A 52,263-nucleotide genomic window follows, 5' to 3' on the forward strand; every position below is an offset into this window, starting at 1 on the left:
GGCATTGGCGACGGCAATGAAAAACCGCAAATCGTCCCAGTTCACGCTTACCTGCCCTATCCCTGAAAACCCAGGCCCGGGATCTTATGCGAAATAAGCAGCGCAGCGGTCAGACTTTTCTCCTGTAAAGTGCCCAAAATCTTTCCTGCCCACGGATCGGGAGCCCCCCATGCTGGAACTGCACACCCCTCGCCTTAACCTGCGCCCCCTGAACGCCCATGACTGGGAACTGTTCCTGGCCCTGCACAGCGACCCGGAAAACCTGCGCTATGTCTGCGATCCGCTCTCCCGGATGCAGATCGAGGAGCGTTTCACCTCGCGCCTGCCCCATTGGGACATGGATTGCGACCACTGGCTGTGTCTGGTGATCCGCGATCGCCACAGCGGCGAGGAGCTGGGCTTCACCGGCCTGCGAGTCAGCGACCGGCCCAGCGCCGAAGCCGAGGTCGGCTACCTGCTGGCCCCCGGTCATCAAGGCAAGGGCCTGGCCACGGAATCCCTGCGCACGCTGATGCAGTACGCCCGCCACAGCCTGGGGATCAAGCGCCTGGTGGCCACGGTCACCGACGGCAATGCTGCGTCCTGCCAGGTTCTGGAGCGATGCGGTTTCGTCTTCCAGCAACGTGACGAAGGGGCCTTCCGCAGGGGTGGCGAAGACTTCGACGACCTGATTTTCAGCTGCCCCCTGACGGCCTGAGTGCGCGTTTGCGCGACCCCGCCTACGCCTGACTGGCGTGGGTTTTTCTTGACAGCGAAAATTCCCAACGGCTATTGTCTGACAACCTGACTACCAAGGTTTTACCCACCCATGCTTGAACTCCAGCGACCCGACTCTCTCGTTGTGCGCGTGGTCAATGCGATCCGCACCGAGATCGACTCCGGCCGCCTGGCCCCCGAATCGCGCCTGCCGACCGAGCAGCAACTGGCCGAGCAGTTGAACGTCAGCCGCTCGGTGATTCGCGAGGCCATCGCCCAGCTCAAGGCCGACGGCGTACTGATCGCCCGGCGTGGCCTGGGTTCGTACATTTCCAAGACCCCCGCCGGCACCGTGTTCCGTTTCCCCCAGGGCGATGGCCGCCTGCCGGACCTGGCGCAGATGTTCGAGATGCGTTTGTGGATCGAAACCCAGGCCGCGTCGATCGCCGCCCAGCGCCGCGATGCCGCCGACCTGCAACGGATGCAGGGCGCGTTGCAGGAAATGCACGACAAGCGCAGTGATTTCGAAGCCGCGGGGCTGGCCGACGTGGAGTTCCACCGGGCCATCGCCGAGGCCAGCAAGAACGACTATTTCGTGGCCTTCCATGATTTTCTGCGCAGCCAGCTGACCAGCGCCCGCAAGGCCGCCTGGGAGAACTCGGCGCTGCGCATGGTGGGCGGTTCCGCCGATGCCACCCAGGAACACCAGGCGCTGTACCAGGCGATTGCCGCTGGCGACCGCCAGGCCGCCGCCGGTTGCGCCGACGCCCACTTGCGGGCTTCGGCCAAGCGCCTGGGCCTGGAGCTGCCGACTATCGATTGACCCCAGCTTCACGCTTCGAGCCGCATGCCACGGCCTGCGGTTTTTTGTCGGATTAGTTAGTCTGACAACCTGATAACCAGACCGAAACGCATTGGATCCAAGGTACCTAAGAACAATGATTTATGACTTTTGCATCATCGGCGGCGGCATCGTCGGCCTGGCTACGGCGATGGAGATCCTCAAGCGCCAGCCCGGCGCTTCGCTGGTCATCCTGGAAAAGGAAAACGTCCTGGCCAAGCACCAGACCGGGCACAACAGCGGGGTGATCCACGCCGGCATCTACTACGCTCCGGGCAGCCTCAAGGCCGACCTGTGCAAGCGTGGCGCCGAGGCCACCAAGCAGTTCTGCAGCGAGCACGGGATCAAGTTCGAGGTCTGCGGCAAGGTGCTGGTGGCGTCCAATGCCCTGGAAGTGCAGCGCATGGAGGCCCTGTACCAGCGCTCGCAACAGAACGGCCTGAAGGTGGAGCGCCTGGACGCCGAGCAACTGCGCCAGCGCGAACCGAATATCGTCGGCCTTGGCGGGCTGTTCCTCGACGCCACCGGCATCGTCGACTACCGCGAAGTCTGCGACACCATGGCCCGGGTGATCCGCCGCGAGGGCGGCGAGATCTGCCTGAGCCAGACCGTCACCGCGATCCAGGAAAGCGCCGACAGCGTCACCGTCAGCAGCCACGGCGGCAGCTGGCAGGCGAAGAAGCTGGTGGCCTGCGCCGGCCTGCAATCGGATCGCCTGGCGGTGATGGCCGGGGTGAAGATCGACCACCAGATCATCCCCTTCCGCGGCGAATACTTCCGTCTGCCGGCGTCGAAGAACAACATCGTCAATCACTTGATCTACCCGATCCCCGATCCGGAGCTGCCGTTCCTCGGGGTGCACCTGACCCGCATGATCGACGGCAGCGTTACCGTCGGCCCCAACGCGGTACTGGGCCTGGGCCGGGAAAACTACAGGAAGTTCTCCATCAACTGGCGCGACGTGGCGCAGTACGCCAGCTTCCCCGGTTTCTGGAAAACCATCTGGCAGAACCTCGGCTCCGGCACCACCGAGATGAAGAACTCGCTGTTCAAGTCCGGCTACCTGGAGCAGTGCCGCAAGTACTGCCCTTCTCTGCAAGTGGAAGACCTGCTGCCTTATGAGGCGGGGATCCGCGCCCAGGCGGTGATGCGCGACGGCAGCCTGGTGCACGATTTCCTGTTCGCCGAAACCCCGCGCATGTTGCACGTGTGCAACGCGCCCTCGCCCGCCGCCACCTCGGCGATTCCCATTGGCTCGATGATTGCCGACCGGATTTTCCAGGCCGCCTGAAACACCCCGCGCCATCACCTTGCAGCGCAGTGCCCCGGCACTGCCAAGCGGGCCGCGTGTCGCCGCAATACCCCTTGGCCGCCCTTTAGGGCGCGGCGCGCAAGGCTCGCGTCAACTCGACAATAACTACAATGATTCATGAGGATGTACGGATATGACCGCAGTTGAAACCAGCAGTACTGCAGCGGAAACCCCACAGCAAACCAAGAAACGCCTGCGCAAGGTCGCGGCGGCCACCATCTTCGGCTCGATGCTGGAGTGGTATGACTTCTACCTCTACGCCACCATGGCGGCCATCGTCTTCTCGAAGATCTTCTTCGATAACAGCAACCCGAAAAGCGCCACCCTCATGGCCTTCTCGACCTTTGCCATCGGCTTTATCGCCCGCCCCTTCGGCGGCATCCTGTTCGGCTACCTGGGGGACAAGTTCGGCCGCAAGCAGGTACTGGTGCTGACCTTCTGCCTGATGGGCGTCTGCACCGCGCTGATCGGCCTGATCCCCAGCTACGCGTCGATCGGCATCTGGGCGCCGATCCTGCTGGTGGCAATCCGCATCATCCAGGGCCTGGGCGCCGGCGCCGAACTGTCCGGCGCGGCGGTCACCTCCTATGAACACGCCAGCGAGGGCAAGCGCGGCAGCCAGGGCGCCTGGCCGGCGCTGGGGCTGAACCTGGGCCTGCTGCTGTCGTCGCTGACCATCTACCTGCTGACCATCAACGGCAACGAGTTCCTGCTGGCCGGCGGCTGGCGCATTCCGTTCGTCTGCAGCATCGTCCTGGTGGCCGTCGGCCTGTGGGTGCGCAACAGCATTCCGGAAACCCCGGAGTTCAAGGAACTGAGCAAGGAAAGCCAGAAAGCCAAGGCCTCGCCGCTCAAGGCGCTGTTCAAGAACGACCTCAAGGGCCTGGCCGTGGTGTTCTTCGTGGCGGTGGGCTACAACGCCCTGAGCTACATCTTCAAGACCTTCTCCCTGGCCTACCTGACCCAGTACAAGAACGTCGATGTGCACGTCACTTCGCTGTCGGTGACCATCGCCAGCCTGATCGCCATCGTCGCCGTGCCGTTCTTCGGCTGGCTCTGCGACAAGTGGAGCAGCAAGACCGTGCTGATCCTCGGCGGGCTGTTCTCGGTGCTGTTCGCCTACCCCTTCCTGGCCCTGCTCAACACCGGTGAGAGCCTGATGATCTACATCGCCATCGGCGTCGGCACCGGCATTCTGGCGCCGATGATGTTCGCCCCACAGGGCTCCTTTCTCAGCCGCCAGTTCCCCACCGCGACCCGCTCTTCGGGCTTCGGCACCGGGCGCGAGATCGGCACCGCCATCGCTGGTGGCCTGGCGCCGCTGGGCGCTCTGTCCCTGGTGACGGCCTCGGCCACCCACTCCACCGACGGCGTGGTGATCATTCTCGCCGTCGCCGCGGTGCTGGTGGTGGTGTTCGCCTTCCTCGACCAGGGCCGCAAGCACTCGGCCTTCAAGAACTGAGGCTGGACCCAACCCTGCCCGGGCCGCTCCAACGGCCCGGGCAGACTTTGCTAAGGTGGCCGCTGAACCCGCATTACAGGCCACCCCATGTCACTCGATAGCGCATTCGGCGTCGATGCCAACGGCTTGATCGCCCTTCCTGCCGAACCACCCCTGCAGCCCGAGTACCGAGCCCTGCTCGACGAGCTGTGCGCCGCCCTCACCGCTCCCGCCAGCCCGCCGCTGCATAGCCTGTACCTGTACGGCAGCGTCGCCCGTGGCACAGCCCGGCCTGGAGCTTCCGACCTGGACCTGTGCCTGATCCTGCAAGATCCCACCGCCCCGGCCGCGTGCCTGCATCTGGAAAACCTGCGCCAGGCCCTGCAAGCGCGCCACCCGCTGGTGTCGAAGATCGATTTCGATATCGGCGACCTCAACCAGGTGCTGGAAACGCGGAACCTCGACAGCTGGGGCTATTGGCTCAAGCACCATTGCCGCTGCCTCTGGGGCGAAGACCTGCGCTCGCGCTTTGCACCTTTCAGGCCCAGCCGGGAGATTGCCCTGGCGGTGAACGGTGACTTTCTCGCAGTGCTGGACGACTACGCCAAGCGCATCGACCGCGAACAGATGCCCGCCGAAGTCCTCCGGCTGCAACGGCAGGCCTCGCGCAAACTCGTTCGCGCCACCAACCTGCTGCGCCAGGAGCAGGAGCCGAGCTGGCCCCAGAGCCTGGATGAGCACGTGCGGCTGTTTGTGCAGCACTACCCGGAAATGGCAGGCCCCATCGACGTGTTTCGCCAGGCCGCCGAGGCAACGGCCCCCGCCGGCGCCGGTTTCAGCGACCGCTTGCGGCAGATGGCGCAGTGGATGAGCCAGGCACTGGCCCCGCCGCCATCCAGGAATTGACCCTTGCAATTGCACCGCCCCCGGCAACGGCTGCACCAGGGCTTCTAAACGGCTCAACCCCGCGAGGCGCTGCCCCATCTACTGCAAACGGCGCCGGAACGGGGGTCGCTGCCGGATCAGACCTGCAGCACCTCGATCCCCAACTGCCGATAACCTTCGATGTCCACACCCGGCGCCTCCTGCTCGGTCACCAGCCGGTGCAAGCGGTTGCATGGCACCACGACGAAGGGTTCCATGGCGCCGAGCTTGTCGGCGGTGGTCACGGCGATGACCTCGCTGGCACTGTCGAACATTGCCTGCTTGATCGGCACCTCGTCGAAATGCAGGGAGCTGATGCCGATCTCCGGGTGGATCGCGCAGACGCCGGTGAACATCAGGTCGGCCTTGATCCCCTGAATCATGCGCAGTGCTTCATGGCCGCTGGCGGACAGGGTTGCCGGGTTGAGCTGGCCACCGGCGAGAATCACCCTGACCTTGGGGTGCTCGGCCAGGGCCACGGCAATCATCGGCGAGGCGGTGACCGCGGTCAGGCTGATGCCCGCCGGCAGCGACTGGGCGATGTGCAGGGTGGTGGAGCCGGAATCGAACAGCACCGTCTGGCCGTCCTGCACCCATTGCACGGCATATTGCGCCAGGCGCAGTTTCGCCTCACTGGTTTCGCCGACTCGGGTGAAGTAGTCCTTGCCGCTGTCCTTGGGCCGCGGCAGCGCGCCACCATGGACCCGCTGCACCAGTCCGGCGGCATCCAGCTCCGCCAGGTCGCGACGGATGGTGTCTTCGGACACCGCGAAATGCCGGCTCAGTTCGGTGGCCATGACCTTGCCGTCGCGCTCCAGCAGCAGAAGGATTTTTTGCCGACGCAAGGATGGCAGCTCGGCTGGCGGGTGTTGACTTTGCATGTTTATGCCCGTTATTGCGTGTTTTCGCCAAGCTACATAGACACTCGGGCAAAAACAAGCAACCCGATCAGTTGATCAGCTGCGGCGCCCGTGAGCGGTACAAAGCCGCTTCCCCGAGGCGCTCGCGCACCAGCGCCTGGGCCTGGCGGGTCATCTGGTCCAGCTGCCGGTCGCGCTTTTTCTCCGCTTCCAGCATGGCCTTGCGCCCGTGCTGGGCCAGCAGGTAGGTGTGGATCTGCCGCACTTCCACCGACTGGTAGATCGGCGCCACATCCAGCACCGCCAGCAGGCCGTCGCTGCCATGGTCCCGGGTGTTCATCAGCACCTGCGGGCCGCGGGCGCCCAGCAGCTGGAAGCCCAGGGCCTCGAAACACCCCACCTTGGCCACGTTGCAGGCAAGTTCCGCATGGGGGTAACGCGCCAGCATGGCTTGCAGCATCTGCCGGGCAATGCCCTGGCGCCGGTGGCCTTGCAGCACCGCCATGTACGCCACGGCGCAGGCCTGGGGATCGTCCTTGACCGGCAGGTACAGGGTGAAACCCAGCACCTGGTCCGGGGCCTGCGGATCGGTGGCCACCACCAGCTCCACCGCAATCCCCCGGGAACCGTCCATGGCCTGCAGGTACAGGTGCACCTCATAGCCGACGCCGTACTGGTACAGGTTGTACAGCGGGTTGCTCGGGGCGATGGCCACCGCGCTGACGTCGGTGATGTAGTCCACCACCATCTGCTGGATCTGGCTCTGGATGGCTTCGGGCGGCGGGGCTTGGAACAGGGTGATGCTGGACATCGAGGCGGTGACTCCGAGGATTGGGGCATGCCCGGCTACGGCGGGCGCGCCATGATAACCCGGCGCGGGTGACACAGGCGCACAACCGGGCAGCGCATCGGGCGCGTGCATCGGCGAAAGAGCGCGAATGGGATCGGGAGCAAGAGACTGGCTGGCTGCGGCTATGGCGGGACCATGGCCGCAACCGGCACAGGATGCGGATGCACCGGCGCATCCGCGGTACCCCGCCCGACGAACGCGGGCGGGGCGAGGGCTTACAGCGCCATGTCGGCCGCTGGGTTGCTCTCTGGCTTGGCCAGGCTGGCCGGAGCTTGAGGCGCCGCGCCCTTGACCGGCGGTGGCGGGGTCAGTTGCAGCACTTCAGCGGTGTAGGCCCATTCTTTGGCCACACGCTCAGGGCTGTCGTTCAGGGCCGTACCGTAGCTCGGCACGATCTGCTTGAGCTTCTCCTGCCAGGCCGGGGTCGCGACCTGGTCCTTGAAGACTTTCTGCAGCACGCTGAGCATGATCGGCGCGGCGGTCGAAGCACCTGGGGACGCGCCCAGCAGGCCGGCGATGCTGCCGTCTTCGGAGGCCACGATCTCGGTGCCCAGTTTCAGCACGCCGCCCTTCTCTTCGTCACGCTTGATGATCTGCACGCGCTGGCCGGCCTGCCACAGGCGCCAGTCTTCCTGCTTGGCGTTGGGGAAGTATTCCTTCAGCGCGGCGAAGCGGTCGTCATCCGACAGCATCAGCTGGCCGGCCAGGTATTCCACCAGCGGGTACTGCTCGATGCCCACCTTGGTCATCGGCCAGAAGTTGTGGGTGGTGGTGCTGGTCAGCAGGTCGAAGTACGAACCTTCCTTGAGGAACTTGGTGGAGAAGGTAGCGAATGGGCCAAACAGGATCACCCGCTTGCCGTCCAGCACACGAGTGTCCAGGTGCGGAACCGACATCGGTGGCGCGCCGACCGAAGCCTTGCCGTAGGCCTTGGCCAGGTGCTGCTCGGCCACGCTGGCGTTGTCGGTCACCAGGAACGAGCCACCCACCGGGAAGCCGGCGTATTCGTTGGCTTCAGGAATGCCCGACTTCTGCAGCAGGTGCAGGGCACCGCCGCCGGCGCCGATGAACACGAACTTGGCGTCGGTCTCGGTTTTCGAACCGTCCTTGAGGTTCTTGTAGGTCACGCGCCACGAGCCGTCTTTATTGCGCTCGATTTCCTGCACTTCGCTGGACAGTTTCAGCGCGAAGTTGGGCTGAGCCTGCAGGTGGGCAACGAACTGGCGAGTGATCTCGCCGAAGTTGACGTCGGTGCCGATCGGGGTCCAGGTCGCAGCGATCTTCTGCGCCGGGTCACGACCTTCCATCATCAGTGGAACCCACTTCTTGATCTGCTCGGCGTCTTCGGAGTACTGCATGCCGCTGAACAGCGGGCTGGCCTGCAGGGCCTCGTAGCGGGCCTTGAGGAACTTGATGTTGTCATCGCCCCAGACGAAGCTCATGTGCGGGGTGGAGTTGATGAACGAACGCGGGTTCTTCAGGACGCCGTTCTTGACCTGCCAGGACCAGAACTGCCGGGAAATCTGGAACGCTTCGTTGATCTCGATGGCCTTGGCGATCTCGATCTTGCCGTCCTTGCCTTCCGGCGTGTAGTTCAGCTCGGCCAAAGCGGAGTGGCCGGTACCGGCGTTGTTCCAGCCGTTGGAGCTTTCTTCTGCGACGCCGTCCAGGCGCTCGACCATCTCCATCGACCAATCCGGCTGCAGCTCATTGAGCCAGACCCCGAGGGTCGAACTCATGATGCCGCCACCGATCAGCAGCACATCCACTTTCTTCGGCTCAGCCGCGTGCGCGGTCGTGAGGCCTATCGACATCGCCAGCCCGATCAGGGCCGTGTTCACTTTCTTAAACATTCTGAGTACCTACGATAGAACGCCATCCGCCGCCCCATCCTCGATCCTGCGTACTCCGGTGATTGCGAAACAGTCATTTCGCAGGTCCTGGACCAACACATTCAAAAGAACTGGAGGGTGGGCACACAAGGCCGACGAGACAGGCTCGACCTCAGTTTTATATCGCTCCGGCGCTGACTTCTTGTCGTTCTTGGCTTCAGCTACTTGAGTGACAGTGTTTCTCAGGGCACGTCACGGGACGCAACCAACAGGCAGTTTCCCCCTGCCCGACCTTGCGCGCCGCAAACTGCCGGACGAACAAGAATGACGCCCGCAACTGCGGGGGCCAACAGGAAATTAGGGGTCGGGTTCAACCAAAGAGGTAAACGAACACTGCCTGACATTACATTCGGCGGGGTCGTGCAGACACTCCCACAGCCTTGCAAGGGACCCGAACAGGCCACTTGAAGCTAAGCACGGGTAAGGTATTTCTGCACAAACGATGAACCGATTCAGCGCAAGAATATCATTACGGCATCAGCCTGTCTTGGCCGGAGCCACGAGCCGCCCGCCCGGGAAAACCTCGACGCTGTACGACACCTGCCGCAATCAATGCGTCACAACGACGCTGGCCGCCCCTCATTCAAAGCGGCAAATGCGCCTTCGCCAAGAGGCGACCTTGATGCATGATGGCACCGCGCCACAACACCACCTTCACCCATTTACTGCAAAGGACGGCCATGCAAGGTATCGACAGTGTCGCAACAGAGTTCCGCGCGTTCCTGAAGTCCTGGGAACAGGAGCGCCCGCACCTTCCCTCGGCCCTCAGCGTGCTCGGCAATGGTTTCGAAGGCTGGCTGAAGTTCGAATTCTATTTCTGGCTGATCCAGCACCGGGGGTTGGCCGGGCCACGCGACGGCTGGCTCGGCGACGTGGGCGTGGAATACAAGGTCGCCCTGGACCAGCGCTGGTCCGACATGGACATTCACCATAAGCAATGTGACCTGTGGATCCGCGATGCAGACAAGCGGCGCTTCCACTTCATCGAACTCAAGGCGCCCTTTGCCAACGCCAACCAAGGCAAGTTGTTCATCTCGGCATCGGACGACTACTGGTACATGACACGCCTGAAGGCCAAGGAAGAAAAGGTCGCCAGCGGCAGCGTGATCATCTTCGGCGTCGGCTTCACAGAGGATAAATGGACAAAGCATCTGGAGGCGGTCGTGGAATACACCGGCTGGGTCGAACACGCCTCCCGCGATATTGGCGAAGTACCCGGGGTCGAGAACCTGCGCTGGGCCGTGCTGACCATGCACTACCCCAGCTAGCTGCAATCCGTCCTTCGATCGTTCAGGCAAATTGGATAGGATGCTGCGCTGCAACGCCGGGAAAGCACCCGGCGCCGCGCCCCCAAGAACAACAAGGAACAACCATGCACCCGACCTCACTGCAAGACACCACCGCCCCCGAAGGCGTGTGCTTCGGCTGCGGCAGCAGCAACCATCACGGCCTGCACATCAAGAGCCACTGGCACGAGGACGGTGTGCACGTGGTGGCCGAGCACCTGCCCGACGCCAAGTACTGCGGCTGGCCGGACCTGGTCTACGGCGGCCTGATCGCCATGCTGGTGGACTGCCACTCCAACTGGACCGCCATGGCCTACCACTACCGCAACGAACAGCGCGAGCCCGGCAGCCTGCCACGCATCGACTGCGTCACCGGCAACCTGGGCATCAAGTTCATCAAGCCCACCCCCATGGGCGTGCCCCTGACCCTGCGTGCCAGGGTCGAGGGTGAAGTAGGCCGCAAGAGCCAGGTGATCTGCGAGGTGTATGCCGGCGATGTGCTGACCGCCATTGGCGATTCGGTCTTCGTGCGGGTCGATACCAGCCAGCTCGCGGCAGCGGCTCACGGTAGAGACGCCTGAGCCGGGGGCCAGGGAAGGCGGTCGGAACTATCGCCCATGCAGGTGGGGCAGGTGCAGATAGCCCGCCGCTCGGGCAAAATCCGCCAGCCGCCACAACGAACCGTTGGCCCCCCAGGTGCCATCAGCCACGTCATCCAGCAGGATCGAGGTCATCAGCATTCGCGGATCGTCCTCTGCCAGACAGGCGGCCAGCGCCTGATGCAAGCCCTCGACATAGGCCTGGCGCTGGGCAGCATCGAGCACGCCCGCCGGGACCTTGACCCGGACCATGCAAGGAACCGCCTGGGCACTGGAGTCGGCACCTCCACAACTCCAGAAGCCCGGCGCCAGCTCTTCCAGCAGTACCCAGCACAACGCCCGCTGACGGGGGTCATCACCTATTTGCTCCACCCTCAGGGCCACTTGGGTAACCTCTTGCAGGACCTTGGCACGCTGCCGGGCATCGAAAGCGCCCTGGGGGATCTTGATCAGAATATTAGGCATCGGCATCACCACTTACACAGAAAAGGAGCGGCTATTGAGCCTGTGCTCATCCCTGGCCAACAGCGACCGATTCGACATCTTTCATGCATAATCCGCCAATGAACGATTTCACCGTCTTGCTCCTACCCGGTTCCTTTGCCTCCAGCGTCGCCCTGACCCTGGACATGCTTTCCAGCGCCGCGCTGCTGGCCCCACGCCTGGGGCTCGGGGCTCCGCGCTGGCGGGTTTGTGCCTTGCAGGCTGGCCAGGTAGCCCTGGGGCAGGGCCTGCTGCTCGAGGTCGAGGCCCTGGATGCCAGGGGCGATGATCGGTCCTGCTGGATAGTGCCGGGGCTGGGCATCGACACCCCCGAGGCCATCGCCCAGCGCCTGCTGCAAGCAGACATTGCCCCGTTGCTGGATGCATTGCGCGATCATCTGGAACTCGGAGGCGAAGTAGCGGCATCCTGTTCCGCCGTTTTCCTGTTGCAGGCCGCCGGGCTCCTGCCCGGGCGCCGGGTTACGACCTCCTGGTGGTTGGCGCCGCTGCTGCAAGAGTGGGCCGTCGACACCAAGGTGGATCCGGACCAGATGGTTGTGGTCGACCCTCCGCTAACCACCGCCGGAGCAGCATTTGGCCAATCGGATTTGATGCTGCATCTGCTGCGCAGCCGTTTCGGCACGAGCTTGGCAGACGCGGTGGGGCAGACGCTGCTGATTGATCGGCGGCAATTGCAGGCACCGTTTCGGGTACCGGCAATGATGGCCCAGGGCAGCACCCTGATCAGCCGGCTTACCGCCCATATCGAAGCCGGCTTGCCAAACCTGCCCAGCGTCGGCGAACTGGCCGCACAGTTCAGCATGTCCGAACGGACCCTGGGGCGCCAGATACGCAAGGTCACCGGCCACAGCAGCTTGCGCCTGATCCAGAATGTGCAACTGAACCGGGCGAGGGCTCTGTTGCAAAGCAGCAAATATTCGGTGGAGCGCGTGGCCGAACAGGTGGGATACCAGGACGCCACGGCCCTGCGCCGGCTGATGCGCAAGTTGCTCAACGTCACTCCGAGGCAATTGCGCTGAGCCCACCACGGTCCCCAGGCAAGAGGACTTTTGATACATTGCCGCTCCCTTTCTTTCGAACAGGACACCTGCCCTGACCATGGACATTCAGGAAATCCAGCGCCGCCTGGCCAAGCCGGCGCTGCAATTGATTCCCGGCGGTTTTCGCCCCTCCGGCAGCGACGAGGAAAGCTGGCTGGGCCAGGTTTTTCTATTTCGCGAGGATGAAGAGCTGCCGCGCAACAGCGCCGGGGAAACCCTGCTGCCGTTCGCCCAGCTCTATCTGCCGGCGCTGCCCTTCCACAGCCCGCTGCTGGAAGGCGTGCAGGTGCTCACGGTGTTCGTCGCCAACCCCTTTCCCGAACCCCTGGAACCCATGGGCGAGCGCTGGCTGATCCGCGAGTACCGTGCCGAGGATGTGCTGGTGCGCAAGGACCTGACTGCCCCCGGGGCCTTTCTCAAGCCCTTCCCGCTCAAGCCCGAGGCAGTGCCCGCGGACTTTCCGCTGTGGGACGGCGGTGGCGTGCCGGAGGACCTGGAGCGGGAAATCCTCGAACTGGAAAACTCCGGGCAGATCGAGTGCTACTACGACCTGGTGAACCATTGCTACCAGCACAAGCTCGGGGGCTACCCCTCGTTCTGCCAGTCGGGAATCGATGTCGGGGACGGCTTCGAATTCGTGATGCAGATTTCCTCCGACGCCAAGATCGGACTCAACGTGGTGCACGGCGGCAGCCTGATGTTCTGGAAACACCCCGCCAGCGGCGAATGGGCGCTGTACTACGACTTCCATTGAGGCGCAGCGGCTAACACCGATTTCATCCACCGGCGGATGAAATGCCCCGGCGCCGGGTGCATCATGGGCGCTGTCCATTTCCCGGGAGACTTGCATGCCCATGCGCTCACTGTTCTTGCCCGCCACAGCCCTGGCCCTGGGCTTGCTGGCGGCCACCGGCGCCGTCGCCGACGACCAGTCGCAACTGATCGAATCGATCAACGCCTACCGCAGCCAGCCGCAACGCTGCGCCAACCAGGCCTCCTCGGAGCTGCCGCCGCTGACCGGCGACCCACGGCTGATCCTGCCGGTGGACAACGTCGGTGACCTGCAGCAGGCCCTGGCCCGGGCGGCCTACCCCATGGTCAACGTGCAGGCCATCAGCCTCTCCGGCCCCCGGGATGCCCAGGCGGCGATGCAGGCGGTACGCGAGAGCTTCTGCCAGGTGGTGCTGGACCCGCAGTTCGTCGATATCGGTGTCAATCGCCAGGCCAACCAGTGGCGCATCGTGCTCGCGCGACCGCTGCTGTCCGCGCGCCTGGGGGACTGGCAGGCCGAGGGCCAGCAACTGCTCGCGCAGATCAACAGTGCCCGCGGCCAGCCCCGGCAATGCGGTGGCCAGGGTTTTGCCGCCACCGCGCCCCTGGCCTGGAACGCCACCCTGGGCACCACCGCCGAGGAACACAGCCGGGCCATGGCCAACCAGAACTACTTCGACCACAAGGACCACGACGGCCGCACCCCGGGTGACCGCGCGGAACTGGCAGGCTATGCCGGCCAGCAGGTGGGCGAGAATATCGCCGCCGGCCAGGACACGGTGCGCAAGGTGGTGGACGGCTGGCTGGCCAGCCCCGGGCATTGCGCCAACCTGATGAACCCGGCCTACAGCGAGCTGGGCGCGGCCTACGCGGTGGACCCGAAAAGCGATGCCGGCATTTACTGGACCGCGATGTTCGGCGCGCCCTGAGCCCAGTGCCTGGGCGTGGCTGCTACACCCTGAAGCAGCAATCGGCCCCCCAGGACAACGAAGGAACGACACTCACTCGCCCCGGCCTGCGCGGTGCGCGGCCGGTTGGCCCGCACAACCATCGGTCGGCCGTCCTCACCGTGCGCCCGGGGCTTCTATGCTTGTAGCCCTGCCTTCGGATCATTCGCTCTCCCTCACACAGGAACGCTGATCATGCAAACCTTCGGTTACGCAGCGCAGTCCGCCGGGGTTCCCCTGGCGCCTTTCACCTTCCACCGTCGCGCCCTGCGCGCCAACGATGTGGCGATGGAAATCCTCTATTGCGGGGTCTGCCACTCCGACCTGCACCAGGCGCGCAACGACTGGGGCGCCAGCCGCTACCCCATGGTCCCGGGCCACGAGATCGTCGGCCGGGTCACCGCCGTCGGCCCCGAGGTCAAGCGGTACAAGGTCGGCGACAGCGTCGCCGTCGGCTGCATGGTGGACTCCTGCCAGGTGTGCGACCAGTGCCGCAAGGGCGAAGAACAGATGTGCCGCGAGCACAATACCCAGACCTACAACGGCCTGGACCGCATCACCCGCGAGGTGACCTACGGCGGCTATTCCAAGCACCTGGTGGTGCGCGAAGAATTCGTCCTGCGGGTGCCCGAGGGCCTGGACCTGGCCAAGGCCGCGCCGCTGCTGTGCGCCGGCATCACCACCTATTCGCCGCTGCGCACCTGGAATGTCGGGCCCGGCAGCCGGGTCGGGGTCATCGGCCTCGGTGGCCTGGGGCACATGGCGGTCAAGCTGGCGGTGGGCATGGGAGCCAAGGTCACGGTCCTGAGCCGCAGCGCCGACAAGCGCGCCGACGCCCTGGCCCTGGGCGCCGATGCACTGCTGGTGTCCAGCGACCCGCAGGCCATGGCCCGCGCCCAGTCGAGCTTCGACCTGATCATCGACACCATTCCGGTGCGCCACGACGTCTCGCCCTACATGCCCCTGCTGGACATCGACTGCACCCTGGTGATCGTCGGCCAGGTCGGGCCGATCGACGAACAACTAACCCTGCCCATGCTCCTGGGCCGGCGCCGGCTGGCCGGTTCACCCATCGGCGGCATCGCCCAGACCCAGGAAATGCTCGACTTCTGCGCGCGCAAGAACATCCTCCCGGACTGCGAAATGATCGCCATGCAGGACATCAACCAGGCCTTCGAACGCATGGAACGGGCCGATGTGCGCTACCGCTTCGTGATCGACATGGCGTCCCTGGGCAGCGGCGCCTGAAACCCGGCCTGGCACCAGCAGTGAACGCTCGCAAGTGAATGAAGGGTCGATGACGGCACCCTTGCCTATTGCTTTGCACCGCCGTGTCGATAACCCGTCACACCGCTCCCTCTGGCGCGCCGCTGCCCGCATCCGGGCCGCGACGCACCAGAGGGGGTGACCGACCTTCATTCGATAGCGAGACGATTCAATGGTTATGTTCCTGATCCTGTCAGGGCTGGCACTTACGGTGGCGATGCAGTTCGCGATTTTCTGCGTGGCCCTGAAGAATTCTTTGGGCAATGCCATCCTCAGCCTGTTCATTCCCTTCTATGTATACGTCTACGCCAGGAAAGCCCCGCAAGCCCGGCCCTTTCTCTGGGGCTGGTACCTGGGCATAGCGCTGCTGGTCGCGGGGGTTCTGGCCTCGGCCTAGGCACCGCGCCACAGGCTGCCCCCGCCCAGGCACAAAGCAAAAGCCCCGAACATTCGGGGCTTTTTTTTCATCAGGCCTGCCTGCAACTCATTTGTTGGCCGCCATCTGCCCCGCTTCGCCCTGGCTCACCAGGGCCTTGAGCGATGCGTCGAACTGCTTCAGGGCATCGACCTGCAACTCGGTCTGCTGGTTGATCTGCGCAGCGATCTCCGGCGCCGCCTTGCCCCGTACCCAGACCGACGGCAGTTCCTTGGCCTGGATCCCGGCTGCCTGGCCGATGTATTGCAGGTTGGCGTCATAGAACTTGGCGATGAAGCGCGCCTCGACCTTGCTGTTGCGCTTGGTCACCAGTTGGTTGTAGGTATCGAGCATCACCACCACATCGGGGTGGGCCTGGACCACCGCGTCAAGGCTGTCATAGACGGTCACCGAACCGAAATGCTTCTGCAGCGAAGCCATCAGCCAGTCGATTGCCCGTTTCGGGTCCGAGCTGTTGACGAAGGCTTGGCTGATGCGCGGATCGAGGCCGGCATTCTTCGCCCCGTTGAGCGCCACCGCATGGTAGTGCTCCAGGTATTGCAGGGTGCTGATGGTGTTTTCGCTGTACAGCACGCCTACCGACTGCGCGTGTTGCAGGTCGGCGCTGCTGTCGGCCATGGGCAGGAAGTGGCAGGAGGTGTCTTCAGTGGCGAGGGTGGCCGCAGAAGCCCCGGTTCCCGCGATCAAAAGCACCACAAGGGTCACTAGAGTCGAGATTCTCATCGGGTGTTTCCTTCTGCAGCAAGCACGGTGTAAGCGCTATCTTCCTCCTTTGCCGGAAAAACGGAACCTGCACTTTTTGATGATAACTATCGATTGCAGCAATGGTTGACAATGGGCACCGATGCACCTCGGAGGCGGTGGCCTGCGCCGCTCGCGCCCTTCGATAAAGCCGTCAATTTCTGGCATACAGCTCGCCCTGGCCCCGATAGAATCAAGCCCCCTTTTTCTGCAAGACGAGTCCGGACCATGGATGCTCACTCGATACTGACCTACACCCTGGTGGCAGCCATCGCCATCGCCAGCCCCGGCCCCGCTACCCTGGTGGCGCTGCACAACAGCGTGGCCTACGGCGCCAAGTCCACTATCTGGTCATCGTTGGGCAATGTCAGCGGGCTGTTCTGCATGTCTGCCGCGGCCATGCTCGGCCTCGGGGCACTGATCGCCAGTTCCGAATGGATCTTCAACGCGGTGAAGATCATCGGTGCCGGCTACCTGTTCTACCTGGGTGCCAAGCAGCTGTTCAGCAAGAGCCAACTGCTGAGCGAAGCCAGCGCAGACAGCACCAAGGTCGGCAAGCCGCCGCGCCTGAAGCTGTTCAAGTCGGCCTTCCTGACCGCCGCCACCAATCCCAAGGCGACGATTTTCTTCACCGCCCTGTTCCCCCAGTTCATCGACCAGCACGCCGCGCTGCTGCCGCAGTTCTTCATCCTGACCCTGATCTTCATGGCGCTGTCCCTGACCTCCCTCAGCGTCTACGCGGTGCTGGCCTCCCGGGCCAAGGGCGTGCTGACCCGGCCGGCCCTGTCCAAGTGGGTCAACCGGGTGGTGGGTTCCACCTTTATCTTCTTCGGCACCACCATCCTGGCCATGCGCCGGCAAACGGCCTGAGCCCTCAGGCGCGATGCAAATAGACCTGCTCAAGGAATCGCTGCTGGGCCACTGGGAAACCACTGCCGGCGTGCTGCAATGCGAATTGCAGTTCGGCAGCCGCCTGGTCTACGTCCAGCACCCCAGCAACGAACCGCCCCAGCGCCGGCTCGCGACCGCGCAGCAAGGGGTACAGGCCGCCTGGGACGACATCCCCCAGGCCCTGGCCTTTGCCGAGCGCCTGTGCGTGCCCGGCATGCGCAAGGTCTGGCAGCTGTACGCACAAGGCCTGCTGTCGTGCCCGCCACTGGAGGTCTACTCGATTCATTTCGAGATCAACAGCCCTTACCCGTCCTACACCATTTCCCAGAACCCGGGTTTCGACTGGGAGACCAGCCTGACGGTGGAGGACGAGCAGGGACAGGTGCACCGCCTGTCTCTGGCCGAGTACGAACCTGGGGAAGACTTCTGGCTGAGCGTGCGGCGCCTGGGCGCCGGCCAATTCCAGAGCGATACCTGATCAGCCCTTCTTTTTCTGCAAGGCCTTGAGCCGGATGCCGGCCCGCTGCACGGCGGCCATTTTTTCCGGGCGCTTCATGCGCTTCCATTTGCGGATGTCGTCCTTGCTGCGCCCGCAACTCAGGCACAGGTCGCCACTGAGCTGGCAAAGGGCGATGCAGGGGTTGTCGATTTCCTTGGCCATGGCTCAACCCCGGCCCGGGCGCAGGCGCTTCAGGCGTTGCGCCCAATCGCCACCATTGATCCGCCGGCATTGCTCTTCGCTGTCGAAGAACACACGGGTTTCCAGGGCGTCGAGGTGAACATCGGCCTCTTCCAGGGCCCGGGCCGTCAGTTCGAGCATCCGCGCGCCCTGCCCGGCCGCCAGGGCCTGCTCCTTGTGGGCCTGGGTGTCGAAGACCCAGACCACCACCAGGCTCGCCGCAAAGGCGGCGTAGTCCACTTCGTGGGTCAGCCAGGAAAAACCGACGATTTCGGCCTTGGCGGCTTCGCAGGCTTCGGTCAGGGTGGCGGCCAGCAGGCGCTCCGTGGCCGCCTGCTGGCGTTTGTTGAATGGCATGACAAGCCTTGAGTCGCAGCTAAAAGGCCGCACACCATACCTCAAGCCACTCGCCCACGGCGGCGCTTTGCGGCTAGGCTAGTGCGCTCCTGCCCGCTTCAAGGAAGAACGCACATGCAAAAGACCTCCTTCGCGCTGCTCGTGGCAGCGCTCCAGCTCGCCAGTGCCAGCGCCCTGGCGGCCACGCCGCCGGTGGCCGACGCCATCTGGTTCAACGGCCCGATCATCACCATCGATGACCAGCACCCCAAGGCCCAGGCAGTGGCGGTGAAGGACGGCAAGATCCTCGCCGTGGGTGACCGGCAACAGGTACTCAAGAACAAGGGCCCGGCCACACAGATGCTCGACCTCAAGGGCGCGACCCTGCTACCGGGCTTCGTCGACCCCCACGGCCATGTGTCGATGGTGGGTTTCCAGGCTGCCAGCGCCAACCTGCTGCCGCCACCGGATGGAACCAACAACAGCATCCCCGGGCTCCAGGAAACCCTGCGCCGCTTTGAGCAGCAGTCGCCGATCCCCAAGCAGTTCGGCGTGCTGTTCGGCTTTGGCTATGACGATTCCCAGTTACAGGAACAGCGCCACCCCACCAAGGCCGACCTGGACGCCGTGACCCGCGACCTGCCCATCGCCATCGTCCACCAGTCCTCGCACCTGGGGGTGCTCAACAGCAAGGCGCTGGAACTGGCGGGGATCGACGCGTCGACCCCCAACCCGGAAGGCGGGGTGATCCGCCGCGTCGACGGCAGCCAGGAGCCCAACGGAGTGCTGGAGGAAAACGCCTTCTTCAACGCCCTGATCAGGATCTTCCCCAAGCTCACCGCCGACCAGGCGGTGGACATGCTCAGCGCCGGGCAGAAGCTGTATGTCAGCTATGGCTACACCACGATCCAGGACGGCCGCTCTTCCCCGGACCAGGTCAAGACCGCGATCAAGGCCGCGGGCGATGGCAAGTTGCTGGCGGACATCGTCTCCTACCCGGATATCCTCACCCCCGGCGTCAAGCAACTGATGGTCGCCCCCTGGTATCACCCGAGCAACCAGCCGGTGGTGTACAACCAGCACTTTCGCATCGGTGGGGTCAAGCTGACCCTGGACGGCTCGCCCCAGGGCAAGACTGCCTGGCTGAGCCAGCCCTACTTCAAGCCGCCCCAGGGCCAGGACGCCAGCTATGCCGGCTACGGCGTGGTCAAAGACGCCGACGCCCTGGCCATCTATAAAGAGGCCCTGGCCAACCGCTGGCAGATCCTTTCCCACACCAACGGCGACCGCGCCATCGACCAGTTGCTCGGTTCCATGCGTGCCGCGGAACAGGCCTACCCCGGGGTCGATGTGCGGCCGGTAATGATCCACGGCCAGACCCTGCGCAAGGACCAGGTGGCCGAACTCAAGCAACTGAAGATCTTCCCTTCCCTGTTCCCCATGCACACCTACTACTGGGGCGACTGGCATCGCCAGTCGGTGCTGGGGCCCGAACGCGCGGAAAACATCTCGCCGACCCAGTGGGTGCTCCAGGCCGGGATGAAATTCACCACCCACCACGATGCACCGGTGGCCCTGCCGGACTCCATGCGAGTGCTGGCAGCCACGGTCAACCGCACCACCCGCAGCGGCTACGTACTCGGCCCGGACCAGCGGGTGACGCCCTTGCAGGCGCTGAAGGCCATGACCCTGTGGTCGGCCTACCAGCATTTCGAAGAAGACCGCAAAGGCTCCATCACCCCGGGCAAGCTGGCGGATTTCGCGGTGCTCTCGGCCAACCCGCTGACCGTCAAACCCGAGACCCTGAGCGAGATCCAAGTGCTCAAGACCGTCAAGGAAGGCCGGGTGATCTATGAGCGTCCGGCAAAGGTGGCAGGCTTGCCGCCGCCGTTCGGGATGCATGGCGATCCGTCATTGCCGGTACCCCAGGGCATCAAGGCCGTGGCCCAGGGCGACGGCGACCTGGGCCCGGCCCTGGATGTGATCTACGACCGGCTGGCGCCTGTGCAGCCTTGAAACCCGCTATGGAAAACGCCGCGACGCCCATCCAGGCACCGCGGCGTTTTTTCTGCTCGCGCTAAGGCGACGGTGGCGAGAGAGCCTGCGTCCGCTAGAGCGCCATGAAGGCCTCGGGGCGGCTACGCCCCCCAGGGAGCAAGCTCCCTGGCCAGGGTTTGCCTTCACCCACACAGCCACATCAGATCTTGCTGCCCAGCGCAGTCGACAGCACCTGGTCATGCCCGTAGATATCCGGGGCATACAGCAGTTGCCCGTGGCTGTCGGCCTGCACCGTCCAGTAGCTGAGCAGGATCGGCACCGGCTTGGCCAGGCGGAACTCGTGGGTCAGGCCGGTGGCCAACAGCTCGTTGGTGCGCAACCGCTCCGCCGGGCTGAGCAGCCAGTCGCGCAGTTGCAGGGCCTGCTCGACCCGCACGCAGCCGGAGCTGAAGGCCCGCGGCCCCTTGCTGAACAGCGCCTGGCTCGGGGTGTCGTGCAGGTACACCGAGAACGGGTTGGGGAAGCGGATGGCGATGCGCCCCAAGGGGTTGCGCGGGCCGGCGCCCTGGCGAAGGAGGATGTTGCCGGGGCGGTCCCAGTCGATGTCCTCGGCCGCCAGGGGCTGGCCGTTGGCATCCAGCACCTGCAGGTTCTGGCGGTTGAGGAATCCCTGGTCGCGGCGGATTTCCGGCAGCTTGTCTTCCTTGAGGATGGTCGGCGGCACGGTCCAGGTGGGGTTCAGGGTCAGCCGGGTGACCTGGGATTTGAGCAAGGGCGTCTGGCGCTCCGCGCGGCCGACCTGGGTGCGGGTCTGCCAGACCACCGCGTCGTGCTGATAGAAGGTCAGCTGGGCGGCGGCAACGTTCACCAGCACCAGGTTCGGCTCGTAATCCTGGGCCAGCCAGCGCAGGCGTTCGAGGTTGATGCGCAGCTGTTCGCGGCGCTCGGCCGGGCTGATGTTCATCTCTTTCAGGGTGCCCGCGCCGACCACACCGTCGGCCTGCAGCGAATGGCCAAGCTGGAAGTTCTTCACCGCGCTGACCAGCTCGCCGCTGTAGGCGTTGTCCGGGTTGACCACCGGGCTTTGCAGGTAGCCGCCGTGGTACAGGCGCAGGGCCAGCTCCGGCACCCGCTTGTCCTGCATGTCCGGGCGCAGCAACGGGCCGCCGGCCACGGCCTGCCACTGGGGCAAGGGTTGCTGGCGCTCATGGGCATAGGCCTGGCGCAGGTTGCGGTATTGCGCGAGGCTGGGGCGCGCCTGCTCGAAGGCCGTGGCGATGTGGGCGATGCCCGGCACGGCAATCGCCAGCAGCGCGCTCTGGCGATCGTCCGGCAGCGGCTGGGCCCGCCACATAGGCTCGAAACGGCTTTGCGCCAGGCGACCGTAATGCAGGTCCTGCAGGGCTTGCAGGTACTGATGGGTGATATCGATATCGCTGCACAGGCCATCTCCCGCCGGGCTCGCCTGCGGCAGGCGGTAGTGGCCCGGGTCCAGCCCGTCGTCCACCAGTTGCGCCAACTGCGCCTGCAAGCTGGCCAGGCGGCCCGCCACGGACCACACCTGCTGTTCGCCCTGTTGCTGGTAGAAGCCCTGCAACAGCTGCTGGGCCGGGGTATTGAGCCGCGGCGCCAGGGCCGGGCAGGCCACGGCCAGTTGCGTCAGCGCCGTTTGCATCGGGCTCGCCGACAGCTGTGGCAGCTCATCGGCCAGCGCGACCAATGGCGCAGCGAGCAGGCACAGGGTCAAGTAACATGCGGGTTTTTTGAACAACTGCTTTACTCCAATCCGTGGGCGCCCAGCGGGCGGCCAACCATTACGGCAGATGCGGAAAACAATCGGGCCTGGGCATTAAACATATAGACCAGACTGCCGGGGGAACGACAGGACGTCAGGAGCCAAAGTGACCATGGGGACGCTCTATACATGTTGAATTTCTCGTGCCGGTTCTGCCTGGTGGCCATTGCCCTGGGCGCCTTTTCCATTTCGTCCTTCGCCGCCAGCAAAGTCCAGCCCGTCGCCAGCCCCACGCTGTACGCCAGCCTCGCCCACGCCGCCCCGCAACTCAATCCCCAGGCCCTGAAAAGTGCCCTGAGCGCCATGCAATGCGCGGTAGGCAGCGGCGCCCGACAAGCCCGCCACCTGGCGGTGATCGACTACTCGCAGCCCTCCACCGAACGGCGCCTGTGGATCTTCGACCTGCGGACCAAAAAACTGGTGCTGCGCGACCTGGTGGCCCACGGGCAGAAATCCGGGGAAAACTTCGCTACCCAGTTCTCCAATCGCCTGGGCAGCTACCAATCCAGCCTGGGCCTGTTCCGCACCCAGGAAAGTTACGAAGGCAGCCATGGCTACTCGCTGCGCATGGACGGCCTGGAACCGGGCTTCAACGACCGGGCCCGGGACCGCGACATCGTGATCCATGCCGCCGACTACGTGAACCCCTTGTGGAGCCAGCGCCAGGGCCGCATCGGCCGTAGCCAGGGCTGCCCCGCGGTGCGCCCGCAAGTGGCGCGCCAGGTGATAGACAAGCTCAAGGATGGCCAGTTCATGTTCTCCTGGTACCCGGACCAGCGCTGGTTGAAAACCTCGCCCTACCTCAACTGCCAGCCACGCCAGGTGGCGAGCATCCTCAGCGCCAACGGCGGCTGAGCAAGCCGGCCGGATGCTCGGCGCCTGCCCTCTTCGCAGTTGCGCCGCACGCCGGCGGCGAGATACCGTTACCGACCTGGAACGCCACCTCGCCCGAGCTCCACGCCATGCCTTCGCCACATGCCCTGCTTCTGCAACAGCCCGGACCACGCCCGGCGTTCTACCGGGTGGCCGAACACCTGTGGGGCGCTGGCTGCAATGTGGATTCCGATGGTGACAGCCGGACCACCGACGATGACCAGTGGACCGAGCTGACCCTGATACTGCGCAATTCCAGCCAGCAACGGCTGGACATCGAGCCACTGTCCCTGGCGCCCCTGGTCCTGCTGATCCGCGCTTCCCAGGCGGACCTGGGGCAAAAGGCCGCACAGTTTATCCAGTCGGTGGCAGGCGGCACACTCCAGGCACCCATCAAGGACCGATAAGGATCACGCCCTGCCCCCCGCAGGCGCTGTCCTTCACGACAGGCAGTACTCCCATGACTCCACCCGAAATCGACTTTTTCCCCGACTTCATCGCCGACCCGCATCGGCTGTTCAACCACCTCAAGGACTCCGTGCTGTGGGACGAGCGCATGCGTGCGCGCAAGACCGCCAGTTTCGGCGCGCCCTACGACTACTCGCAGATCACCTACCCCGCCGTGCCGATGCCCGAAGCGCTGGAGCAGCTGTGCGGGCCCATCGAGCAACTGCTGGGCTTTCGTCCCAACAACTGCCTGCTCAACTGCTACCCCGACGGCCAATCCTCCATGGGCTTTCATTCCGACGCCAATGAACAGTTGGTGACAGGCACCGGGGTGGTGATCGTCTCCCTGGGCCACGCCCGGGCCATGGTCTTTCGCCACAAGGAAAGCGGCGCCACCTTCGACTACAGCCTAGCCAGCGGCTCGTTGCTGCACATGTCGGACGAACTGCAGAAACACTGGCTGCACGCGATCCCCAAGGCGCCGGACGCCGGCGAGCGCATCAGCCTGTCGTTTCGCCAGCTCAAGACCGGGTAGTGCTGGACTCGGTCAGGATCGGCCCTTGACTCAAGGGCCGGGCCATCGACAATGCCCGGCTGTATTCAGCGTTTGCCCCGAGGCCCCATGCAGTTGCTTCCCTGGTCCTACCCCTGTCCCGAAGGCTTCACCCTGCGCGGCCTGCGCTCCGCGCCTTCGGGCAAGCCGCTGCTGCACTTCCTGCACGGCAACGGTTTCTGCTCCATGGCCTATCAGCCGATGCTGGCGCTGCTGGCCGAGTCCTTCGACCTGTGGCTCAGTGACGTCCAGGGCCACGGCGATACCGACCACGGCGGCCCGTTCCTGGGCTGGAACCGTACCGCCGAACTGGCAGCCGAGGCCTTCGAAGCCGGGCTCGATGCCTATGGCGAGGTACCGCGCTATGCGCTGGGCCACAGTTTTGGCGGGGTGCTCACCTGCCTGATCGTCGCCGAACGCCCGCAACTGTTTCGCAAGGCGGTGATGCTGGACCCGGTGATCTTCACCCCCTCCATGATCGGCTCCCTGGGCGTGCTGTCGGCCCTGGGCCTGAACCGCCGCCACAGCCTCGCGCGCAAGGCCGCCGCCCGCCGCCGGCGCTGGCCGGACCGCGCCGCCGCCAAGGCCGCGCTGGCCAACCGGGGCATCTTCAAGGGCTGGAGCGACGCGGCCCTGGCCGCCTATGTCGAACACGGCCTGAAGGACGACGAACAAGGCGTGGCCCTCAAATGCGCCCCCGAGCGCGAAGTGGATATCTACAGCTCCTTTCCCCGCCGCCTGTGGCGCTCGCTGCGCCAGGTGAAGACCCCAAGCCTGGTGATCCATGGCCGCGACAGCTACCCCTACGTGGCTCGCTCGATCAAGCGCTGGGCGGCCATCAACCGGCACCTGAGCACCCAGGTGATCGATGGCCAGCACTGCTTCATGCAGGTCGACCCGGCCACCAGCGCCCGCTCCATCCAGGGCTTTCTCCAGACCGAAGGCCGGTGAAAGCCGCGGGCCAGGCGCCCGCGACAGATGTCACCGTGCTATCATTGACTGGTTTTCCAGGCAGGCCGTGCAACCTGTCGATCCTGGAAAGCACTGGACAAAGGCGCCGATCAGATGCGCCTGCCGCCTGCCTTGTGTGCAAAAAGCCGACGGTGCCGTGGGGCCTGGCCCCACCGCGCACCGCACCGATGCAAACCGCGACTCGCCTCGCCGGTTGTACTTTTTGCCGCCACAAGGAACACAGTCATGCTCTTGAGAACGATGAACATTTCCCGCCGCGCAGGGTTCAGCTTCGCCCTGATCGCCTTGCTGGCCCTGGCCCTGGGAGGTTTCTCCCTGCTGGAAATGCAACGCATGAACCAGCAATCCCTTGAGGTCGACCAGAACTGGCAGCCATCCATCGTTGCCGCCAATGCCCTGGCCCTGACCAGCACCCAGATCCGAACCCTGACCCTGCGCATGCTGGTGGTGCGCGACAGCGGTGACGTGCAGGCCTTGCTGTCGCGCCTCAGCGAGCTGGAGCAGCAGCAGGGTCGGCAACAGCAGGCCTATGAAAAACTGATCAACGTCGACGACGAACGCGCCGCCTACGAGCGTTTTGTCGAAGCCGAGGCGCTATACCTCAAGGACCAGCACCGGATCACCGACCTGATGCGCCAGGGCCACAAGGAAGCGGCGATCGACATCGTCGACGGCGGCCCGTTCCTGGCCAATGCCGATGCCATGCTCAAGGAATTGCTGACCATCATCGACGTCAACACCCGGGGCGGTATCGCCGCGGCGGCGCAAAGCAACCAGGTGTTCAAAGGTGCGGTGGGCATGGTCCTGCTGATCATGCTGGTCGTGGTGGCCCTGACCGTGGTCCTGGCCCTGTTCCTGACCCGCAGCATCGTGCGCCCCCTGGGCCAGGCCGTGGAGGTAGCGGAAACCATCGCCCGCGGTGATCTCGGCCAGAGCATCGCAGTCAGCGGCAAGGACGAACCGGCGCGCCTGCTGCACGCCCTGCAGACCATGCAGGCCAGCCTGCGCGGCACCCTGCAGCGGATCGCCGATTCGTCCAACCAGCTGGCCTCCGCCGCCGAGGAACTGCACGCGGTCACCGAGCATTCCAGCCAGACCCTGCACCAGCAAAGCAATGAAGTGGAGCAGGCGGCCACCGCGGTCAATGAAATGACCGTCGCCGTGGAGGAAGTGGCGCGCAATGCGGTGAGCACCTCCGAAGCCTCCCAGGAAACCGACCGCACGGCCCATCACGGCCGCGAGCAGGTACAGCACACCGTCGACTCCATCGGCCAACTGGCCGAAGACGTGACCCAGACCTGCCAGCGGGTGGAAAACCTGGCGGTGGACGTGCGCAATATCGGCCAGGTGCTGGAAGTGATCCGCTCGATTGCCGAACAGACCAACCTGCTGGCGCTCAATGCCGCCATCGAGGCCGCGCGGGCCGGGGACGCCGGACGCGGCTTCGCCGTGGTCGCCGACGAAGTGCGGGCCCTGGCCCATCGCACCCAGCAGTCGACCCAGGAAATCGAAAGCATGATCAACACCATCGAGGAAGGCACCGAAGGTGCGGTCAGTGCCATGCGCAACAGCAACGAGCGCGCCCACCTGACCCTGGAAGCCGCCCGCGCTTCGGGGCTGGCCCTGGACCAGATCACCCAGGCCATCACCACCATCAACGAGCGCAACCTGGTGATCGCCAGCGCCAGCGAGGAACAGGCCCAGGTCGCCCGCGAGGTAGACCGCAACCTGATCAATATCCGCGACCTGTCGACCCAGACCTCGGCCGGGGCCAACCAGAGCAATGCCGCCAGCCAGGAGCTGTCACGCCTGGCGGTGGACCTCAATGCCCTGGTGACCCAGTTCAAGCTTTGACGCTTGCCGCTTCAGAAGGCGTAGCGGCCGATCACCTGCCGGACCCTGGCTAGCGCCACGCCCAGATCGGCCATGGCCACCGAGCCCAACGCCAGGCGAATGGCGTGGGGCACCGGGCCGGCGCCGACAAAGGGCTCGGCGGTGGACACCGAGACCTTCTCCCGCAGCAGCGCCATGGCCACCTGATCGGCCCGGACTTCCTCGGGCAAGGGCAGCCAGAGGAAGTAGGAGTTCGGATGGCTGACATAGGCCAGCCCGGCCAGGGCTTCCCGGGCCAGGGCCTGGCGGGCCTGGGCATCCTCGCGCTTCTGGTGCTCCAGGCGCGCCACCGTGCCGTCCTCGATCCAGGCACAGGCCATGGCGGTCATCACCCCCGGGGTGTTCCAGGTGCTGGTGCGGATCGCACGCTCGATCAGCGCCACCCAGGCCGGCGGCGCCACCACATAACCGACCCGCAGGCCGGTGGCCACATTCTTCGAGAACCCCGAGATGTAGACCGTGATCTCTGGTGCCAGGGCAGCCAGCGGCGCGGGAGGATCCTGGGCCAGGAAGGCGTAGGCGGCGTCTTCGATGATCAGCAGCCCGTGGGCCCGGCCAATCGCCACCAGGCGCTGGCGCCAGGCCAGGTCCAGCACCCAGCCCATGGGGTTGTGCAGGGTCGGCATGGCGTATACCGCGCGCACCCGCCGCCGTTGGCACAGGCGCTCGAAGGCCTCCAGGTCCGGCCCCTGCTCGCTCAGGGGAATGGCCAGCAGTTCCAGCCCGTGGGCCTCGGCCACCACCTTGAACCCGGGGTAGGTCAAGGCATCCACCGCCACCACATCACCGGGCCTGAGCAACGCCATCAGGGTGGTCGACAGGCCGTGCTGGGCGCCGCTGACCAGCAGCACCTGCTCGCCCTCCACCACCAGCCCATGGCCTGCCAGGTAGCGCGCTACCGTGGCCCGCTCATGACTGCGCCCGGCGTGGGGCTGGTAGCGCAGCAAGGCTTCCAGGTCGCCGGTCGCCGCCAACTGGCGCAAGGCGCTACGCAGCAGTTCGGCCTGGCCGGGCAACGCCGGGTAGTTGAAGTTCAGGTCCAGGGTGCCCGGTGCCGTGGCGGGCTGGTCCACGCCCTGCCCTGGCGGCAAGGCGGTTTCCCGGACATAGGTCCCACGCCCGGTTTCACCGCTGACCAGGCCCATGGCTTCCAGCTCGGCATAGACCCGCGATGCAGTGACCAGGGCCAGCCCTTCCCGCGCCGCCAGCTCGCGATGGGTGGGCAGGCGGGTGCCGGGGGCAAGGATGCCGGTACGGATATCGGCGGCAAAGGTGTCCACCAGTTGTTTGTAGCGGGCACGGGCCATAGGCGCTGTATCCATGACAATTTTTTGATTGTGCTGATTTTCAATCCTAGGATGGGCTCGACACAAGCCCCGCCGCTGCGGCCCCCCACTTCTTGAGCACTCCCCGAATGGAACGGACATCGACCCTGCAATCCCCAGCCCTGGAAAAAACCGCCAGTGGCTGGCTCAACGGCTTTATCGGCGTGCTGATCTTCAGCGGCTCACTGCCGGCCACCCGGGTCGCGGTGCTGGAGTTCGACCCGCTATTCCTCACCGTGGCCCGGGCCACCATCGCCGGGCTCCTGGCGTTGTGCATCCTGCTGCTGTTCAAGCAGCGCCGTCCGAGCCGCGTCCAACTCCTGCCCCTGACCATCGTTGCCCTGGGCGTGGTGCTGGGCTTTCCGCTGCTCACGGCCCTGGCCCTGCAGTACGTGACCTCGGCCCATTCCATTGTGTTCCTCGGCCTGTTGCCCCTGGCCACCGCGGTGTTCGGCGTGCTGCGCGGCGGCGAGCGGCCGCGCCCTGTGTTCTGGCTGTTCTCGGTGCTCGGCAGCCTGTTGGTGGTGGGCTATGCCCTGTCCCAGGGCCTCACGGCTTCACCCGAGGGTGACCTGCTCATGCTCCTGGCCGTACTGGTATGCGGCCTGGGTTATGCCGAAGGCGCCAAGCTGTCGCGCACCCTGGGCGGCTGGCAGGTGATCTCCTGGGCCCTGGTGCTGTCGCTGCCACTGATGGCCGCACTGACCCTGTTCAGCATGCCCGCCTCCTTTAGCGGCATCAGCCTGCCGGCCTGGGTCAGCCTGGGCTACGTATCGCTGTTCAGCATGCTGATCGGTTTTGTCTTCTGGTACCGCGGGCTGGCCCAGGGCGGGATCGCCGCCGTCGGCCAGTTGCAGTTGCTGCAACCCTTTTTCGGCCTGGCCCTGGCCGCCGGCCTGCTCCACGAGCACGTCAGCCTGGGCATGCTCGGGGTCACCGTGGCGGTGATCCTCTGCGTGGTCGGGGCACGAAAGTGTTCCAAATAAGTACAAGGCAGTGGCGGCGCTTGCCGGGCTGCCACTGATTGCGCGGGGATATGAAGCAAGAGCCGCAAAGGGCTCGGGGGTCAGGTCGGAGAGATAGTCGCGAGCGCACCGAGCGCGATGGTCAAGGCTAAAAATCCAAACAAGAAAAACGCCATCTTAGTCATCAGGCCTCCTGAACAGTAGGTATGCGGTGCAGCGGGCCCGGTCTCCAGCCGTAAAGCCGGCCGGGCGCGCCATTTTCAAACCATGGCTGTTCTGATAACAGACGCAGATGCGCAAGAAAAATACGGATCAGATACGCCGCACCGGCCTCCGCTACCTGCTTGCTCGCCCTCGCACCACTTGCCCACGATGCCATGCTGGAAGCAGAAAACCGGAGCACGCCGACGGGCTCCGGTGGCGGGGTTGGCCGATCAGGCCAGTTCTTTACGCAACTGACGGGCCGCGGTGACCATGTGCACCAGGGCTGCTTCGGTTTCCGGCCAGCCGCGGGTCTTCAGGCCGCAGTCCGGGTTGACCCACAGGCGCTCGGCAGGAATGCGCTGGGCGGCCTTGCGCAGCAGGTTGGCCATTTCCGAGGCATCCGGCACCCGTGGCGAGTGGATGTCATAGACGCCCGGACCGATCTCGTTCGGGTAGGCGAAGGCTTTGAAGGCGTCCAGCAGTTCCATGTCCGAACGCGAGGTCTCGATGGTGATGACATCCGCATCCATGGCGGCGATGGACTCGATCACATCGTTGAATTCGCTGTAGCACATATGGGTGTGGATCTGGGTTTCATCACGCACGCCAGAGGCGCACAGGCGGAACACTTCGGTGGCCCAGTCCAGGTAGTGCTGCCACTGCGCCCGGCGCAGCGGCAAGCCTTCACGGAACGCGGCTTCGTCGATCTGCACGATCCTGATGCCGGCGGCTTCCAGGTCCAGCACTTCGTCGCGGATCGCCAGGGCCAATTGCCGGGCCTGCACTTCGCGGCTCACATCTTCGCGCGGGAAAGACCACATCAGCATGGTCACCGGGCCGGTGAGCATGCCCTTCATCACCTTGTCGGTCAGGCCCTGGGCGTAGCGGATCCACTCCACGGTCATGGCTTTGGGGCGGCTCAGGTCACCGAAGATCACCGCCGGCTTGACGCACCGGGAACCGTAACTCTGCACCCAGCCGAAACGAGTGAACACATAGCCGTCCAACTGCTCGGCGAAATACTCGACCATGTCGTTGCGCTCGGCCTCGCCGTGCACCAGCACGTCCAGGCCCAGGCGTTCCTGCACCAGCACCGCGTGGCGGATTTCGCTGTGCATGGCTTCGGTGTATTCGGCCACGCTCAGCTTGCCCTGCTTGAACGACTGGCGTGCCAGGCGGATCGAGGCGGTCTGCGGAAACGAACCGATGGTGGTGGTGGGGAACAGCGGCAGGTCGAGGCCGGCGCGCTGCTTGGCGATACGCCGGATGAAGGCCGAGCGCCGCTGGCTGTCCTTGGGGGTGATGGCCGCCACCCGAGCCTGTACCGCCGGTTTGTGGATGCGCGGCGAGGCCGCGCGGCTGGCCTGTACGGCGCGGCTCTGCTCCAGGGCCTTGAGCACCGCCTGGGCCTGCGGCTGGTTCACCGCCTGGGCCAGTACCGCCACTTCCTGGCATTTCTGCACGGCGAAGGCCAGCCAGCTCTTGAGCTCGGCGTCCAGCTGGTCTTCACGGCCCAGGTCCACTGGGCTGTGCAACAGCGAGCAGGAAGGCGCCACCCACAGGCGCTCACCCAGGCGCTCATGGGCGTGCTGCAGGGTAGCCAGAGCTTTTTCCAGGTCGCAGCGCCAGACGTTACGGCCATTGACCAGGCCCAGTGACAGCACCTTGTAGGCCGGCAGGCGATCGAGGATGGTCGGGTACTGCTCGGGAGCACGCACCAGGTCGATGTGCAGGCCGTCGACCGGCAGGTTCGCGGCCAGGCCGAGATTCTCTTCCAGGCCACCGAAATAGGTCGCCAGGAGTTTTTTCAGCGGCTCGCGCTGGATCTGGTTGTAGGCACGTTCGAACGCGTTTTTCCAATCCTGGGGCAGGTCCAGCACCAGGATCGGCTCGTCGATCTGCACCCACTCCACACCCTGGGCCGCCAGGCGCTGGAAGATCTGGCCGTACAGCGGCAGCAGGCGGTCCAACAGCTCCAGCTTGTCGAACTCTGCGCCCTTGGCCTTGCCCAGCCACAGGTAGGTCAGCGGGCCGATCAGCACCGGCTTGACGGCGTGCCCCAGGGCCCGGGCCTCCTCGACCTCTTCGAAGAGCTGCTCCCAGCCCAGCTGGAATTGCTGGTCGGCGCCGAATTCAGGCACCAGGTAGTGGTAGTTGGTGTCGAACCACTTGGTCATTTCCTGGGCGTGGGCACCGCCGCAGCAGCCGTCGCTGACGCCACGCGCCATGCCGAACAGGGTCTGCAGCGTGGCTGGGCCATGCTGCGGACGGAAACGCTGGGGAATCACGCCGAACATCAGGGAATGGGTCAGAACCTGGTCGTACCAGGCGAAATCGCCTACGGGCAGCAGGTCGATACCGGCGTTTTTCTGCAGCTCCCAGTGAGTCTTGCGCAGATCACGGCCCACGGCGCGCAGGCCGGCTTCGTCGAGTTCGCCCTTCCAGAACGCCTCTTGCGCTTTCTTCAGTTCACGGTCGCGGCCAATGCGCGGAAATCCTAGAGAATGGGCCAAAGCCATGACATGCAACTCCCCTGTGTTTGATGGGAGCCATTGTCGGCACTCGGCACTTGGTGAGACAAACTCATTTTAATCGCGATGATCACAAGTTCCATTCACGATCAAACAGGCAGATCAGACACTGCCGCAGGAGGCCGCGCGCCCTTCAGGCTCCTGCCCGGGGCGGCCCGGGCCAGCTACAGGCCTGCGACCCGGTGCAGATCTGCGCCCCCCTCAGCGGCGAGCCAACTTATACCTCAGGCAATCCTCGTTAAAGCTTTTGCGTAGTGCCTCGGGCTTGATCCGCGAGGGGCTGTCGTAGGTCTGCTCGGTAATGCCCAGGGCCATCATGCGCATCCAGCCCTTGCTGAACTTGTAGGTCTGGATCTTCTGCCGCGCCGCATACAGCGACACCCCGGACAACTTCAATTCCTGGGCCCTGGCGGCAGTGCCCGCCCCCCAGCTGCAGATATATCGGTCATTGGCCGCCAGCTCCCGGGCCTGGGCCGCAGAAGCCCCGCCCAACAGGGCAAACGAAGTCAGCGTAATCAACACATGGCGCATTTTGCGGTCACCTAACCACCTGAAAATAAAGTGATTTTGGCGACACTTCAGACTGCCCGGGGCCAGTACTTTGCCTTCTCGATCAAGGCAATGTGCCTGCCAATGCTGGCCACTCGCGCGGCACAGGCGCACCCGCCGCTGACGCCAGTCGATCAACTGCAACACGCTGAAGCCGGGTTTTTCCGCACCCCGTGGACCGGCTCGATAACCGACGCTGGCGACTGCACAGCCAACGCTGCACGCCCCGGTCCGCCTCCGACGCCCGCCCGCGACTCCAGAACCGCATCGCCAAGGCTGCATCGCGCACGGAGGCCGAAACGCCAGTATTCCTATGAGGAATGCACGGATAAAAAACCTGCATTTTATTTATCGACCAAGATCTCCTAGCGTGGGCGCTCCCCCCTTGGAGAGACCGCCGTGACCGCTTCCCGCCCGCGCCTGTACGTCGATGCCCAGTTCACCAGCCCCTATGCCCTGTCCGTGTTCGTGGTGCTGCGGGAAAAGGGTATCGACTTCGACCTGCTGCCCCTGGACCTGGACGCCGCGCAGAACCGCGAGCCGGCCTACACCCGCCTGTCCCTGACCCAGCGCGTGCCGACCCTGGTGCTGGAGGATTTTGCCCTGTCCGAATCCTCGGCCATCGCTGAATACCTGGAACAGCTGTTCCCACACAACCCGGTCTATCCCCAGGACCTGCGCCAGCGTGCCAAGGCCCGCCAGGTCCAGGCCTGGCTGCGCAGCGACCTGCTGCCGATCCGCCAGGAGCGCACGACCCTGGTGGTGTTCTACGGCTGCAAGGGCGAACCGCTGTCGCCCCAGGCCCAAGCGGCGGCTAACACCCTGGTGGAGGCCGCGCAGGAGCTATTGGCGGATGGCCGCGACTTCCTGTGCGGCCAGTGGTCGATCGCCGATGTCGACCTGGCGCTGATGCTCAACCGGCTGATCCTCAACGGTGACCCGGTGCCGGCGAGCCTGGTGGACTATGCCCGGCGCCAGTGGCAACGGCCGGCAGTGCAGGAATGGGTGCAGTTGCCGCGGCCGGCGCTGTAGGGCCTGGAGCGCCGGGTGATGCGGCCATCGGCGTTGACCTGACGCTGGCCGGGGAGTCTGCGGCCGGCGCGGCTAGGCTTCTTGCGGTTGGCGCAGGTAGGCGAACATGTGCTGGGCATAATCGGCCTTGCCCAGGGGCACACCGTTGTGCCGCAGGATGTTGTAGGCCGTGACCAGGTGGAAATAGAACTGCGGCGTCGCCCAGTTGCGCGCGAACTCCTCGCCGTTCATGTCGAAGGCAATACCGTTGTGCAGCTCGATGGCGATGGCCCTCTGGCCACTGCTGTCGATCAGCTCGCGGTCCGCCGCCGCCAGGAACGCCAGGGTGTCTTCGATCAGTGCCCTGGCCTCGGCCATACCGGCCGGCGCCTGCAATGCAGTCACAGGCTGCCCGCTCAGGCGCTGTACCGCTTCCCGGGCCTGGGTGCAGGCAAAACGCACCTGGGCCGCCAGGTCATACATGTCCGGTGCCAGCCGCGACTGCAACAGCACCTGGGGTTCGACCCCCCGCTCCCGGGCCTGCTCTTCGCCCTTGGCAAGAAAGCCCTCCAGGGCGCGCAGCATCTGGGCAAAACAGGGAACGGTGATTGCGTAGATCGACATGGGTGTTCCTCGATGAGATCAAGACACAGGGGCCGGGTGCTGCCCGTCGCCCCGCCATAAAAGCCGATGGATCCTAGCAGATGTCCCCCCTCTCTCAAGCCGCGAACAATGCCAGAAAAGTACCCCTGGGCCGATCCGGCTGGTATGGTGCGCCCCTTGAGAAATACACCGCCTGACAGTGAGGAAAATGACCTTGAGCAGTGAAGCAAAAATGACCGGGGACCTGTTCGAAGTCGACAAGCGCCTGGCCCTCAAGCCCATCGTCGATTTCAACAGCTACCTGCGCGCGGCCTTCGCCGATGGCCCCTGCTCCTGTGGTCGCTGCGTCGCCAGCCAGGGTGACGAGAGCGGCTACGACTACCAGCACACCTTCAACTTCGCCGGCCGGGTGGCCAACCGCCGCTTCGCCTCCACCGCCGGCAGCGATGTGCTGCAGGCCCTGAAGAAAGCCTGGCTGTCCTTCACCAAGGCCGAGCTGCCGGCGAGCGGCGATCTGGACCTGGCAACGGTCAAGGAATTCGTCGACCCCCAACTGCACAAATTGCTGGTACCGCTGTTCGTCGCCAGCGGCCTGACCCGCGAAGTGGATGGCCAGTTGCAACTGCAGGCGCAAGTGGCGGCTTGAACAGCCGTACCGCCTAAAGCCAGCGCCGCACACGCTGGCGATACGCCGCAAAATCAGCCCCGAACAACTGCCCGAGCGCCCGTTCTTCGGGGTAGATCTGAAAGCGGTTCATGTACAGGACGAACCCCAGCACGCCGAGCAGCACCAGGGGCGAGGCCAGGTACAGCCCCCAGGCCAGCAGCCACAGGGCAAAGCCGACATACATCGGGTTGCGTGTGTACTGGTAGATCCCCGAGGTGACCAGGGCCGAGGCGCTGGCGGGTTTCAGCGGGTTGACCGTGGTCTTGGCCCGGCGAAAGGCAAGCCCTCCGGCCAGGACAAACAGCAGCCCGGCCATCACCAGCGGCAGCGCCAGCAACAGGCGTGTGCCCAAGCCCGGATCCAGGCCCGGCAAGCCGCGCGCAAGCAGCCCCATCAACACGGCGAACAGGACCGCGACAAGGGGGGGTGGAATGCGGTTTTCCAAGGCCTGCATGGTGCCTCTCTCCTCTGCCCGGGTTCAGGTCCGGGGCGTTACAGGTTGTCCGTCACCCGGCACAGCTTGCTGTCTTTCAACGGGGCCGCAGCATATTCCTTCGAGCCAAGCGGCGCCTGCTTGAGCATCACCGCGCACTTGTACATCCCCGAGGCTTCCAGCTGATAGTCCATGCCTGCCTTGGGCACGAAGCTGAACAGGTTGTAGCACTGGTTGCCCAGGTAGTGGAACGCCATGGGCTGCCCGGCCGGCACCAGCACTTCGGTCCGGGTACCGGGCACTGCGGGAGTCTGCGGCGCCGCCATGCCCAGGCTTTCACCGTTACGGTTGGCGTAGCCGTCCCGGGCAGCCACCACGACCCCGGCACCGGGCAGGCGGAAATCCACGCAGTCGGACCTGGGCACACCGCGCACCATGCCGTCGCTGATCACCCGCAGGCGCACGGTTTCGCCACCCGGCGGCGTGGAATAGGGCGTGGAAAAGGACCGCACATCGGTCAGGGCGCCGCAGCCGGCCAGCGCCAGCAGCAGGCCGGCGAGACCCGGCAGGCGCACGCGCCCTATGCAGGTGTTGAGGGGGTGAGGCGATTGACTCACTATGTCGCTCCTTGCGGGTCGGGTTCCTGGGCAGCTGCTGCGATCAGCAGCCGGCGTTTTATAAAGGGTTCACCCACTCGCGGCAATGCTGGCCCTGAAACTTCGGAAACCCTGACCATGCAAAACCAGCATCAAGGCAGTTGCCTGTGCGGCGCGGTGACTTACCAAGTGTGCGGCGCGCTGAAAGCCGTCACCCACTGCCATTGCCACAAGTGCCAGAAGGGCCACGGCGCGGCCTTTGCTTCCTACGCCAGTACGCCGCGTGCGAATCTGGAAATCCGCGACCAGAGATCGGCGCTCAAGGTGTACGAATCCTCCCCTGGCGTGCTGCGCCAGTTCTGCTGCCACTGCGGCTCTTCGTTGTTCTGGCAGGACACCCAGGGCGAATATCGCCAGTGGATTTCCATCACCATTGCCACCCTGGACACGCCCTTCGCAGCCCCCAGGCAACAGCATTACTGCGTGGCCATGAAGGCCGACTGGTATGCAATCACCGATCAGTTCGACCAAGTGCAATAAGCCACGCCGCACCCAGAGGAATGCCCCTGTCATGACCCGGCACTTCAGCTACGTCTGGCTCCTGCCGTTGCTTGAACGCCCCTACGAATCGGTCGCGGCCGACCTGCCTGGCGCCCTCGCCGGGCTCAGGATAGAGCCCCCCGCCGGGTGAACCGCTGTGCCTGCGCCAGTTGCTGCTGAGCGCCCTGGGGTCCGGCTCCGAACACTGGGAGCACTGTGCTGTGGCATGGCTGGAAGCCGGCTTCCCGCTGGATCGCGAGCTGTGCGAAAGCCTGCTGCACCAGGTCTCGCAAAAAATGTTCAGCCAGCCCATCCGCCATCGGCTGACCACCCTCGGCAAACGCTGGCTACGCCAGGACAACCAGGCCCGTACCCACGACTCAAACCCACGCCACTAGCGCGCCGCGACGTCCTTGGGTTTGTAGAAGCTGAAGCTGCCGATCTCGGTGGTCTTGATATAGGCCCGGGACCAGTCCGGCGAAACACTGCGGTCGTGAAAGAACAGCGCGCCGCCGGTACGGTCCTTGAGCTGCTGGTTCAGCGCCTTGCGGGCAATTTCCTTGGCGATGGTATAGCGGCCCTCTTCTTCCACCTGGTCGGGCCGGCCATCGCACCACCAGGAGAACTGGCAGGGGCTTTTTTCCGAACCCTGCTTGACCACTTCGCACACCGTCCCGGGAAACCCCTCATGGCCCAGGCGGTTCAGCACCACATTGGCCACGGCCTCCATATCGGCGCTTTCACCGCCCTTGGCTTCCCAGTAGATGGTCCGCGACAGGCACGTGATGGCGTCGTCCACCGGGGCCTGGCCGGCCGGGTCCACGGCCTGCACTTCGTTCTTGGTGATGGGTGCGGCCTGGGGCTCGACCTTCGGGCTTTCCTTGTCCGCGGCTTTCTGCTCCAGCGCCTGGGCCTTGTCCTGGGCAGCGGCCTGCACCGCCGGCTGCGGGTCGGCGGCCCAGAGCTGGGCTGCGGGCAACAACAAGGCAAAACACAGGGTCCTGACAATCCAGCGCATGATCGATCCTTCCCGAAAAACCTTTACCCCCTGCCAGCGCCGCCCCTGAACGTACCTGGCGGCAGAGCGGCGCAACCGGTTGCAGCATGGCCGGCACGATGGCGCGTCGAGGGGGAGCGAACGGGTCACCGGGGGCCATGTTGAATCGACCATGGGCCGCGCGAATCATTCCCTGGTGCCGCAAGCCCTGCACAAGGCCCAGGACAAGGCTCCCGTGGAAATTCGCTGGTAATGATAAGAATTCTCATTAGAATGCCCAGCCATTCACGCTGAGCCGTATCAGGTAGTGGGAGCAGTGGGCGATGGAAACCGGAGACGACCAGCAACAACTCAGCGCGCTGTTCATTGCACAGCGCGGGGGGCTGATCCGCATGCTTGCGCGGGTGGTGGGGTGCGCCAACCTGGCCGAGGACCTGGCCCAGGAGACCTACCTGCGGGTGGCCAAGGCGCTCAACGCCCGCCCCATCGAGCACTTGCAGCCGTTCCTCTATCAGACCGCCCAGTACCTGGCCTTCGATCACCTGCGCAGCCAACGCAGCAAACGCCGCTTCGAGTACCAGCCCACCGACGCCAGCCAGCTCAGCGAAGTGCCCACCGCTGCCCCCGGGCCGGAAAGCCATGTCCAGGGCCAGCAGCAGTTGCACTTGCTGCAACAGGTACTGGCCACCCTGCCCAAGCGCCAGCAACAAATCCTGGTTTTGCATAAACTGCACGATCTTTCGCAAAGCCAGATTGCCCAGCGCTTGCAGGTTTCCCTGAGCACGGTGGAAAAGGACCTGCGCCATGCACTCAATGCCTGCATCAAAGCCACCGACCGGCAGAACCCCGATGACTGAACACCTCAGCGCCCTCCCCGGCGACGCCATTCGCGAGCAGGCGAGCTACTGGTTCACCCAGCGAGAGGCCATGACCCACAACCTGCCGCTGCGCCAGCGCTTTGAACAGTGGCGCAACAGCCACGCGCAGCACGCCGAGGCCTACCGCGCCCTGGAAGACCTGTGGCAGGCCAGCGCCTTCGAACAGGCCCTGGAACAACTGGCGCTGGGCCTGGACCTGCCGGCCGCCCCGGCCCCCGCCACGCCGCGCAGAAAACGCCACCGCACTCGCTGGCTGGCCGCCGCGGCCACGGTGCTGGTGATGCTCGGTGCCGGCTGGTTCGGCGACCTGCCACTGCGCCTGCAGGCCGATCACCTGAGCGCGGTCGGCGAACTCCAGCGCTTCGACCTGGCCGATGGTTCGCACATCGTGCTGGGCAGCGACAGCGCCATCAGCAGCGACTTCAGTAACGCCCGGCGGCGCATCCAGCTGCTGCGCGGCGAGCTCTATGTCGAGGCCTTCCACGACCCGTCCCGGCCGCTGACCATCGAGGCCGGCAGCGCCACGGTGACCGTGGTCGGCACCCGCTTCAGCGTCAGCCGCCAGGCCGACGGGGTGACCGTGGCCGTACGCGAAGGCCGGGTACGCCTGGCCGACGAAAACGGCCAGCAGAGCCTGCTGCAAGCCGGCAACTGGCAACAGTTGCAGGGCCACCGGTTACTGCCCCTGAACCCCGAGGGCAGCGAACGGCAACTGTCCTGGATCAACGGCCGCCTGTCCTTCCAGGACGCGCCCCTGGCCCAGGTTCTGCAAGAGCTGGGGCGTTACCATCGCGCACCGATCCTGCTGTTCAACGCCGACGCGGCGCAGCAGAAAGTCAGCGGCAACTATCAGCTCGATGACCCCCAGGCCATTGTCCGGGCCCTGAGCAAAGTCACCGCCACCGAGCTCACCCGCCTGCCGGGCGGCATCCTGGTACTGCGCTGAAACACTGCCCGGGGGGGCTGAAAAAAGTTTTACGGCTTTGCCGAGGCCAACCCGTCAGGGTGTTTGCTTATGCAAATCATTCCTATTTCGTACGGGACTTCCATGCACCTTCCAACACTCACCCCGGCCCGCAGCATCCTCGCGCTGGCCATCTGCCTGGCCTGCAACCCCGTGATGGCGGTCGAGCCCACCACCGCTACCGACAACCAGGCAACCGCCACCTACAGTTTTGCCATCGCCCGCCAGTCCCTGGCCAATGCCCTGGACCAACTGAGTACCCAGAGCGGTTTGCAGATCGCCTACTCCGCGGCACTGGCCCAGGGGATCGAGTCGGCGGGGGTCAGCGGGCGCATGAGCGCGGAACAGGCACTGGGCAAGCTGCTGGCCGGCACCGGCCTGGGTTTTGAACGCAACGGCGCCAACGCGGTGCTGCTGACCCGCCTGCCCCAGAGCAGCCAGGCCGTGGAGCTGGAGGCCACCCAGATCGTCAGCAACCAGTTGGGCACCGTCACCGAAGGCAGCGGCTCCTACACCCCAGGCACCATCGCCACGGCGACCCGCATGGTGCTGACCCCGCGGCAGACCCCGCAGTCGATCACCGTGGTCACCCGGCAGCACATGGAAGATTTCGGCCTCAACAATGTCGACGACGTGATGCGCCACACCCCGGGCATCACCGTCTCGGCCTACGATACCGACCGCACCAACTACTACGCCCGCGGTTTCTCGATCAACAACTTCCAGTACGACGGTATCCCCTCCACCGTGCGCAACGTCGCCTATTCGGCTGGCAACACCCTCAGCGACATGGCCATCTACGACCGGGTGGAAGTGCTCAAGGGTGCCACCGGCCTGCTGACCGGCGCCGGCTCCCTGGGCGCCACCATCAACCTGGTGCGCAAGAAGCCCACTGCCCAGTTCCAGGGCCACGCCTCCCTGGGCATGGGCTCCTGGGACAACTACCGCAGCGAACTGGACGTCAGCGGGCCGCTGACCGAAACCGGCAATGTTCGCGGCCGCGCAGTGGCGGCCTACCAGGACAAGCAGTCGTTCCTCGACCACTATTCGCGCAAGACCTCGACCTACTACGGCATCCTCGAATTCGACCTGTCCCCCGACACCCTGCTGACCGTGGGCGGCGACTACCAGGACAACATCCCCAAGGGCTCCAGCTGGTCCGGCACCTTCCCGCTGATCAACGCCACCGGCGGGCACAACAGCATGTCGCGCTCCTACAACAACGGCGCGACCTGGAGCGGCTGGGAGCAATACACCCGCACCGCTTTTGCCATGCTCGAACACGACCTGGGGGATGGCTGGGTCACCAAGCTGCAACTGGACCACAAGATCAACAGCTACCACGCCGAGCTCGGCTCGATCCAGTTCGACGAGCCGCAGACCGATGGCACGGCCAAGGTCAACGCACAGAAGTACACCGGCGACACCACCAGCGATTCCGCCGACCTGTACCTGAGCGGCCCCTTCAATCTGTTCGGCCGCGAGCATGAACTGGTGCTGGGCGGCTCCATCGCCAACTCGCGCTGGACCGGCAAGGGCTACTGGTCCCCGGACTTCCCCGGGGGCAAGGGTAACGTGGTGGACTTCTACAACTGGCACGGCAAGATCGAACGGCCCATCTGGGGGCTGCCGGCCCAGCGCACCGACGACACCGTGCGCCAGACCGGCACCTACATGACCACCCGCCTCAACCTGATGGACGACCTGAACCTGTTTCTGGGCGGGCGCGTGGTCAACTATCACCTCACCGGCCTGACCCCGTCCTACAAGGAAAGCGGACGCTTCGTGCCCTACGTCGGCGCGGTCTACGACCTCGACGACCACTTCTCGGTCTACGCCAGCTACACCGATATCTTCATGCCCCAGGAAAGCTGGAACAAGGACAAGGACAGCAAGCTGCTCAACCCGGACGAAGGCCAGAACTACGAGCTGGGGCTCAAGGGCGAGTTCTTCGAAGGCCGCCTCAACAGCAGCCTGGCCTACTTCGAAGTGCACGAGACCAACCGCTCGGTGCCGGACGATGCCTACAACAACCAGTCGCCCACCCCCGACAACTACGCGTTCAAGGGCGCCAAGGCGGTCACCAAGGGCTACGAGCTGGAGATTTCCGGCGAACTGAGCCCGGGCTGGCAAGTGCAGGCCGGCTACACCCACAAGATCGTGCGTGATGACGAGGGCGACAAGATCTCCACCTTCGAGCCGCAGGACCAGGTCAACCTCTACACCAGCTACAAGCTCAAGGGCGACCTGGACAAGCTGACCGTCGGTGGCGGCCTGCGCTGGCAGAGCGAGGGCTGGTATTCGGTCTACAACGCACCGCGCAAGATCAACGAAGACATTTCCCAGGAGGCCTACTGGCTGGTGGACCTGATGACCCGCTACCAGATCACCCAGAACCTGTCGGCGACCCTCAACGTCAACAACATCTTCGACAAGTCCTACTACACCAACGTCGGTTTCTATAACTCGGCAGCCTACGGCGAACCCCGCAACTTCATGCTCAGCACCCGCTGGGACTTCTGAGCCGGCGGCCCTGCCGGGCCACCCCGCCCGGCAGGGCACCAAGCAGCATCAGTGCCCGTCAGCCAAGCAGGCCCGCCTGCTTGAGCAGGTCCGCCAAGCCCGCGGGAACCAGCGGCGTCTGCTCGGTGAAGCTGGCGCTGCCCTGCCAGCGGGCCACGAAGGGCGCGCCATCGCTTTCCCGGGCATCGAGCTGGGCACACTGGTAGACACTCGGATCGTCGAAGCGGGCGTCGTAGACCTGGACGAACTCATGGCCGGGCTTGCCGGCATAGGTGAACAGGCTTTCCAGGGTGCCGATCAGGCGCAGGCTGTTGATCGACAGCCCCAGCTCTTCCTGTATTTCCCGAACGATTGCCTGGGCACTGTGCTCGCCAAAGTCGATGCCGCCACCCAGGGGGCGAAACAGCATCTGTTGCTTGTCGGCATCAAAGAACTGATTGACCAGGATCTTGCCCTGGTGATGGAAGATGCACAGCGCGAGCGCGCGGATGCGGGGTTCAGACATGGGGTGAAGTCCATTTGCCGAGACGAGGCGCGGCATTAGAACACGGCGCCAGGCCCCTCAGCCAACGTAAAAATACTTCACCGCCAAGGCCGGGACCTCCTCCATCGCCGACCATAGTTGCTCGTCCAGTTCGCCACTGATCAGCTCATGTTCCTCGTCGCTCAGCAGCCCGGGAATGTCCCACAGTTGCTCCAGTTGCGGGTGGCCTTCCAGGTGCGCGATCAGCTGGCGCTGGCGGCTGACCAGGGCCCGAGTGTTGCGCGCGCCGATCGCGGCCAGGGTGCTGAGCGCCAGCTCGCAGGTCTGCTGCCCCCAGTTGCAGAAGAACTGCAGGAAGCCGCCGTTGTAGCCGTCCGCCTCCAGCCGCCACAGCGCGACGATGGCCTGGTCGTCCGCCGGCAGTTGCTGCAGTTGCCAGTCCAGGGCCTTCAGGCGAGCCATGGACTCATCGCACAGGCATTCCCAGATCCAGTCGATGGCGTTGAGACTGAGCACCGGCTCGCCCAGGTGCGGCCAGGACACGGACCAGCCCCGAGGTGCGATGGCAAAATCCGCCCGCTGCTCGGGCGTGGCCTCCCGCAGCCGGCTGTAACGGCTCAGGGGCTGGCGCAGCCGCAAGCCGTCGGCCCAACTCAGGCAGAGCATTTCATCCTCGAAGGCGACGTGGGTGATGGGGCTGAGGTTCATCAGGCAGGACCTTTGGGCAATGTAATTCAGTCGTAAGCGGCCGGACGACGGCGCGGGCCGATGCCGTGGAGCACCGTGAACAGCCCACCGCCCAGCAGCCCCAGCAGCAGGAACGGAAAGATCCCACGGTTGAGCAAGGGGATCCAGTAGTCCAGCCCCGAAGCCCCCTTCAGGGACCCGGCGAACAGCCCCGGGGCGCCGGACAGCAGCCAGATCAGCACGCCACTGAGGCCACCGCCGATCACATAGCGCCAGCCAGTGGCGAGAAAGCGCTCCACCAGCCACAGCACCGGCCAACTGACCAGCATGCTGATCCAGGCCCCGATCATGGCCCCCAGCAAGAATACCGGCAGGCTTTCCGCGCCCTTGGGATAGAGCGTTACCGCGACGCCCCCCAGGGTCAGCGCCCCCGACAGCGGCACCGCCAGCAGCCGCCGCAAGCCCGGCCCTCGCCCATGGGGCGGCACCGACAGCTGATCAATTCCACGGCTCAGCAGGCTGTACAGGCCAGCCAGGGCCAGCCCGCCCGCCAGCGGCAGCAGCAACAGCTGCATCCATGAAGTACGCACCAGCACCGTGGCCACCAGGCTCAGGATCAGGCTGATCCACAGGTAGCGCGCCCTGGCCTGCGGGCAGCGCCGCTCAGTCCACAGCAACAGGGGAATGCCCAGGACCATGGCGATCACACTGCCAAACAGAAACCCGGAAAACAGCTCCGTGCCATTCCAGCCCTTGATCAGGCCCTTGATCACGGCGTAGACCAGGCCAGCGCACAGGGGCAGTGCAAACAATCGCAGTTCGGCGTTGGGCCGCATGGGGTTCTACCTGGGGTGGCAACGGGTGCCGGGTTGAAGGAAGGAGCGTTTCTACACAAGTGCGGCGGACTAATCCAGTGCCGGAGAAACAATGCAACCTTGAGCCCGGCAATGGCTTATTGCTCAATATCGGGGTATACAGCTGGGCGAAAATTCATCCAGACATCCACCGTAAAAGACCATCCACCGCAAGTCGCTGCACCGCTGTCAGATGTCAGAGCAGAACAAGCATTGGCTTACAGGCAGCCGCCGAGTCCTGTTGCAAGTTCAACAGCAGCTCTGCGACCAGGGCGTGCCCAGCACGATCACCTTGGCACCTGAAACAGCCGGCGCCATTCCTCTGGGCAGGCCACTCTGCCACGCTGACGCGGTCCTGTCAGCGCTCCGGCGCAGGTTGCAATGACCCAGCGTTGACCGACGCGATATGAAAGGAAACTTGACGTGCTGGCAAGACTGAACGGGCAGGAACTGCATTTCTTTGGCACACCCAAAGCATTCAATGCCATGGCACGAGCCATTCGCAAAGGCCGGCACGGCGAGTCTCAATCAATGCCGCTGGAGCAGGAGCAATCCAGTTTCAGCACCTTGTTCCTGAGTTGCTCCGGTCAATCGAGCAGGATCTGGATTGAGCACAGCGAGGTTCATATCCAGTATGCCGAGGCCAGTAAAAACCGACTCTACCCTTGCCTCTCCATGCCCGCTGAAACAGCGCCGGGTGCGCTTTTTTTCATCGACAAGCGGCATCAGGATCACCCACCGCTGCTCACCGACGACTCGCTAAGCCTTGTGCTGCATGTCATCGCGAACGACGCCGATGCTTGAACTGCATCTGCAAGAGTAAACAGGCCCATGAAAATCTACCTCGACGACGAACGCCAAACCCCGCAAGGCTGGGTTCGCACCTACTGGCCGGACGAAGTCATCGCGCTGCTGAAAGCCGGTGGCGTCGAGGAAGTCAGCCTCGACCACGACCTCGGAGATGATCAGCGCGGCACCGGTTACGACGTGATCCTGTGGATCGAAGAGGCCGTGGCCCTCAATGGTTTTCATCCGCCGCGTATTCACATCCACTCGGCCAATGCCAGCGCCGTGGAAAAGATGCGTGCGGGTGTGCAAGCGATCGATCGACTCGCCCGCAACAACGGATGCCGCCAATCAACCCATAACGCAGGCAACTGACCCCATGAGCGGCAACCTGTATGGATACATCCATTGCTTTGACCCTTCGCCGGCTGCCGAAGCGCACAATCGTGCGGTGCTGCAAAGCCTGCCAGTGACGGGGGCGCAGATCACCCGGGCGCTTTTCAGCGTGCTGCCAAACAGCCGGGGGCACTGCTACTTCGGGCATATGGTGCACTTCGCCACCTACCCCAAAGGCAGTTACATCTTCGATGATTCGTGGCTGGCCGAGTACGAAGCCCTGCTGGAGCGCCTGTTCTGGGACAACTCGGAGGTGGTGCATACCTACTGCGGCGAACGGCGCACCTGGGACTCCAGTAAAACCCACGGGCTCGAGCAACCGACAGGCTTGAAGATCAGTAACAGGAAGGTTTTCCCCTCCTACCACGACCTGGAGCCCGTCGAGGACAGCGATGCGCCGACGCCGGGCAACAGCTGAGCTGCCAGCGCCCGCTTGATATTCGCGCTATGGGCTACGCAGAACCTGCGGCGAGCGGCGCCAGACTGAACCAGTCGGCCCTCAACAACCCGTACTGCACCAGATCATGATGAGTCCCCAGCCAGTATCCCGCCTGCCGTGAAAGCCCTTCGCGGACAAAGCCCGCCCGCTCCAGCAATCTGAGGGACGCCAGGTTTCGCGGATGCACCTGGGCCTCGATACGGTTGAGCGCCATATGCTCGAAGCCCCAGCCAACCACGGCCTCCAGCGCCTCGGTCATCAGCCCCTGCCCTTGCGCCGCACGCCCCAGCTCGAAACCGACGGCGCAGCTGCGCCACTGCCGGTTCCATTTGAACAGGCCGCAGGTGCCCAACAGGCCGGGTTCGGACTGGCGCTCGATGCACCAGCGAACCCCTGGGTTGGGCAAGGTCCGCCAACTGGAGAACTGCGCCAGCAGTTGCTCGGCCTGCGGGTAGTCGGTAATGGGGTCGGTGCCGAACCACTGCATGGCATCGGCGTCGCTGTGGATCGCGAACAGTGCCGGGACATCGGCCGGGCACAGTTCCCTGAGGATCAGGCGCGGGGTGCGGATAACGGGAAAGTCGCTCATGGGGATACCGCCCTAGCCTGCCAGCTGCTCGCGCAGGATCTGCGCATACTCGTCCTTGATCTGCTCAAAGCCGTACTTGTGCTCCAGGCGCTTGACGGTGAAGTGCCCACGGGCCATGTCCTGGTAGAAGTCGGTGAACAGCGCATTGATGGTGGCGCCGGTAAAGGCGCCGATCACCGGCACCGCCTGGGCCGCGAACTTGCTGGAGATGGTCACGCCGTAACGGCTGGCGACTTTCTCGATCAGCAGTGCCAGCCACTTGCCCACCTGCCCCGGCGACAAGCTGCCCACCGCCCCGGCACCGCGCTTGGCGGCAATGGCCGCCAGCTCCTTGGACAGTTGCTGCATGGCCTGGGTGGTGAAGCTGCGGGTGATGTAGTAGCCGGTTTCCGTGGCGTCGTCGGCCTGGCTGTTGCCGCCCATGGCGAACACTTCGATGCAGGCCTGCTTGGTGGCAAAATCCGCCAGATCGAAGCCTTCGCTGCGGGCCACATCGGCCACCGAGCGCATCATGATGGTGGTGGAAATGGGCAACTCGACAAACAGCGCGGCAAAACCGAAGGCCCCGCCCACAGCGCCGGAAGTGGCCGCGTACATCTTGTGCAGCAAGGTCGATGCCGGCTTTTTGGGCGCGTTGTCCAGGCTCCACAGCGCCGCATCGGCGGAGCTGTGCAGGGCCGCCACCACCGCGCCGTTGATCTTTTTCGCCACCACCGCCGGCAGCGCCTTGACCGCACTTTCGATGGGCGAACCCAGCAGCCCGGACAGGCGCGCCGTCAGTGAAGGCGACTCCAGCAAGCCGACGGCGCGCTTGAGGTCCTGGTAATCCGCGGGATGGTCTTTGATGCTCACAGGCGTCTCCATGGGTGGCTGTTCACTGCCTCGGGAAAGAATAAACCCTTGCCTGGCAGCGTCGTGGCTCAATTGCGCGTCCGGCGATAGGCAGGACTAAGGCTTGGCTGGCTCCAACAGCAGGTCCGCAGCCAGCGTCGGGTATTGGACCTTCATCCGCTCCAGGCATTGCAGCAGCAGTTGCGCGTCCCGGGGCAGGCGCCGGGACAATGCTGGCAAGCCGCTGATATGCAACTGTTCGGGCATTTCCACCAGCCCGGTAATGGCGTCCCAGAAGGCGTCCCAGTTACAGCCGTACCAATGGGGAAAACCCAGGGCATCGCGCAGCACCAGGTGCAATTCAGCGGTGCTCGTCACCTGGCTCAGGTCGATATGTTGCAGGGGCAGGCGGCTCATTCGTCATTCCTTGGGGTAATGGCTTGAAGGGGCTTTCGCTGGCTGGCCACAAGGGCTTCAGGCCAGCGGCTGGACACCCAGCTGGCGCTGCAACTGCTCCCAGCCCAGCTTGCAATAGCTCTCCAGCAGCTTGGCCAGATGCGAACTGGCGGTCTGCGGTGACATCCCCGCCGCTTCGGCCAGGGCGCTGGCGGACAGCGAGCTGCCATCGGACAGGATGATGAGCATGCCCCCCGCACCGGCTCGGCGAAGGTTTCGCCGCACACTTCGATCCAGCCCAAAGCATGGTGTGCAAAAAGGTTCGTATAGTCGCACCGCACTGCGGCAAAGGAAATACGCCCCCATGGACCTCAAGCACCGCCTGCAACGCCAAGTACTGATCGCCCCCTGCCGGAGCTATGGGGTGGTGATCCTCGACACCTCGATCGTCAATGTCGCCCTGGAATCCATTGCTCGGGACATGGATGCCGGCATCACGGCCCTGCAGTGAGTCATCAATGCCTACCCCCTGAGCTTCGCCAGCCTGCTGCTCACCGGCGGCCTGCCGGGGGAGCGGTTTGGTGCCCGGGCGCGACAAAGCCGCCGTCGCCGGCCAGGCGACAGCGGCGGCTGCCTCTCCCCTTACAGGTGCTGCTGGAAGAACGGCACCAATTGCGCCATGGCCAGCGCCACCGTTTCGGCGCGGTCGTACAGGTCGTAGTGGGACCCGCCTTCAGCGACCACCAGATGCTTGTCCCTGGAGGCCGCGCGGCCATGGATTTCCAGGCCGTCGCGGTAGGCACCGAAGCCGCCGGGCTTGTCGCCGACCACCACCATCAGTGGCTGGGTCAGCAGCACCTCGGCCTGCAGGAAGGCATCCCAGCCGAAGGCCGCGCTATTGAAGGAAAACAGACCGCTGGTGGCGCCGTTTGGCTGCTGGCCCCGGGCGGTCTTGTAGTACTCGGTGGCTTCCAGTACGTCGATGTCGCTGATGCCGTTCTGCTGCGCCTCGGCTACCGATGCTGGCAGGTAGTCGATCACATGACGCGCCTCGCCCCGGGCCTCGGCGGTGCGCTGCTTCGCCATGGCGTGCAAGGCGCTGACCGGATCGAAGTTGCTGAAACCTTCGCGGATCAGGCGGCCGAAGTTGACCCCGGTAATGGAGGCCAGGGCCTTGATCCGGTAGTCGGTCATTGCCGCCTGGATGGTGTAGCCACCGCCACCGCAGACACCGATGGCACCGATGCGCTCGGGGTCGACATAAGGCAGGGTCACCAGGTAGTCGATGGCGAAACGGATGTCCGACACGCGAGTGGCCGGGTCTTCGATAAAGCGTGGCTGGCCGCCGCTGGCGCCCTGGAAACTGGCGTCGAAGGCGATGACCACAAACCCGGCCCGGGCCAGCCCGGCGGCGTAGATGTTGCCGGAGGTCTGCTCCTTGCAACTGCCGATGGGATGGGTGCTGACGATCGCCGGGTAGCGCTTGCCCGGGTCGAAATCCGCCGGCAGATAGATGTCCGCGGCGTTATTCCAGCCGAAGTTGGGGAAGCTGACGTGTTCGATGCTGTTGCTCATGACCGTACTCCTTGAGCCGCCCTGGGCAGGCTCGTCTGGATCGATAGGCGGACCGCTCGCTCCCGTGTGCGGGAGTGCGGAGTCGGGCGTTACCGAAAGCGCCCGGGACACGGCAGGCCTTGGGGCTGCTGCGTCGTCGGGCACCAGTATAGAAATGGCTCGCGGCGAAACCTTGCCTATTCTGACGGCAAGTTTGCCTGTTTTGCGGATTCTGCCGGCTCACCCCGAAGGGCGTTTCGCTGCAACACAAACAGCTAGAAACACGCCTATCCGTGGCGGATCGAATGGTTAGGCGCCCAGAGCCGCGCCACAGCCTGTTTGCCTATTTCGCTGAACCCTGCACTGCAACCTGGCCCTTACCCGGCCTCGCGCATCCTGCGGATATCCCGCTGCGGCGGCGCGCCGAACACCCGGCTGTATTCCCGGCTGAACTGCGAAGCACTTTCATAGCCCACCAGCCCCGCGGCGCGCCCGGCATCGATGTTCTGGCTGAGCATCAACTGCCGGGCTTCCTGCAGGCGCAACTGCTTGTGGAACTGCAGCGGGCTGACGCCGATGATGGCGCGAAAATGCTGGCGGAAGGTGGACGGGCTCATATGGGCGCGCTGCGCCAGATCATCGACGCGCAACGGCTGGGTGAAGTTCTGTTTGAGCCAGGCCACGGTCTTGAAGATCTGCTGGGTCGGCGAACCCACCGCCAGCAACTGCTGCAACGCCAGGCTGTAGGGCCCGGCCAACAGCCGGACGATGATTTCCTGCTGGATCAATGGCGCCAGCTGGGGAATCAGCGCCGGCTCGTCGAGCAAGCCCACCAGCCGCTCCAGAGCGCTGGCCAGCCCCGGCTCCAGTTCATCCACCACCACCGTCCGATAATCGCTGGCCCGCGAAGGCGGTGGCGGCTGCATCTGCGCAGCGGTTTGCAGGATCTGGTGCATGTCCAGGGTCAGCATCATGCCCAGGAAGGGTTCGGCCGCCGAGCCCTCGGTCACCCGGGCCACCACCGGCTGGTCGATGCTGGTCAGCATGCCCTGCCCGGCCCGGTAATTGATCACCGCCTCTTGCAGCAGCACCTGCTTGCCGCCCTGGGCAATCACCCCCAGGCCCAGGCTGTAGATGCAGGGAATGGCCGAGGTCGGCGTGGAACGGCGGTGCAAGGTCAGGTTGGGCACGGCGCTGGGAAAGTCGCCGGAGTGCGGGGTGTGCCGGGCAATCAGGGCCGCGAGTGCGGTGGAGGTTCGGGGCTGGGTCATGGGCGGGCAATCGGAAGTGGCAACAGTACAGGCGGCCACTGTGCGCCGATTGGCCATGCAGATCGAGTTTTTCTTCACGGCCACCAGGGCGGCGGACACGGGTCGATATCCGCCTCGGGGCAGTAGTGGCTGGCAAAAGCAGGCGATCCAATGGCAATCCCTTGCCCACTACGGCCAACTTCTGCCCGCCATCGCTGCTGGCGCCGCTGCCAACGCCGCGCCGCATCATGTTCAGGGCCCATGGCCCGGGTTTTGCTCTGCTTGGCCAGAACCCACCCAGGAGCAGTCTCATGACAGGAAGCATCTCAAACTCGACATCCCTCGTAGCCATGGGCCTCAAGGGAATCACCAGGGCGCTGGAGAATGGCACGCTGAAGTCCATGAAAATCCAGGTAGAGAATGCGACGCCGCAAATGCAGGCGAAGATCGACGCCAGTTTTCATGAATCGCAAATCTCGGACGCCAAACTGATAGCCCAATACAGAGCCAACCCCACCTGGGCGACATTCGACGACAAGAGCAACTCCGTCCAACTGCCCGATGTGCAGTCCCTGGGCAAGGACGACGCCACCCATGTGCTCAAGGGCCTGCAATACCTGATGGAAATCGGGCGCCTGGACGGCAAGACGGTCGTTGCCAAAAACGGCGGCCAGACCACCGACAGCCCCGCGCTCTATCAGGACTGGCTGCTGGCGCGGATCGGCGTCGATGCCCACGCCTGAGTAGCCGCAGCCCAGGCTGCGGGAACGCACTGCATGCGGGTTCGCCAGCCAGGGCTCGAGGGTTCAGACCAGGCGTTTGTGCAGGAAGAAACGCCGGTGCTGCGGCGGGAAATCCTCCAGCCGGCCGAATTCGCTGAAGCCATGCCGCTGATAGAACTGCGGCGCCTGAAAGTCGAAGGTATCGAGCCAGATGCCGATACAGCCCTTTTCCCGGGCCAGCTCCTCGGCCATGTTCAGCAATTGCGAGCCCGTGCCCTGGCCCCGTGTCTGCTCGGGGACCGCCAGCAGCTCGATGAACATCCAGCGATAGAAAATCTCCGCCTGCAGGCCACCGAGAATCTCACCGCTGTGCTCGTCGCGGACCACCAGGGCGATGGCCTCGGGCTTGGGATCGCCCGCCTGGGCCCGGTTGTGGGCCCGCAAGGGCTCGAGGATCGCAGCGCGCACCTCCGGCCCCGGGTTCATCAGCATGTCGATACGCGTACTCATTCGCCGTTTCCTTGGATGATGGCTGTGCCGGACCGGGGTGAAAGCGCCCCACGATCCTCCCTGGAGGATCGTGGGTTTGGCAAGGCTGCGCTACCTGGCCGTCGCTGTCGCAACTAGCGGCTGACGTACTGCTCGGTCTTACTGTCGTAGACATAGGTGAGGTTGTCTGCGGCCGCCAGCGAACGGACCTTTCCCGGGCCCTCGAAGGTAGTGCCGCTGACCTTGACCTGCACCTGCGGCAGCGGCTCCTGGCCGGCGACGAAGCTCAGCTCACCGTCGCTGCCGATGCAGGGCATGACCGCGCCGTCGTCGCAGGCCGCGGAGTTGTCCTCGCCGGTGCGCACCTGGCCCACATAGGACCAGACCCAGCCATCGTCTTCGGGTTTCTTGTTCGGATTGAACACCAGCATGGTGTAGCCCCTGGTGATCACCCCATTGTCGAAAGTGGCCGTGGGCACCGCCAGCAGCAGGCGGCCGTCAGCGGTACGGTGCTCAACGGCCTTGCGCTTGGTGTCCACTTCCTCGGGCTTCTCGCCGCCGCCGAAGAAGCCGATCTTGCGTTCGATGCTGCGAATGGAATAGGCCTGCTTCTGGCCCGGGTTGGTGAGTTCGAAGGTGGCATCGGCCAGCCGTACCTGAACCTCCGGCGCGGCAAAATCCTCGCCCTCGCGGGCGGCGCGGTCCCGGGTGTGCCAGACAAAGGTGGCGTAGTAGTGCTTGCCGTCGAAGTCCAGCTCCTGGCCGTACCAGAAGGTGGCGGTAACGCCGTCTTCCAGCTCCACCTCTTCATCCTGGTCCGGCACCTCGACGTTCTGCATCACCGCCAGCACTGCGCCGGGAGGGATCGGCGCACCGGCCTGGGCCAGCATCGAAGCCGCCAGCATGCACGGCGCCAGCAACCAGCCGGCCAGTCGCGCAGCCAGCCGGCCTTCCTTGTGCAGACCTGTATTGCTCTTGATTTTCATCCCTGGAACATCCCTGTAGAACCGATGAGGAAACGCCGGCCACGCAAGTGGCCAATGGCATGACGCGCGATCATATAGCCAGCGTTTCATCAGCGACAAGATGCTGGCAAATGGCAAGCGCAGGCCGCCGGCAAGCGCAGCACCGGGCAAGACGCGCTTGTTCCTGCGCCA

General features: G+C 64.7%; 60 protein-coding genes (1 of these 60 cut by a window edge). 33 read left to right on the forward strand and 27 right to left on the reverse strand.

Annotated features, from left to right (window positions below):
* On the reverse strand, nucleotides 1–45 hold the 5' end (the start) of the coding sequence (locus BM382_RS06340) for a LysR family transcriptional regulator (RefSeq protein ID WP_072442350.1). The gene continues 849 nt to the left of window position 1, outside the view; 45 of the gene's 894 nt are visible here — the first part of the coding sequence; it begins with the start codon at nucleotides 43–45; its stop codon lies beyond the left edge, outside the window.
* A 124-nt stretch (nucleotides 46–169) separates the two neighbouring features.
* Here BM382_RS06340 and BM382_RS06345 point away from each other — a divergent pair, with 124 nt between their 5' ends.
* The 5 genes from BM382_RS06345 to BM382_RS06365 all read left to right on the forward strand — a co-directional run bounded on the left by BM382_RS06345 (nucleotide 170) and on the right by BM382_RS06365 (nucleotide 5,196).
* Nucleotides 170–697: a GNAT family N-acetyltransferase gene (locus BM382_RS06345; protein ID WP_011060732.1), complete on the forward strand. Its 528-nt coding sequence runs from the start codon at nucleotides 170–172 to the stop codon at nucleotides 695–697.
* 111 nt (nucleotides 698–808) lie between these two features.
* Nucleotides 809–1,519, forward strand: a complete 711-nt coding sequence (locus BM382_RS06350; RefSeq protein WP_011060731.1) for a FadR/GntR family transcriptional regulator — start codon at nucleotides 809–811, stop codon at nucleotides 1,517–1,519.
* A 115-nt stretch (nucleotides 1,520–1,634) separates the two neighbouring features.
* Nucleotides 1,635–2,828, forward strand: coding sequence for an L-2-hydroxyglutarate oxidase (lhgO, locus tag BM382_RS06355; protein WP_065363738.1), 1,194 nt, complete (start codon nucleotides 1,635–1,637; stop codon nucleotides 2,826–2,828).
* A 154-nt stretch (nucleotides 2,829–2,982) separates the two neighbouring features.
* Complete coding sequence (locus tag BM382_RS06360) at nucleotides 2,983–4,311, forward strand: MFS transporter (RefSeq protein WP_011060729.1); 1,329 nt, start codon at nucleotides 2,983–2,985, stop codon at nucleotides 4,309–4,311.
* Nucleotides 4,312–4,398: 87 nt separating this feature from the next.
* The gene (locus BM382_RS06365) at nucleotides 4,399–5,196 is read left to right on the forward strand and encodes a nucleotidyltransferase domain-containing protein (RefSeq protein ID WP_072442352.1); all 798 of its coding nucleotides are present in this window, start codon (nucleotides 4,399–4,401) and stop codon (nucleotides 5,194–5,196) included.
* A 116-nt stretch (nucleotides 5,197–5,312) separates the two neighbouring features.
* Here BM382_RS06365 and BM382_RS06370 read toward each other — a convergent pair whose 3' ends face one another.
* The 3 genes from BM382_RS06370 to mqo all read right to left on the reverse strand — a co-directional run bounded on the left by BM382_RS06370 (nucleotide 5,313) and on the right by mqo (nucleotide 8,777).
* On the reverse strand, nucleotides 5,313–6,095 hold the full coding sequence (locus BM382_RS06370) for a DeoR/GlpR family DNA-binding transcription regulator (RefSeq protein ID WP_072442355.1): 783 nt from the start codon (nucleotides 6,093–6,095) through the stop codon (nucleotides 5,313–5,315).
* 67 nt (nucleotides 6,096–6,162) lie between these two features.
* Nucleotides 6,163–6,885: a GNAT family N-acetyltransferase gene (locus tag BM382_RS06375; RefSeq protein ID WP_015635183.1), complete on the reverse strand. Its 723-nt coding sequence runs from the start codon at nucleotides 6,883–6,885 to the stop codon at nucleotides 6,163–6,165.
* Between the two features lie 254 nt (nucleotides 6,886–7,139).
* Nucleotides 7,140–8,777, reverse strand: a complete 1,638-nt coding sequence (mqo, locus tag BM382_RS06380) for a malate dehydrogenase (quinone) (RefSeq protein WP_011060725.1) — start codon at nucleotides 8,775–8,777, stop codon at nucleotides 7,140–7,142.
* 719 nt (nucleotides 8,778–9,496) lie between these two features.
* Between mqo and BM382_RS06385 the strand changes: the two genes are divergently transcribed.
* Together BM382_RS06385 and BM382_RS06390 are read left to right on the forward strand one after the other, a co-directional pair.
* The gene (locus BM382_RS06385; RefSeq protein ID WP_239690399.1) at nucleotides 9,497–10,084 is read left to right on the forward strand and encodes a hypothetical protein; all 588 of its coding nucleotides are present in this window, start codon (nucleotides 9,497–9,499) and stop codon (nucleotides 10,082–10,084) included.
* Nucleotides 10,085–10,188: 104 nt separating this feature from the next.
* The gene (locus BM382_RS06390; protein ID WP_011060723.1) at nucleotides 10,189–10,683 is read left to right on the forward strand and encodes a PaaI family thioesterase; all 495 of its coding nucleotides are present in this window, start codon (nucleotides 10,189–10,191) and stop codon (nucleotides 10,681–10,683) included.
* 27 nt (nucleotides 10,684–10,710) lie between these two features.
* On the opposite strand, the gene BM382_RS06395 is transcribed toward BM382_RS06390, so the two are convergent.
* Nucleotides 10,711–11,166, reverse strand: a complete 456-nt coding sequence (locus tag BM382_RS06395) for a tautomerase family protein (RefSeq protein WP_170866307.1) — start codon at nucleotides 11,164–11,166, stop codon at nucleotides 10,711–10,713.
* 98 nt (nucleotides 11,167–11,264) lie between these two features.
* Between BM382_RS06395 and BM382_RS06400 the strand changes: the two genes are divergently transcribed.
* The 5 genes from BM382_RS06400 (at nucleotide 11,265) to BM382_RS06420 (ending at nucleotide 15,626) form a co-directional block, all read left to right on the forward strand.
* Nucleotides 11,265–12,224 (forward strand): GlxA family transcriptional regulator, encoded by a 960-nt coding sequence (locus tag BM382_RS06400; protein WP_072442361.1) that lies wholly within the window; start codon nucleotides 11,265–11,267, stop codon nucleotides 12,222–12,224.
* Nucleotides 12,225–12,303: 79 nt separating this feature from the next.
* Nucleotides 12,304–12,999, forward strand: coding sequence for a YwqG family protein (locus BM382_RS06405; protein ID WP_041774180.1), 696 nt, complete (start codon nucleotides 12,304–12,306; stop codon nucleotides 12,997–12,999).
* Nucleotides 13,000–13,099: 100 nt separating this feature from the next.
* A complete protein-coding gene (locus BM382_RS06410) occupies nucleotides 13,100–13,945 on the forward strand; it encodes a CAP domain-containing protein (RefSeq protein ID WP_170866308.1) in 846 nt (281 codons plus the stop codon).
* A 213-nt stretch (nucleotides 13,946–14,158) separates the two neighbouring features.
* Entirely contained in the window at nucleotides 14,159–15,211 is a 1,053-nt protein-coding gene (locus BM382_RS06415) for an NAD(P)-dependent alcohol dehydrogenase (RefSeq protein ID WP_072442363.1), read from the forward strand.
* Nucleotides 15,212–15,407: 196 nt separating this feature from the next.
* Nucleotides 15,408–15,626, forward strand: coding sequence for a hypothetical protein (locus tag BM382_RS06420; protein WP_239690400.1), 219 nt, complete (start codon nucleotides 15,408–15,410; stop codon nucleotides 15,624–15,626).
* Nucleotides 15,627–15,713: 87 nt separating this feature from the next.
* Here the strand turns inward: BM382_RS06420 and BM382_RS06425 are convergent, their stop codons facing one another.
* Nucleotides 15,714–16,388, reverse strand: coding sequence for an ATPase (locus BM382_RS06425; RefSeq protein ID WP_072442366.1), 675 nt, complete (start codon nucleotides 16,386–16,388; stop codon nucleotides 15,714–15,716).
* A gap of 246 nt (nucleotides 16,389–16,634) precedes the next feature.
* On the opposite strand from BM382_RS06425, the gene BM382_RS06430 reads away from it, so the two are divergent.
* Both BM382_RS06430 and BM382_RS06435 read left to right on the forward strand, forming a co-directional pair.
* Nucleotides 16,635–17,276: a LysE family translocator gene (locus BM382_RS06430; protein WP_011060715.1), complete on the forward strand. Its 642-nt coding sequence runs from the start codon at nucleotides 16,635–16,637 to the stop codon at nucleotides 17,274–17,276.
* A gap of 13 nt (nucleotides 17,277–17,289) precedes the next feature.
* Complete coding sequence (locus BM382_RS06435) at nucleotides 17,290–17,775, forward strand: hypothetical protein (protein ID WP_019094446.1); 486 nt, start codon at nucleotides 17,290–17,292, stop codon at nucleotides 17,773–17,775.
* On the opposite strand, the gene BM382_RS06440 is transcribed toward BM382_RS06435, so the two are convergent.
* Together BM382_RS06440 and BM382_RS06445 are read right to left on the reverse strand one after the other, a co-directional pair.
* Nucleotides 17,776–17,958, reverse strand: coding sequence for a DUF1289 domain-containing protein (locus BM382_RS06440; protein WP_011060713.1), 183 nt, complete (start codon nucleotides 17,956–17,958; stop codon nucleotides 17,776–17,778). It lies immediately after the preceding gene.
* A gap of 3 nt (nucleotides 17,959–17,961) precedes the next feature.
* Nucleotides 17,962–18,333, reverse strand: coding sequence for a hypothetical protein (locus BM382_RS06445; protein WP_015635176.1), 372 nt, complete (start codon nucleotides 18,331–18,333; stop codon nucleotides 17,962–17,964).
* 114 nt (nucleotides 18,334–18,447) lie between these two features.
* Here BM382_RS06445 and BM382_RS06450 point away from each other — a divergent pair, with 114 nt between their 5' ends.
* Nucleotides 18,448–20,328, forward strand: coding sequence for an amidohydrolase (locus BM382_RS06450; protein ID WP_072442369.1), 1,881 nt, complete (start codon nucleotides 18,448–18,450; stop codon nucleotides 20,326–20,328).
* Nucleotides 20,329–20,509: 181 nt separating this feature from the next.
* Here the strand turns inward: BM382_RS06450 and BM382_RS06455 are convergent, their stop codons facing one another.
* The gene (locus BM382_RS06455; RefSeq protein WP_011060710.1) at nucleotides 20,510–22,081 is read right to left on the reverse strand and encodes a L,D-transpeptidase family protein; all 1,572 of its coding nucleotides are present in this window, start codon (nucleotides 22,079–22,081) and stop codon (nucleotides 20,510–20,512) included.
* Nucleotides 22,082–22,234: 153 nt separating this feature from the next.
* On the opposite strand from BM382_RS06455, the gene BM382_RS06460 reads away from it, so the two are divergent.
* From BM382_RS06460 to BM382_RS06480, 5 genes are all read left to right on the forward strand, one after another.
* Nucleotides 22,235–22,960, forward strand: coding sequence for a murein L,D-transpeptidase catalytic domain family protein (locus tag BM382_RS06460; protein ID WP_053157782.1), 726 nt, complete (start codon nucleotides 22,235–22,237; stop codon nucleotides 22,958–22,960).
* Nucleotides 22,961–23,067: 107 nt separating this feature from the next.
* Nucleotides 23,068–23,385 carry a hypothetical protein gene (locus BM382_RS06465; protein ID WP_015635172.1) on the forward strand — a complete coding sequence of 106 codons (318 nt, stop codon included), beginning with the start codon at nucleotides 23,068–23,070 and terminating at the stop codon, nucleotides 23,383–23,385.
* A 53-nt stretch (nucleotides 23,386–23,438) separates the two neighbouring features.
* A complete protein-coding gene (locus BM382_RS06470) occupies nucleotides 23,439–23,960 on the forward strand; it encodes an alpha-ketoglutarate-dependent dioxygenase AlkB family protein (RefSeq protein WP_015635171.1) in 522 nt (173 codons plus the stop codon).
* A gap of 87 nt (nucleotides 23,961–24,047) precedes the next feature.
* Nucleotides 24,048–24,929, forward strand: a complete 882-nt coding sequence (locus BM382_RS06475) for an alpha/beta fold hydrolase (protein ID WP_041774176.1) — start codon at nucleotides 24,048–24,050, stop codon at nucleotides 24,927–24,929.
* 246 nt (nucleotides 24,930–25,175) lie between these two features.
* Entirely contained in the window at nucleotides 25,176–26,804 is a 1,629-nt protein-coding gene (locus tag BM382_RS06480) for a methyl-accepting chemotaxis protein (protein ID WP_072442371.1), read from the forward strand.
* Between the two features lie 11 nt (nucleotides 26,805–26,815).
* Here BM382_RS06480 and BM382_RS06485 read toward each other — a convergent pair whose 3' ends face one another.
* The gene (locus tag BM382_RS06485; RefSeq protein WP_011060704.1) at nucleotides 26,816–28,150 is read right to left on the reverse strand and encodes an aminotransferase-like domain-containing protein; all 1,335 of its coding nucleotides are present in this window, start codon (nucleotides 28,148–28,150) and stop codon (nucleotides 26,816–26,818) included.
* A gap of 107 nt (nucleotides 28,151–28,257) precedes the next feature.
* Here BM382_RS06485 and BM382_RS06490 point away from each other — a divergent pair, with 107 nt between their 5' ends.
* Nucleotides 28,258–29,154 (forward strand): DMT family transporter, encoded by an 897-nt coding sequence (locus BM382_RS06490; RefSeq protein WP_053150745.1) that lies wholly within the window; start codon nucleotides 28,258–28,260, stop codon nucleotides 29,152–29,154.
* A 413-nt stretch (nucleotides 29,155–29,567) separates the two neighbouring features.
* On the opposite strand, the gene metE is transcribed toward BM382_RS06490, so the two are convergent.
* Nucleotides 29,568–31,856 (reverse strand): 5-methyltetrahydropteroyltriglutamate--homocysteine S-methyltransferase, encoded by a 2,289-nt coding sequence (gene metE, locus BM382_RS06495; RefSeq protein WP_072442373.1) that lies wholly within the window; start codon nucleotides 31,854–31,856, stop codon nucleotides 29,568–29,570.
* Nucleotides 31,857–32,069: 213 nt separating this feature from the next.
* Nucleotides 32,070–32,399, reverse strand: a complete 330-nt coding sequence (locus tag BM382_RS06500; protein WP_019094991.1) for a hypothetical protein — start codon at nucleotides 32,397–32,399, stop codon at nucleotides 32,070–32,072.
* Between the two features lie 417 nt (nucleotides 32,400–32,816).
* Between BM382_RS06500 and yfcF the strand changes: the two genes are divergently transcribed.
* Nucleotides 32,817–33,449, forward strand: a complete 633-nt coding sequence (gene yfcF, locus BM382_RS06505; protein WP_019094992.1) for a glutathione transferase — start codon at nucleotides 32,817–32,819, stop codon at nucleotides 33,447–33,449.
* 72 nt (nucleotides 33,450–33,521) lie between these two features.
* Here yfcF and BM382_RS06510 read toward each other — a convergent pair whose 3' ends face one another.
* Nucleotides 33,522–34,052 carry a DUF1993 domain-containing protein gene (locus tag BM382_RS06510; RefSeq protein WP_019094993.1) on the reverse strand — a complete coding sequence of 177 codons (531 nt, stop codon included), beginning with the start codon at nucleotides 34,050–34,052 and terminating at the stop codon, nucleotides 33,522–33,524.
* 187 nt (nucleotides 34,053–34,239) lie between these two features.
* Here BM382_RS06510 and BM382_RS06515 point away from each other — a divergent pair, with 187 nt between their 5' ends.
* Nucleotides 34,240–34,677, forward strand: coding sequence for a hypothetical protein (locus BM382_RS06515; protein ID WP_019094994.1), 438 nt, complete (start codon nucleotides 34,240–34,242; stop codon nucleotides 34,675–34,677).
* 13 nt (nucleotides 34,678–34,690) lie between these two features.
* Here the strand turns inward: BM382_RS06515 and BM382_RS06520 are convergent, their stop codons facing one another.
* Together BM382_RS06520 and BM382_RS06525 are read right to left on the reverse strand one after the other, a co-directional pair.
* Nucleotides 34,691–35,152 (reverse strand): methyltransferase family protein, encoded by a 462-nt coding sequence (locus tag BM382_RS06520; RefSeq protein ID WP_011060697.1) that lies wholly within the window; start codon nucleotides 35,150–35,152, stop codon nucleotides 34,691–34,693.
* 38 nt (nucleotides 35,153–35,190) lie between these two features.
* Nucleotides 35,191–35,748: a hypothetical protein gene (locus BM382_RS06525; protein ID WP_019094995.1), complete on the reverse strand. Its 558-nt coding sequence runs from the start codon at nucleotides 35,746–35,748 to the stop codon at nucleotides 35,191–35,193.
* A 117-nt stretch (nucleotides 35,749–35,865) separates the two neighbouring features.
* Here BM382_RS06525 and BM382_RS06530 point away from each other — a divergent pair, with 117 nt between their 5' ends.
* Together BM382_RS06530 and BM382_RS32050 are read left to right on the forward strand one after the other, a co-directional pair.
* Nucleotides 35,866–36,267 carry a GFA family protein gene (locus BM382_RS06530; RefSeq protein WP_072442376.1) on the forward strand — a complete coding sequence of 134 codons (402 nt, stop codon included), beginning with the start codon at nucleotides 35,866–35,868 and terminating at the stop codon, nucleotides 36,265–36,267.
* A gap of 221 nt (nucleotides 36,268–36,488) precedes the next feature.
* Nucleotides 36,489–36,665 (forward strand): hypothetical protein, encoded by a 177-nt coding sequence (locus BM382_RS32050; RefSeq protein ID WP_239690401.1) that lies wholly within the window; start codon nucleotides 36,489–36,491, stop codon nucleotides 36,663–36,665.
* Here BM382_RS32050 and BM382_RS06540 read toward each other — a convergent pair.
* Nucleotides 36,662–37,285: a cell wall hydrolase gene (locus BM382_RS06540; RefSeq protein ID WP_011060694.1), complete on the reverse strand. Its 624-nt coding sequence runs from the start codon at nucleotides 37,283–37,285 to the stop codon at nucleotides 36,662–36,664. The genes BM382_RS32050 and BM382_RS06540 overlap by 4 nt on opposite strands.
* Before the next feature lie 302 nt (nucleotides 37,286–37,587).
* Here BM382_RS06540 and BM382_RS06545 point away from each other — a divergent pair, with 302 nt between their 5' ends.
* From BM382_RS06545 to BM382_RS06555, 3 genes are all read left to right on the forward strand, one after another.
* Entirely contained in the window at nucleotides 37,588–38,121 is a 534-nt protein-coding gene (locus tag BM382_RS06545) for an RNA polymerase sigma factor (RefSeq protein WP_011060692.1), read from the forward strand.
* Nucleotides 38,114–39,088 (forward strand): FecR family protein, encoded by a 975-nt coding sequence (locus BM382_RS06550; protein WP_011060691.1) that lies wholly within the window; start codon nucleotides 38,114–38,116, stop codon nucleotides 39,086–39,088. Before BM382_RS06545 ends, BM382_RS06550 begins: the two co-directional genes overlap by 8 nt.
* Nucleotides 39,089–39,190: 102 nt before the next feature.
* Nucleotides 39,191–41,629 (forward strand): TonB-dependent siderophore receptor, encoded by a 2,439-nt coding sequence (locus BM382_RS06555; protein ID WP_225368751.1) that lies wholly within the window; start codon nucleotides 39,191–39,193, stop codon nucleotides 41,627–41,629.
* Nucleotides 41,630–41,687: 58 nt separating this feature from the next.
* Here BM382_RS06555 and BM382_RS06560 read toward each other — a convergent pair whose 3' ends face one another.
* From BM382_RS06560 to BM382_RS06570, 3 genes are read right to left on the reverse strand one after another with little or no spacing between them, the layout of a single operon-like run.
* Nucleotides 41,688–42,134 (reverse strand): NUDIX hydrolase, encoded by a 447-nt coding sequence (locus tag BM382_RS06560; RefSeq protein WP_026020210.1) that lies wholly within the window; start codon nucleotides 42,132–42,134, stop codon nucleotides 41,688–41,690.
* A 57-nt stretch (nucleotides 42,135–42,191) separates the two neighbouring features.
* Nucleotides 42,192–42,821, reverse strand: a complete 630-nt coding sequence (locus tag BM382_RS06565; RefSeq protein ID WP_011060688.1) for a DMP19 family protein — start codon at nucleotides 42,819–42,821, stop codon at nucleotides 42,192–42,194.
* 26 nt (nucleotides 42,822–42,847) lie between these two features.
* Nucleotides 42,848–43,636, reverse strand: a complete 789-nt coding sequence (locus BM382_RS06570; protein ID WP_011060687.1) for a hypothetical protein — start codon at nucleotides 43,634–43,636, stop codon at nucleotides 42,848–42,850.
* Between the two features lie 441 nt (nucleotides 43,637–44,077).
* Here BM382_RS06570 and BM382_RS06575 point away from each other — a divergent pair, with 441 nt between their 5' ends.
* The 3 genes from BM382_RS06575 to BM382_RS06585 are packed head-to-tail and all read left to right on the forward strand — an operon-like array spanning nucleotide 44,078 to nucleotide 45,254.
* Nucleotides 44,078–44,458, forward strand: coding sequence for a hypothetical protein (locus BM382_RS06575; RefSeq protein ID WP_041752167.1), 381 nt, complete (start codon nucleotides 44,078–44,080; stop codon nucleotides 44,456–44,458).
* A gap of 27 nt (nucleotides 44,459–44,485) precedes the next feature.
* Complete coding sequence (locus BM382_RS06580) at nucleotides 44,486–44,815, forward strand: cyclic-phosphate processing receiver domain-containing protein (protein ID WP_072442378.1); 330 nt, start codon at nucleotides 44,486–44,488, stop codon at nucleotides 44,813–44,815.
* A gap of 4 nt (nucleotides 44,816–44,819) precedes the next feature.
* Entirely contained in the window at nucleotides 44,820–45,254 is a 435-nt protein-coding gene (locus BM382_RS06585) for a hypothetical protein (protein ID WP_072442380.1), read from the forward strand.
* Between the two features lie 34 nt (nucleotides 45,255–45,288).
* Here the strand turns inward: BM382_RS06585 and BM382_RS06590 are convergent, their stop codons facing one another.
* The 4 genes from BM382_RS06590 to BM382_RS32055 all read right to left on the reverse strand — a co-directional run bounded on the left by BM382_RS06590 (nucleotide 45,289) and on the right by BM382_RS32055 (nucleotide 47,340).
* Nucleotides 45,289–45,864 carry a GNAT family N-acetyltransferase gene (locus tag BM382_RS06590; RefSeq protein ID WP_072442382.1) on the reverse strand — a complete coding sequence of 192 codons (576 nt, stop codon included), beginning with the start codon at nucleotides 45,862–45,864 and terminating at the stop codon, nucleotides 45,289–45,291.
* 12 nt (nucleotides 45,865–45,876) lie between these two features.
* Nucleotides 45,877–46,728, reverse strand: coding sequence for an EcsC family protein (locus BM382_RS06595; protein WP_072442384.1), 852 nt, complete (start codon nucleotides 46,726–46,728; stop codon nucleotides 45,877–45,879).
* An 84-nt stretch (nucleotides 46,729–46,812) separates the two neighbouring features.
* Nucleotides 46,813–47,112, reverse strand: a complete 300-nt coding sequence (locus BM382_RS06600) for a barstar family protein (RefSeq protein WP_015635147.1) — start codon at nucleotides 47,110–47,112, stop codon at nucleotides 46,813–46,815.
* Between the two features lie 57 nt (nucleotides 47,113–47,169).
* Complete coding sequence (locus BM382_RS32055; RefSeq protein ID WP_170866309.1) at nucleotides 47,170–47,340, reverse strand: winged helix-turn-helix transcriptional regulator; 171 nt, start codon at nucleotides 47,338–47,340, stop codon at nucleotides 47,170–47,172.
* A gap of 115 nt (nucleotides 47,341–47,455) precedes the next feature.
* On the opposite strand from BM382_RS32055, the gene BM382_RS31550 reads away from it, so the two are divergent.
* Nucleotides 47,456–47,602 (forward strand): MFS transporter, encoded by a 147-nt coding sequence (locus BM382_RS31550; protein WP_139187205.1) that lies wholly within the window; start codon nucleotides 47,456–47,458, stop codon nucleotides 47,600–47,602.
* A 131-nt stretch (nucleotides 47,603–47,733) separates the two neighbouring features.
* Here BM382_RS31550 and BM382_RS06610 read toward each other — a convergent pair whose 3' ends face one another.
* Nucleotides 47,734–48,666 (reverse strand): alpha/beta hydrolase, encoded by a 933-nt coding sequence (locus BM382_RS06610; RefSeq protein WP_011060678.1) that lies wholly within the window; start codon nucleotides 48,664–48,666, stop codon nucleotides 47,734–47,736.
* 356 nt (nucleotides 48,667–49,022) lie between these two features.
* A complete protein-coding gene (locus BM382_RS06615) occupies nucleotides 49,023–49,973 on the reverse strand; it encodes an AraC family transcriptional regulator (protein WP_053158416.1) in 951 nt (316 codons plus the stop codon).
* A gap of 233 nt (nucleotides 49,974–50,206) precedes the next feature.
* Here BM382_RS06615 and BM382_RS06620 point away from each other — a divergent pair, with 233 nt between their 5' ends.
* Complete coding sequence (locus tag BM382_RS06620) at nucleotides 50,207–50,638, forward strand: hypothetical protein (protein WP_015635144.1); 432 nt, start codon at nucleotides 50,207–50,209, stop codon at nucleotides 50,636–50,638.
* 63 nt (nucleotides 50,639–50,701) lie between these two features.
* Here BM382_RS06620 and BM382_RS06625 read toward each other — a convergent pair whose 3' ends face one another.
* Complete coding sequence (locus tag BM382_RS06625; RefSeq protein WP_011060675.1) at nucleotides 50,702–51,127, reverse strand: GNAT family N-acetyltransferase; 426 nt, start codon at nucleotides 51,125–51,127, stop codon at nucleotides 50,702–50,704.
* 113 nt (nucleotides 51,128–51,240) lie between these two features.
* Nucleotides 51,241–52,092, reverse strand: a complete 852-nt coding sequence (locus BM382_RS06630; RefSeq protein ID WP_041774174.1) for a hypothetical protein — start codon at nucleotides 52,090–52,092, stop codon at nucleotides 51,241–51,243.
* Nucleotides 52,093–52,263: the final 171 nt, after the last annotated feature.

The sequence above is a fragment of the Pseudomonas sp. NFPP25 genome (assembly GCF_900116505.1).
Classification (GTDB): domain Bacteria; phylum Pseudomonadota; class Gammaproteobacteria; order Pseudomonadales; family Pseudomonadaceae; genus Aquipseudomonas; species Aquipseudomonas protegens.

What these genes read in the sequence shown, in the direction of transcription:
- BM382_RS06345 (WP_011060732.1), top strand. Translation starts at nt 170, where the DNA reads ATGCTGGAACTGCACACCCCTCGCCTTAACCTGCGCCCCCTGAACGCC.
- BM382_RS06350 (WP_011060731.1), top strand. Translation starts at nt 809, where the DNA reads ATGCTTGAACTCCAGCGACCCGACTCTCTCGTTGTGCGCGTGGTCAAT.
- lhgO (WP_065363738.1), top strand. Translation starts at nt 1,635, where the DNA reads ATGATTTATGACTTTTGCATCATCGGCGGCGGCATCGTCGGCCTGGCT.
- BM382_RS06360 (WP_011060729.1), top strand. Translation starts at nt 2,983, where the DNA reads ATGACCGCAGTTGAAACCAGCAGTACTGCAGCGGAAACCCCACAGCAA.
- BM382_RS06365 (WP_072442352.1), top strand. Translation starts at nt 4,399, where the DNA reads ATGTCACTCGATAGCGCATTCGGCGTCGATGCCAACGGCTTGATCGCC.
- BM382_RS06370 (WP_072442355.1), bottom strand. Translation starts at nt 6,095, where the DNA reads ATGCAAAGTCAACACCCGCCAGCCGAGCTGCCATCCTTGCGTCGGCAA.
- BM382_RS06375 (WP_015635183.1), bottom strand. Translation starts at nt 6,885, where the DNA reads ATGTCCAGCATCACCCTGTTCCAAGCCCCGCCGCCCGAAGCCATCCAG.
- mqo (WP_011060725.1), bottom strand. Translation starts at nt 8,777, where the DNA reads ATGTTTAAGAAAGTGAACACGGCCCTGATCGGGCTGGCGATGTCGATA.
- BM382_RS06385 (WP_239690399.1), top strand. Translation starts at nt 9,497, where the DNA reads ATGCAAGGTATCGACAGTGTCGCAACAGAGTTCCGCGCGTTCCTGAAG.
- BM382_RS06390 (WP_011060723.1), top strand. Translation starts at nt 10,189, where the DNA reads ATGCACCCGACCTCACTGCAAGACACCACCGCCCCCGAAGGCGTGTGC.
- BM382_RS06395 (WP_170866307.1), bottom strand. Translation starts at nt 11,166, where the DNA reads ATGCCTAATATTCTGATCAAGATCCCCCAGGGCGCTTTCGATGCCCGG.
- BM382_RS06400 (WP_072442361.1), top strand. Translation starts at nt 11,265, where the DNA reads ATGAACGATTTCACCGTCTTGCTCCTACCCGGTTCCTTTGCCTCCAGC.
- BM382_RS06405 (WP_041774180.1), top strand. Translation starts at nt 12,304, where the DNA reads ATGGACATTCAGGAAATCCAGCGCCGCCTGGCCAAGCCGGCGCTGCAA.
- BM382_RS06410 (WP_170866308.1), top strand. Translation starts at nt 13,100, where the DNA reads ATGCGCTCACTGTTCTTGCCCGCCACAGCCCTGGCCCTGGGCTTGCTG.
- BM382_RS06415 (WP_072442363.1), top strand. Translation starts at nt 14,159, where the DNA reads ATGCAAACCTTCGGTTACGCAGCGCAGTCCGCCGGGGTTCCCCTGGCG.
- BM382_RS06420 (WP_239690400.1), top strand. Translation starts at nt 15,408, where the DNA reads ATGTTCCTGATCCTGTCAGGGCTGGCACTTACGGTGGCGATGCAGTTC.
- BM382_RS06425 (WP_072442366.1), bottom strand. Translation starts at nt 16,388, where the DNA reads ATGAGAATCTCGACTCTAGTGACCCTTGTGGTGCTTTTGATCGCGGGA.
- BM382_RS06430 (WP_011060715.1), top strand. Translation starts at nt 16,635, where the DNA reads ATGGATGCTCACTCGATACTGACCTACACCCTGGTGGCAGCCATCGCC.
- BM382_RS06435 (WP_019094446.1), top strand. Translation starts at nt 17,290, where the DNA reads ATGCAAATAGACCTGCTCAAGGAATCGCTGCTGGGCCACTGGGAAACC.
- BM382_RS06440 (WP_011060713.1), bottom strand. Translation starts at nt 17,958, where the DNA reads ATGGCCAAGGAAATCGACAACCCCTGCATCGCCCTTTGCCAGCTCAGT.
- BM382_RS06445 (WP_015635176.1), bottom strand. Translation starts at nt 18,333, where the DNA reads ATGCCATTCAACAAACGCCAGCAGGCGGCCACGGAGCGCCTGCTGGCC.
- BM382_RS06450 (WP_072442369.1), top strand. Translation starts at nt 18,448, where the DNA reads ATGCAAAAGACCTCCTTCGCGCTGCTCGTGGCAGCGCTCCAGCTCGCC.
- BM382_RS06460 (WP_053157782.1), top strand. Translation starts at nt 22,235, where the DNA reads ATGTTGAATTTCTCGTGCCGGTTCTGCCTGGTGGCCATTGCCCTGGGC.
- BM382_RS06465 (WP_015635172.1), top strand. Translation starts at nt 23,068, where the DNA reads ATGCCTTCGCCACATGCCCTGCTTCTGCAACAGCCCGGACCACGCCCG.
- BM382_RS06470 (WP_015635171.1), top strand. Translation starts at nt 23,439, where the DNA reads ATGACTCCACCCGAAATCGACTTTTTCCCCGACTTCATCGCCGACCCG.
- BM382_RS06475 (WP_041774176.1), top strand. Translation starts at nt 24,048, where the DNA reads ATGCAGTTGCTTCCCTGGTCCTACCCCTGTCCCGAAGGCTTCACCCTG.
- BM382_RS06480 (WP_072442371.1), top strand. Translation starts at nt 25,176, where the DNA reads ATGCTCTTGAGAACGATGAACATTTCCCGCCGCGCAGGGTTCAGCTTC.
- BM382_RS06485 (WP_011060704.1), bottom strand. Translation starts at nt 28,150, where the DNA reads ATGGCCCGTGCCCGCTACAAACAACTGGTGGACACCTTTGCCGCCGAT.
- BM382_RS06490 (WP_053150745.1), top strand. Translation starts at nt 28,258, where the DNA reads ATGGAACGGACATCGACCCTGCAATCCCCAGCCCTGGAAAAAACCGCC.
- metE (WP_072442373.1), bottom strand. Translation starts at nt 31,856, where the DNA reads ATGGCTTTGGCCCATTCTCTAGGATTTCCGCGCATTGGCCGCGACCGT.
- BM382_RS06500 (WP_019094991.1), bottom strand. Translation starts at nt 32,399, where the DNA reads ATGCGCCATGTGTTGATTACGCTGACTTCGTTTGCCCTGTTGGGCGGG.
- BM382_RS06510 (WP_019094993.1), bottom strand. Translation starts at nt 34,052, where the DNA reads ATGTCGATCTACGCAATCACCGTTCCCTGTTTTGCCCAGATGCTGCGC.
- BM382_RS06515 (WP_019094994.1), top strand. Translation starts at nt 34,240, where the DNA reads ATGACCTTGAGCAGTGAAGCAAAAATGACCGGGGACCTGTTCGAAGTC.
- BM382_RS06520 (WP_011060697.1), bottom strand. Translation starts at nt 35,152, where the DNA reads ATGCAGGCCTTGGAAAACCGCATTCCACCCCCCCTTGTCGCGGTCCTG.
- BM382_RS06530 (WP_072442376.1), top strand. Translation starts at nt 35,866, where the DNA reads ATGCAAAACCAGCATCAAGGCAGTTGCCTGTGCGGCGCGGTGACTTAC.
- BM382_RS06540 (WP_011060694.1), bottom strand. Translation starts at nt 37,285, where the DNA reads ATGCGCTGGATTGTCAGGACCCTGTGTTTTGCCTTGTTGTTGCCCGCA.
- BM382_RS06545 (WP_011060692.1), top strand. Translation starts at nt 37,588, where the DNA reads ATGGAAACCGGAGACGACCAGCAACAACTCAGCGCGCTGTTCATTGCA.
- BM382_RS06550 (WP_011060691.1), top strand. Translation starts at nt 38,114, where the DNA reads ATGACTGAACACCTCAGCGCCCTCCCCGGCGACGCCATTCGCGAGCAG.
- BM382_RS06555 (WP_225368751.1), top strand. Translation starts at nt 39,191, where the DNA reads ATGCACCTTCCAACACTCACCCCGGCCCGCAGCATCCTCGCGCTGGCC.
- BM382_RS06560 (WP_026020210.1), bottom strand. Translation starts at nt 42,134, where the DNA reads ATGTCTGAACCCCGCATCCGCGCGCTCGCGCTGTGCATCTTCCATCAC.
- BM382_RS06565 (WP_011060688.1), bottom strand. Translation starts at nt 42,821, where the DNA reads ATGAACCTCAGCCCCATCACCCACGTCGCCTTCGAGGATGAAATGCTC.
- BM382_RS06570 (WP_011060687.1), bottom strand. Translation starts at nt 43,636, where the DNA reads ATGCGGCCCAACGCCGAACTGCGATTGTTTGCACTGCCCCTGTGCGCT.
- BM382_RS06580 (WP_072442378.1), top strand. Translation starts at nt 44,486, where the DNA reads ATGAAAATCTACCTCGACGACGAACGCCAAACCCCGCAAGGCTGGGTT.
- BM382_RS06585 (WP_072442380.1), top strand. Translation starts at nt 44,820, where the DNA reads ATGAGCGGCAACCTGTATGGATACATCCATTGCTTTGACCCTTCGCCG.
- BM382_RS06590 (WP_072442382.1), bottom strand. Translation starts at nt 45,864, where the DNA reads ATGAGCGACTTTCCCGTTATCCGCACCCCGCGCCTGATCCTCAGGGAA.
- BM382_RS06595 (WP_072442384.1), bottom strand. Translation starts at nt 46,728, where the DNA reads ATGGAGACGCCTGTGAGCATCAAAGACCATCCCGCGGATTACCAGGAC.
- BM382_RS06600 (WP_015635147.1), bottom strand. Translation starts at nt 47,112, where the DNA reads ATGAGCCGCCTGCCCCTGCAACATATCGACCTGAGCCAGGTGACGAGC.
- BM382_RS32055 (WP_170866309.1), bottom strand. Translation starts at nt 47,340, where the DNA reads ATGCTCATCATCCTGTCCGATGGCAGCTCGCTGTCCGCCAGCGCCCTG.
- BM382_RS31550 (WP_139187205.1), top strand. Translation starts at nt 47,456, where the DNA reads ATGGACCTCAAGCACCGCCTGCAACGCCAAGTACTGATCGCCCCCTGC.
- BM382_RS06610 (WP_011060678.1), bottom strand. Translation starts at nt 48,666, where the DNA reads ATGAGCAACAGCATCGAACACGTCAGCTTCCCCAACTTCGGCTGGAAT.
- BM382_RS06615 (WP_053158416.1), bottom strand. Translation starts at nt 49,973, where the DNA reads ATGGCCAATCGGCGCACAGTGGCCGCCTGTACTGTTGCCACTTCCGAT.
- BM382_RS06620 (WP_015635144.1), top strand. Translation starts at nt 50,207, where the DNA reads ATGACAGGAAGCATCTCAAACTCGACATCCCTCGTAGCCATGGGCCTC.
- BM382_RS06625 (WP_011060675.1), bottom strand. Translation starts at nt 51,127, where the DNA reads ATGAGTACGCGTATCGACATGCTGATGAACCCGGGGCCGGAGGTGCGC.
- BM382_RS06630 (WP_041774174.1), bottom strand. Translation starts at nt 52,092, where the DNA reads ATGAAAATCAAGAGCAATACAGGTCTGCACAAGGAAGGCCGGCTGGCT.